We start from the raw sequence: 55,042 nt of genomic DNA, 5'->3' as shown, positions 1-55,042 counted from the left end.
GCGATCTGGACGCGCGCGGCCCGATCACCGTCGGCGGGCCCGCCGGTGCCGTCGGGCGCGTGGATGCCGACGGTCCGATTACCGAGCGCCGTTGAATGCGTGTCTGGCGGGACGGCCAGTTGCCGAAAACGAAGAAGGGGGCATCGCACACTCACGCGTGACACCCCTTCGCGTTTCCCGGCCTCGGCGACCGGCCCCATCCGTCAGTTATAAATATCAAACGAAAAATACTTCTTCGCGATCCGCTGGTAAGTCCCATCCTGAATCAGGCTCGCAAGCGCCTGGTTGATCTGCGTACGCAGCGCATCATCATCCTTGCGCACGCCGATCGCCGAGCCGATACCAAGCGTCTTCGGATCATGCAGCGCCGGCCCCGCGAACTCGAAGTTCGCGCCCTTCGCAGTCTTCAGAAAACCGAGATCCGCCTGCACCGACGACTGCAGCGACGCATCGAGCCGGCCGGACAGCAGGTCCTGGTAGACGAGATCCTGCGTCTGGTACGTGCGGACGATCACGCCCTTCGGTTCCCAGTACGTGCGCGCATAGGTCTCCTGCGTCGAACCCTGCTCGACGCCGACGCTCTTGCCCTGCAGCGACTCGGGTGTCGGCTGCAGGTTGGCGCCGCGCCGCGCGACGAGACGCGGCGCCACGTTGTTGATCTTGTCCGTGAATGCGATTTGCGCGAGGCGCTTTTCGGTCACGCTCATCGACGACAGCACGCCGTCGAACTTGCGCGCCTTCAGCGCGGGGATCATCCCGTCGAACGCGTTCTCGACCCACACGCAGCGCACCTTCATCCGTTCGCAGATCGCGTTGCCGAGATCGATGTCGAAGCCGACGAGCTTGCCGTCCGGGGCGAGCGATTCGAACGGCGCGTAGCTGGGATCCACGCCGAGACGCAACACTGCCGGGTCTTTCGCGGCGGCGGCGCCTGCCGTCAGCGCGAGCGCGACGGCCAGAACGAGCTTTTTCATTTCTGTCTCCAATACCGATTGATGTTGTTTGTGTTGAAGCGAACAAGCGGCCGATGGGCGTGACTGCCCGCGCCCGGCCATGCGCGGGCGGCTGGACAATCGCCGGAAGAGGCCGGCGACTGCCCGGATTCAACGGGAGCTAACGAGCGGCGCCGGTGATGCGCGCCATGCTGCGCCGGTAGCCGGCGGGCGAGAACACGACGTTCAGCGCGGCCATCGCCGCGATCACGCCGAGATGCATCCACCACGCGATCGCGAAGCCGCCGCCCGCGTCGCGCAGCCAGCCGATCAACCACGGGCTCGCCGCGACGGTCAGGAAGCCGATGCCCTGCACGAACGCGGCGAGCGCGCCCGCGAGCCGCGCGTCGGGCAGGTGGTCGAGCGTGACGATCAGGCTCATCGAGAAGAAGCCGCCGAGTCCGAGGCCGACGCTCGCGACCCACAGCCACGGCGCGAACGCGGGCAATGTCGCGAACCCGACGAAGCCGGCCGCCTGCAGCGCGAGCGTGAGCCACAGCACGTTGCGACGGTCGGGCGAACGCTTCGCGAGCATGGGCATCGCGAGCGCGCCGGTCGCCTGGAACAGCGCCATCCACGCGAGCAGGTTGCCGCTCGCCTGCGGGCTCATGCCGACGCTGCGGTAGAACGCGGGCAGCCATGCGACGAGGCTCGCATAGCCGCTGTTGCTGAGGCCGAAGAACAGCGCGAGCTGCCATGCGCGCGGAAGGCGTGCGAACGCGGTGATCGGGGCCGATGCGGCCGTCGCGTGCACGGTGTCGCGCGGCGCTTTCGCGCGCCACAGCACGAGCGTGACGAGCGCGGGCACCGCCCACACCGCGAGCGCGAGATGCCAGCCGCCGTGCGCGGCGAGCCACGGGCTCGCGACCGCGCCGAAGGCGCCGCCGCCGACCAGCGCGGCCGAATAGAGCCCCATCGCGAGCGGCAGCCGGTCGACGAACCAGCGTTTCGCGAGGCCCGGCACGAGCGCCTGGATCACGGCGACGCCGGCGCCTGCGACGATCGCGGTCGCGATCAGGCCCGTGCTGCCGCCGGTCCACAGGCGCGCCGTGCAGCCGGCCGCGATCAGCGCCAGCGCGGCGGTCAGTGCGCGCTGCTCGCCGAACCGTCGCGCGAGCCCGACGCCGACACCGGCGACGACGCCCATCAGCACGAACGGCAGCGTGGTCAGCAATGCGGCCGCGCGAAAGCCGAGGCCCGTATCGGCGCGCACGACGTCGAGCACGGGGCCGAACGCAGTCAGGAACGGACGCAGGTTGAGGCCGGCCAGCACCAGCAGCGCGAGCGCGCCATAGGACACGGAAGCCGCGTGCGGGCGGTGTACGGCTTGCGCGGTGCCGGGGTCGGTCATCGGGATGCTCCAGGGAGGGGCCGGTGGCCCTGTGATGCGATGCCGAAAGGGTAAGCGCGTGCTACGCCAGGAGAAAATTAAATATTCGACTGGCAATCAGTGCGGATTGCGATGGGGGCGCGCGGGGCGATGGGGACGGATGGGCGTGGCTGATGGGGCGGGCGGCGCAGCGGATTCCGCGCGTCGCTACGCGGCCGGCGCCTGTAGCGCGCCGGCCTGTTCGCGTGCCGCGACAAGGGCCCGAATGCGCGCACGGTCGGCAGTCGTCGCGGGCGTGAAGATCACGAGGCTCAGGTCGGGGCGGCCGGTGACCGAGAACGCCGAATATTCGAGCGCGATCCGGCCGGCCTGCGGATGGCGGATCTCCTTCGTGGTTTCATCGTGCGCATGGATACCGTGGTCGCGCCACATCGCGTCGAATTCGGCGTTCGTCGTGCGCATCTCGTCGACGAACGCCTGCACGGCCTGCGTCGCGCCGCCGCGTGCGACGTCCGCGCGAAACGCGCCTACCGCGAACCGCGCGACGCGTTCCCAGTTCGGCTGCGCGTCGCGCACGCCGGCGTCGACGAAGATCAGCCGCAGGATGTTGCGCGCGGGCGGCGGCAGCGTCGCGTAGTCGGTCAGCGTCGCGGCCGCCGCGTGGTTCCATGCGACGACGTCCCACGTCGCCGTGCGGATGATCGCGGGGCTCGCGTCGAGCGAATCGAGCACGTGCTGCAGGCGCGGCGTGACGCTGGCGGGTACGTGATAGCGCACCTCGGGCGGATGGCCGACGCCGATCAGGAACAGATGCTCGCGCTCGGCGTCGTTCAGCATCAGCGCGCGGGCGAGCCGGTCGAGTACGTCGGCCGACGGCGCGCCGCCGCGCCCTTGTTCGAGCCACGTGTACCACGTGGCGCTCACGTGCGCGCGCTGCGCGACTTCCTCGCGTCGCAGGCCCGGCGTGCGGCGGCGCGTGGCCGGCAGCCCGAGCGCGGCCGGGTCGAGTTTCTCGCGGCGGTCCCGCAGGTACGCGCCGAGCAGGTTGTCGGGGGCGTCAGCCATAGCCTGTTAGTTCGTTTACCGGTAAACCGTCACGACTTCACCGCGAGCGGCGGTCGACAGATAGTAAGCCTCCATTCCATCCGGAGGTGCTGAACATGCGTGTCTTTGTCACTGGAGCATCGGGCTTCGTCGGCTCCGCCGTCGTTGCCGAACTCGTCGCCGCCGGGCATTCGGTGCTCGGTCTCGCGCGGTCCGACGCGGCCGCCGCGTCGGTTTCGGCGGCCGGCGCCGACGTCCATCGCGGATCGCTGGAGGATCACGACAGCCTGACGCGCGGCGCCGAAGCCGCCGATGCGGTGATCCACACGGGATTCAATCACGACTTCTCGCGCTTCGCGCAGAACTGCGAACTCGATCGCTGCGCGATCGAGACGATCGGCGCAGTGCTCGCGGGCTCGACGCGGCCGCTGGTCGTCACGTCGGGCCTTGCGCTCGTCGCGCCCGGCCGCGCGGCGACGGAGGACGATCCGCACGTGCCGGTGTCGTCGATCTATCCGCGTGCGTCCGAAGCCACCGCGGTCGCGCTGGAAGCGCGCGGCGTGCACACGTCGGTCGTGCGCTTGCCGCCGTCCGTGCATGGCGACGGCGATCACGGTTTCGTGCCGCGCCTGATTGCGTTTGCGAGGGAGAAGGGCGCATCGGCCTATGTCGGCGAAGGCGGCAACCGCTGGCCGGCCGTGCACCGGCTCGATGCGGCGCGCGTGTACCGGCTCGCGGTCGAACGCGGCGCGGCCGGCGCGCGCTATCACGCGGTCGACGATACCGGTGTGCCGTTCCGCGAGATCGCGGCGGTGATCGGCCGCCGGCTGAACGTGCCGGTCGTCGCGAAACCGGCCGCCGAGGCGGGCGAACATTTCGGCTGGTTCGCGATGTTCGCGGGGATGGACACGCCGGCGACGAGCGAGCGCACGCGTGCATCGCTCGACTGGGCGCCGGCGCATCCGGGGCTGCTGGCCGATATCGACCGGCCGCGGTATTTCGAAAGCTGACGATCAGGCGCGGCGTGCCGTCGTTTTCAACCGGCACGCCCGCCGCGCGTCATTCGACCGGATGCAGATCCTGCAGCAGCGTCGGCACGAGCTCCGACACGGTCGGGTGGATGTGCATCGCGCGGCTGATCGTCGTGTAGGGCGCACCCGCAGCCATCACGTCGAGCATTTCGTGCACGACTTCGTCGCCCGTCACGCCGAGGATCGACGCGCCGAGGATCGCGTGGCTGTCCGCGTCGACGATCACCTTCATGAAACCCTGGCTCTCGCCTTTTTCGACCGCGCGGCCGACGCGCGTCATCGGGCGCGTGCCGACGAGCAGCCGGCGGCCTGTCTGTTTCGCTTCCGCGAGCGTCATGCCGACGCGGCCGAGCGGCGGATCGATATACATCGCGTAGGCCGTGATGCGGTCGGACACCTTGCGCGGATCGCCGTCGAGCAGGTTGGCCGCGACGATCTCGTAGTCGTTGTACGCGGTGTGCGTGAACGCGCCGCGCCCGTTGCAGTCGCCGAGCGCCCAGATGCCGGGCACGTTGGTGCGCAACTGCTCGTCGACGTCGATATAGCCGCGCGCATCGGTCTCGACGCCCGCGCGGTCGAGCCCGAGATCGTCGGTGTTCGGCACGCGCCCGACCGCGAGCAACAGGTGCGAGCCCGCGACCTCGCGGCGGCCGCCCGCGCAGTCGAGGCCGACCACCACGCCGTTGCCGTCGCGCCGCGCATTCAGGCAGTTCGCATCGAGCTGCACGTCGATGCCTTCTTTTTCGAGAATCTCGCGCACGGCCTGCGACACGTCGTCGTCCTCGCGGCGGATCAGGCGCGAACCCTTCTCGACGATCGTGACCTGCGACCCGAAGCGGCGGTACATCTGGCCGAATTCGAGCCCGACATAGCTGCCGCCGACGATCACGAGATGGTCGGGCAGGAAGTCGACGTCCATCATCGTCGAGTTGGTCAGGTACGGCACCGCGTCGAGGCCCGGCATCGGCGGCACCTGCGCGCGTCCGCCGACGTTGATGAAAATGCGCTCCGCTTCGAGCAGTGCGTCGCCCACGCGCACTGCGTTAGCGCGCTCGAATCGGGCATGACCCTGAAACACGGTCGTGTTGGCGAGGTCGCGCACCCATTGCTCGACGCCGTGGTTCGAGCGGCCGGAGATCTGGTCCTTGCGCGCCTTCACGGCTTTCATGTCGACGGTGACGGGGCCGCCGACCGACACGCCGTATTCGCCGGCGCGCCGCGCGAGCTGCGCGGCGTACGCGCTCGCGATCAGCGTCTTGGTCGGAATGCAGCCGGTGTTCACGCAGGTGCCGCCGAAGCGGCCGCGTTCGATGATCGCGACTTTCATTCCCGCGCCGGACAGCCGCGCGGCGAGTGGCGGCCCGGCCTGCCCGGTGCCGATGACGATCGCGTCGAAGTGTTGCGTCATGACGTCCTCCTGCGCGGGTGCAACGTGAGAAGGCGTGCGGGCGAGCCGCGTGCGATGCCGGCGCACGATCGCGCGACGGCGAGCGCCCATGGTAGTCCTGTTGGCGTGCGCTCGCGAGCACCGGAAGGGCCGGCGAGGCGGGAAGCGCGAGAGACGGGCCGCGCGTCGGTGCGTGCGGGAGGCCGCCGGCGCGCGCCGCAATCGGCCGCAGCGCGCGTCGCCGGTCGCGTCAGTCCCTGCGTTTCCATTGACCGAACGCGACCGGCTGGTGCGCGTCGGCGCGCGTGACGGTGACGTGGTCGGGCTTGTCGTCGAGCGGAAACGATTCGGTGACGATCTGGTTCGAAAAGACCCAGCTGTGGGTGCGCGGGTCGTAGCGGAACGTCACGTAGTCGGTCCAGTGCTGCCCGCACGCGACGAGGTTCTGTACGGTGAAATAGCGGCCTTTCACCGAGAGGCCGTTGTCGGCGGCGTCTTCGGGATCGAACGGATCGCACTGGCCGCCTTCGTTCGCGCGCAGGACGACCTGGTCGTTGCGCGCGGCGAGCCGGAACAGGTGATCGGGCTGTTCCTCGTAGATCAGCAGCGGGCGCGGCGACGGCTGCTCGCGCGTATCGACCGCGCGATGCACGACGACGAGAAAACTGTGCCGTCCGTTGCCGAGGTCCGGCCCGGCTTGCGCGAGCAGCGGCTGGTAGTCGGGCGGCAGTTGCGCGGCGATCGACTTCGGCAGGTCGCCGGCGCGGGCGCCGGCGGGCAGCGCCGCGAGCAGCGGGAACAGCAGGATGAACAGGCGGAGAACGCGCATGGCAGGGTGTCCGGTCGAAAGGAAGAAGGGCGTGCCGGCCGCGCGCGGTTACAGATCGCGTCCGAGAAACTCGGTGCCGGGCAGCGCAGCGATCTCCGGCGCGTAGTCCTGGAATTCGACGCTGACGGTGGGGCTCGCGACGTACTCGCGGAAGATCGCTTCGACGACGCGGGCGTCGTCGGGATAGCAGGCGGCGCGGATCTCGATCATGGGTTGCGGCGCGGATTGACGGGAGAGACGGCCAGCATAGCAGCGCTCGGCCGCTTTCGGCCGCGCGCGAAGCGTGCCAGAATCGGCGGCTCGACCGTCGGAAACGACCCGCCGGCGCCGGCGATTCGGCGTCGCTGACCAAGGAGACTTCGATGACTGCATCGGCTGCCGTACTCGCCATCCTGGCCGCGCTGTGGCTCGGCGCGATGATTCCGGGCCCGAGCTTCGTGCTGGTTGCCCGCAATTCGATCGGGCTGTCGCGCCGCGACGGGCTCGCCACCGCGCTCGGCATGGGCATGGGCGGCATCGTGTTCGGCGGCGTCGCGCTGGCCGGGCTCTACACGCTGCTGCAGGCCGTCGAATGGCTGTATGTGGGCCTCAAGGTGGCGGGCGGCGCGTACCTGATCTACATGGCGTCGAAGATCTGGCGCGGCGCCGACCGGCCGATCGCGATGGACGATCCGCAGGCGATGGCCGCCGGCAGCGCCCGCAAGTCGTTCTGGACGGGCCTCACGACCCAGCTCAGCAACCCGAAGACGGCGATCTGGTACGGCAGCATCTTCGCGGCGCTGCTCCCGCAGCATCCGCCGCTGTGGTGCTACCTCGCGCTGCCGCCGCTGGTGTTCGGCGTCGAGTTCGGCTGGTACACGATCGTCGCGCTGTGCTTTTCCACGCGCCGGCCGCGCGAGCTTTACCTGCGCGCGAAGAAGTGGGTCGACCGCATCGCGGCTGGCGCGATCACGCTGCTCGGGCTGCGGCTGATCCTGAACGCGCCGAAAGCGGGGATCTGACCGCTTCCATTCCCGATCGGCATCGCAGGGCGGCTCGCCATTCCCGTGGCTGGCCGCCGGAGCGAACCGCCCACACCGCCGCGCGAGCGCTCATCACGCCACGCTTCCGGAATCCGCAAGTCGTCCGGAAACGCGCTCTCTTCCTCATGCACACCGGGCGATGCGTCTGGCGACCCGATCCCGGCAGCTTGCCGGGTCGCCGCCGACGATCTTTCCTGACGATCCATCGCCGCCCGCCGAGCCTTGCGCGGCGGGCGTTCGCGTGGGTCGCACGGTGCGCCGGACGGCGCCGCTTCCCCGATTCTGGCGGCCGACCTCCCCGCGACGTGTAAACTGCTGCCTTTTTGACGGGTTGCAGCATGGTGCAAGCTTCCCCGCGCCCGGCATTGAGCGGCCCGACGCTCGTCCGGCTGCTCGCGCGCCTGGCCGATGCCGACGTCGCGGAATCCCGGCAGACGCTGTCGGACCGACTGAGCCAGTGGCTCGGCTGGACCGACGCGATCACGCTGTCGTCTGCGCTGAGCGCGAGCCCGCCCGGCGTCGCGGCCGGCGTGCGCGGCCACGACGCGGAGCGCGACTGCGCGCGCGTGCGCCACGACCTCGCGCAGGCGATCACGGCCACCAACCGGCCGCGGACGCGGCGCCGGCCCGGCGACATGCCGCCGCCGGCCGCCGACACGGCCGATTTCGCGGACTTTCGTCAGCGTTATCTGTCCCTGCAGCAGGAGATGGAAACGGCGATCGGCCAGTTGCGCGGCCGCCTGCGGGTCGCGCTCGCCGCGCGCTCGTCGGCAATGGCGCGGCTCGCGACGCTCGACGCGATCATGGAGCGCGTGCTCGGCGCGCGCGAGCGCAGCCTGCTGTCGGCCGTGCCCGCGCTGCTCGGCACGCGCTTCGGGCGGCTGCGCGACGCGGAACGGCAGGCGCTGGCCGATGCCGAATCCGCCGCCGCAGCCGATCCGGCTGATGACGGCGCGGCCGTCGCAGCGATCGTGCCAGGCACATGGCTCGACACGTTTCGCGACGAAATGCAAAGCATCCTGCTCGCCGAACTCGAAGTCCGGTTTCAAACGGTAGACGGGCTGCTCGCGGCTCTTCGCACCTGCTAATCAACACGCTATGTCCAGAATTCGCATTGATCTCGTTGTCTTCGTCGCCGGTCTGCTCGCAGTGTGCTGGATCGGTGTCGGCTATATCGCGTCGAACCCGCTGGCGTCGGCCGTCACGCTGCTGATCGGCGCGTGCTACGTCGCCGGCGCATGGGAACTGCTGCGCTACCGGCAGGCGACCGCCACGCTGTCGCGCGCGGTCGCCGGCCTGAGCGAGCCGCCCGCGAAGCTCGACACGTGGCTCGACACGCTGCACCCGGGCCTGCGTGGCGCCGTGCGCGCGCGTGTCGAAGGCGCGCGCGTCGCGCTGCCGGGCCCGTCGCTCACGCCTTACCTCGTCGGCCTGCTGGTGCTGCTCGGCATGCTCGGCACGCTGCTCGGGATGGTCGTGACGCTGAAGGGCACGGGCGCCGCGCTCGAAAGCGCGACCGATCTCGACGCGATCCGCGCATCGCTGATCGCGCCGGTGAAGGGCCTCGGGTTCGCGTTCGGCACGTCGATTGCCGGTGTCGCGACGTCCGCGATGCTCGGGCTGCTGTCCGCGCTCGTGCGCCGCGAGCGGATCGATGCGGCCCAGCAGCTCGACGCGAAGATCGCGACGACGTTGCGCGTGCATTCGTCCGCGCACCAGCGCGACGAATCGTTCCGGTTGCTGCAGCGCCAGGCCGACGTGATGCCGGCGCTGGTCGACCGGCTGCAGACGATGATGACGACGCTCGAGGCGCGCAGCGTCGCGCTGCACGATCGCCAGCTCGAAAGCCAGCAGGCGTTTTTCGACCGGACCGAGCGCGCGTACGCGGGCCTTGCGTCGAACGTCGGCGACGCGCTGAAGGAAAGCGCCGTCGAGAGCGCGCGCGTGGCCGGTGCCGCGCTGCAGCCGGTCGTCGCGGCGACGATGACGGGGCTCACGCAGGAGATGGCCGCGCTGCGCGACACCGTGACGGGCGCCGTGCAGCGTCAGCTCGACGGGCTGACGGACGGCTTCGAGAAGACCACCGGCAACGTGACGGCAGCCTGGAACCGCGCGATCGACGAACAGCGCCGCGCGGGCGACGCCGTCGCGCAGCAACTGCAGACGACGCTCGGCCAGTTCACCGACACGTTCGCGCAGCGTTCGACGGACCTGCTCGACGGCGTCGCGACGCGCCTCGAATCGACCGAAGGCCGCCTGTCGGACGCCTGGCGCGATGCGCTGTCGCGCCAGGAGCAGGTCGGCGAGACGCTGGCCGGCCAGCATGCGCGCGCGCTGGGCGAAGCCGCCGCGACGTTCGAACGGCATTCGGGCGCGACGCTCGCCGCGATGCGCGAGTCGCACGCGGGGCTGCAGACCGAACTGGCCGCGCGCGACGAACAGCGCATCACGGCCTGGAACGACTCGCTGGCCGCGATGGCCGCGAAGCTCGGCGACGAGTGGCAGCGTGCAGGCGTACACAGCGCGGGCCGTCAGCAGGAAATCTGCGATGCGCTTGCACAAACGACGCGCGATCTCACGGCACAGGCTTCGACTTTCGAACAACGTTCGAACGATCTGCTGTCGACGATCCGCGATTCGCATACGGGCTTGCAGACGCAGCTTGCCGCCCGCGACGAAGCACGCCTGTCGGCCTGGAACGATTCGTTGGCCGCCATGGCCGTGAAGCTCGGCGACGAATGGCAACGCGCAGGCGTACACAGCGCGGGCCGTCAGCAGGAAATCTGCGACGCGCTTGCACAAACGACGCGCGACCTCATCACGCAGGCTTCGACTTTCGAACAGCGCTCGAACGATTTGCTGTCGACGATCCGCGATTCGCATACGGGCTTGCAGACGCAGCTTGCCGCCCGCGACGAAGAACGCCTGTCGACTTGGAACGATTCGTTGGCCGCGATGGCCGTGAAGCTCGGCGACGAATGGCAACGCGCAGGCGTGCACAGCGCGGGCCGTCAGCAGGAAATCTGCGACGCGCTTGCACAAACGACGCGCGACCTCGCCACGCAGGCTTCGACCTTCGAACAACGCTCGAACGATCTGCTGTCGACGATCCGCGATTCGCATACGGGCTTGCAAACGCAACTGGCCGCACGCGACGAAGAACGTCTGTCGACCTGGAACGATTCACTGACTGCGATGACCGTGAAGCTCGGCGACGAATGGCAACGCGCGGGCGTGCATAGCGCGGGCCGTCAGCAGGAAATCTGCGACGCACTCGCACAAACGACGCGCGATCTCACCACGCAGGCTTCGACCTTCGAACAACGCTCGAACGATCTGCTGTCGACAATTCGAGATTCGCACACGGGCCTGCAAGCACAACTCGCCGCACGCGACGAAGAACGCCTGTCCGCATGGAACGATTCGCTCGCCGCGATGGCGGCCGCGCTGCGCGACGAATGGGCGCAGACGAGCGCGCACGCCGCGACGCGCCAGCAGGACATCTGCGACACGCTGGCCCGCACCGCGAACGACATCACCGCACAGGCGCAGGTTCACGCGAGCGACACGATCAACGAGATCGCGCGGCTCGTGCAGGCCGCGTCGGAGGCGCCGAAGGCCGCGGCCGACGTCGTCGCCGAGCTGCGCCAGCGCCTGTCCGACAGCATGGTGCGCGATACCGCGACGCTCGAGGAACGCAGCCGCCTGCTCGCCACGCTTGAAACGCTGCTCGGCGCGGTCAATCACGCGTCGACCGAACAGCGCACCGCGATCGACGCGCTCGTCAGCACGTCGGCCGATCTGCTCGACCGCGTCGGCGCGCGCTTCAACGACACCGTCGATGCCGAAACGCGCAAGCTCGACTCGGTGGCCGCACAGGTCACGGCGGGCGCCGTCGAGGTCGCGAGCCTCGGCGATGCGTTCGGGACGGCCGTGCAGGTGTTCGGCGAATCGAACGACAAGCTGCTGACCCATCTGCAGCGCATCGAGGCCGCGCTCGAGAAATCGCTCGCGCGCAGCGACGAGCAGCTCGAGTACTACGTCGCGCAGGCGCGCGAGGTGATCGACCTGAGCATGATGTCGCAGAAGCAGATCGTCGAGGATCTGCAGCAGCTCGCCGTCCGGCGGGCGCCCGTCGGAGCGTAACGCATGCACGACGAAATCGACGGCGGCACGCAATCGGCGCCGGTGTGGCCCGCGTTCGCCGACCTGATGTCGGTGCTGCTCGGCGCGTTCGTGCTGATCCTCGTCGGCGTGATCGGCATGCAGCTTCAACTCACGTCGAAGCTCGAGGAAGCCGTGCGCGCGCGCCAGCAGGAAGCGCAGCAGCGCAAGTCGCTCGAACAGGCGCTCGCCGGGCCGCTCGCGGCCGGCCGCGTGACGCTCGTGAACGGGCGCATCGGCATCAGCGGCAACGTGCTGTTCGCGCTGAACTCCGACCAGTTGCAGCCCGCGGGCCGCGACCTGCTGAAGACGCTGGCCACCCCGCTGGCCGCCTACCTGAAGACGCGCGACGAGATCCTGATGATCAGCGGCTTCGCCGACGACCAGCAGGTGCATGCCGGCAACCGCCAGTTCGCGGACAACTGGGAACTGTCGGCCAAGCGCGCGTTGACGGTCACGCGTGCGCTGATCGACGCCGGCGTGCCGGCGGGGTCGGTGTTCGCGGCCGCGTTCGGCTCCGAACAGCCGGTCAGCTCGAATGCGGACGATGAAGGCCGCGCGAAGAACCGTCGCGTGGAGATCGCGCCGGTGCCGCGCAAGACCGCGTCGAACGGAGGGAAGGCGCGGTGACGGACGACGCGACGCACGCTCGCGCGACGCTCGACGCATGGCGCGAGCAGGGCGCCGATCGGCTCGACCCCGTGCGTTTTCACCGGATCGACGCGCTCGAACGGCGCGCGGCCGCGCTCGATGGCGACGCACGCGCGTTGCTCGACGCGCGGCTGGCGACGCTGATGGAAAGCTTTGCGGAGGTTGTCGCGGGGGCCGATGAAGCGGCGGCCACGCGTGAGACGGCTGAAGCCGCGGCAGGTGCGCCCGGGCGCGGTGCGCTTGCGGGGCTCGTTGATCGGCTCGCGCGCGATGCGCAGGCCGACCGGCGCGGGCTCGATCCCGAACTGGTCGACTACTTCCGCACGATGTGGTCGAAAGTCCGCACGGAACAACAGTACCGCCAGTCGCTCGACCAGGTGCCGCGCAACGCGGGGCCGCTCAATTCGAACAGCCTCGTGCACCGGTCGTTGTCGACCATGCGCGAGTTGTCGCCGGAATATCTGCAGCAGTTCCTGTCGTACGTCGATGCGCTGGCGTGGCTCGAGGATCTCGCCGGCGGCGGCGCGCAGCCCGAGAAGGAAGCGCCGCGCGCGAAGGCGGCCAAACCGGCGAAAAAGGTGACGCGCGCCAAGGCGCGGTAACGTTGCACGCGTTCTGGCGTGCCGGTTGCATGGCGGTTATCGGCCCGGTACTTCGTCGTCGATCGCCGTGCGCAGCGCGCGCAACGCATCGGCCAGCGCCGACGCGAACGGCGGATGTGCGGCGATGCCCGCCGCGTCGAGCTGGCTTCCCAGGATCGGCAGCGCGATCGACGCGCGCTCGACGATGCGTGCCGACATCACCGACAGCGTTTCCCGCAGCGCCGCGTCCGCATGCGTCGCGCGCGGCGACGCATTCAGCACCGCGACCGGCTTGTACACGACGGCCTCGCACCCCACGACCCAGTCCAGAGCGTTCTTCATTACGCCGGTCACGCCGTGCGCGTATTCGGGGCTTGCGATCAGCACGCCGTCGGCTGCGTTCAGGCGGTCGATCAGGTCGCGCACGGCGGCGGGCGACGGGTATTCCACATCCGGATTAAACAGCGGGAATTCGCCGAGGCGATCGAAGCGCACGATGCGCATGTCGTGCGGCGCGACGCGCGCGGCCGCATCGAGCAGCGCGGCGTTGTACGACTGCGACCGGAGGCTGCCGCACAGGGCGACGATGTCGACGCGGCGGTCGGAGTCGGTTCGGGGTTCGGTGATCATCGAATCGGGTCTCGGGTGCGCGCGGTGCAGCCGCATCGCGCGGGTCGGACGGATTATCGCATCGGTGTGAGGGCGGCGCCGGGCGCGATCGAGGCGTGTCCCGTGCCGGCCCGACGAACATCGTTCACGACATCACGCCGGCAGGTTGCCGCATCCGCCATCCCTGCCGCCCGCGCAAATTCCGCCAGCTTCCATCCATTGCCCAGCAACAGCCGCCGCGTGTGCAGTGCGCCAAGTACGTCGTCCGGAACGGCGTCGCCGAGATAGCGCAGCGCACGGCCTTCGACATCGACGAAGCCGTGCCGGTAATCGTGCGCGAGCGCTGTCCACAGTCGCGCCGCGCCGACCGACTGGCGCGCGCCGCTGATCAGGCACAGGCCCGCGTCGAGTCCCCAGCGATACAGCGTCGTCGCGAGGCGCTTGCGTTGCGCCGACGCGCGCAGCCGCGTATGCGGCGCGCGCAGGTAGCGGTCCGCGCGGCGCGGGAGTTCGGGGAGGCGGTTGAAGATCGTGTAGCCGGCGAGCTGGCGCGCGGCCGGATCCTCGACATACAGGAAGTATTCGCCGTCCGCTTCGCGGTGGCGGACGATCAGGCCCGAGCGGCCGAGCGCGACGGCCGGCAGGCCGTGCAGGCGATGGCCCGGCTGATGGAGGCGCGTGTAGAGCGTGTCGAGTTCATCGTCGATGTCGTGCTGGGAATGTTGTACGTCGATGCGCATGGCAAAGGTCGCCCGTCCCGGGCGATTCGAGAAAGAGGTTCATTGCGATAGGGAAAAGGAATGGATGCGGCCCCCGGGCTCGGCGAAGCGAGCCGGGGCCACGAATCAGCTGGGGATGTGCTGGAAACCGGCGGCGATCGCGGCGAGGCCCGCGATGCAGAGTGCGAACAGGATCAGGACTTTGTGGATCACGCCTCTTTCCTCTTGAATGCGCGGCGCCGGCGGGCGGCTTCGCGGAGACAGTGAGCGGCGGGCATGGCCCGCGCGGCCGTCGTGCGTGACGACGGTCGGGTGTCCGGGTGAAGGAACGCACGCGGACGGCCCGCACCATACGCGAGGCGGTCTGGGCGGGCAATCGGACTGGCGGAGAAAAGCGACGAAAAGCGGGGAGTTGCGTCGTTTCGCGACAATTGGCCGCAACTCGCTCTGTCAAACTGGCTGTCGCGCCCCGAACGCCTGCCGGATCCGCGCGAACAACCCATGCTGCGCGATCCACTCGGCATACGCCCGATAGTCCGGATCGCGCATCAGATGCCGCTCTTCCGTCTTCGCACGCGTGTAGTAGATCAGGTTGACCGCGACGAGCCCGGCGCAGTGCATGAGCCCGATCTGCCAGCCGAGCGGCTCGACGAACGGCACCGACACCATCCAGTACGACAGGTTCTTCGTGATGTACGCCGGATGCTTCGTGAAGCGGTACGGGCCCGACGTGATGATCCCGCGGTTGGTGAGGTTCGAGAAACGCAGCCCGAACGAGATCGTCGACAGCGCGTAGGTCAGCAGCAGCAGGATGATCACCGCGCCCCAGATCACGCGCAGCGTCGGGGCCGACAGCAGCCAGTTGTCCCAGAGCAGCGAGCCTCCGTAGCGGATGTAGTTGTTCGAGATCAGCGACCAGAACGGCTGGTAACAGATCAGCGCTGCGACCCAGCCGAGGGTGGTTGGCTCGACGGTGCGCACGTGGCTGTCGAGGATGCGGAACGTGCACAGATAACCGACGGTGCCGAACATCAGGTCCATCGTGAACGACAGGTCGTACAGGAAACTGAAGGTCGCGAGCGTCATCGGCGCATGGATGGCATTCGCGAGCGACGCGCTCAGGTGATCGGCATCCTTCGACAGGTAGACGGTCATCAGCGGCAGGAAGAACGCCTTCACGCCCCAGCCGGCGAGCATCTCGCGCACCGGTTTCCAGCTCGCCGGCTGCTCGCGGCGGAACACGAAGCGGCCCCACAGCAGGTACGCATCGTCGGTCTCGCGCTGGTGGCGGTCCATCCACGCGAAGTAGAACGGCGCGGCGACGATCACGTACGGCGCGAGCGAGCGCAGCAGCGACCAGAACGGCAGGTAGAACGCGCCGTGGTATTCGGGCAGCAGCCAGTAGATCATCGCGATGCCCGCATAGATCGACGCGAGCGCGCCGAGCCGCGTCGCGACGCGCGCGATGCCGAGCGGCCGGACGGCCTGCTGCGACAGCCCCGCGCTCGGGCGCAGGTAGACGCGCGAAACGAAGATTTCGTGCAGCGCGATCGTGCCGATGATCGCGAGGCTGGCGATGACCGCGCGCGTGGCCGCGTCGAGGGTCGGCTGGTCGCGCGTGATCCACAGCGCGAAAAGCCCTGCCGTGATGCCGAGCAGGCCGGCGTGAAACGGCGTGGCGGAACGGGGCGGGCGGTCCTGGACCGCGGCGATGCCGTCGAGCGTGGAATTCATGATCGGATCCTCGTCGGGATGAAGGCCGGCGCCCCCGCTTGGCGGGTGACGCCGGCCGTCGGCCGGGCTTTGTATTGATGCGCGCCCGGCCATTGGCCTGTGGTTCTGATAGGTAAAACGTTACTTCTTGGTGCCGCCGCCCAGCAGACCGCCGAGCAGGTTGGTTACCGGCGACAGCAGGTTGGTCGCACCGCCCGCGGCGGCGCCGTTCGAGCTGCCGGTCAGGCCGGCCGCCACGGTGCCGCTGCCGGCGGGCGTCGTCGCCGTGCCGGCTGCACCGCTCGGGCTGGCCGTTCCGGTGGCGCCCGCGGCGCCGGCCGGCGTCGTCAGCGCACCCGTCAGCGTGCCGACCGGGCCGCTCGACAGCAGGCCGCCAAGGCTGCCCGTCACGTTGCCTCCCGGCGTCGTGACCGTGCCGGTGAGGCTTGCGCCGAGCGGCGTCAGCGAGTTGACGAGGTTGGTGACCGGCGCCAGCAGGCCGCCGACGCCCGAGCCACCGGTGCCGCTGGTGCCGCTCGTCCCGCCGGTGCCGCTCGTGCCGCTCGAACCGAGGCCGCCGAGCGCGCCCGTCACCGAGCCGAGCAGGCCCGTGACCGGGGCAAGCGGGCCGCCGCTGCTCGTGCCGCTGGTGCCGCCCGAACCGCTGGTTCCGCTGGTGCCGCTCGAGCCGACGCCGCCGAGCGCACCCGTCAGCGAACCGAGCAGGCCGGTGATCGGTGCGAGCGGGTTGGTGCCGCTGCTGGAACTGCCCGTATTGCCGCTGGAGAGGAGGCCACCGGTCGACGTCACCGTGTTGCCGAGCTGGTTCACGCTGCCGCCGAGACCGTTGCCGACCGGGTTGCCGGTCGCGCCGCCTACCTGCGAACCGGCGAGGCCGAGGCCGCCGCCGAGCGTGCTCAGCAGTCCGCTGAGCGGGGCGCCGAGCATGGTGGCGCCGCCGAGCGTCTGCGTGGCGCCCGGCGTCGTGACGCCGCCGGTCAGCGTGTTCGTGATCGGGTTGATCACGCTGCCGACCTGGGTTCCGAGTTGCTGGACCGGCGAGCTGTTCAGCGCCGTATTGAGGCCCGACGCGGTCGAGTTGACGGCGCCGCCGACGGTGTTGACGAGGCCGCCGACGAGCGTCGTCACCGGTGACAGCGGCGACAGCGGGCCCGAGCCGAGGCTCGTCACCGCGTTGCCGAGATTGTTGACCGCGCCGCCGGCGCCGGTCAGCAGGCCGGTGGTCGACGTCAGCGTCGGTCCGAGCGGGTTCGCCGACACGCCGATCGAGCCGAGGCCGGCCGCGACGCCGTTGCCGAGCGACTGCACGCCGTTGCCGAGGCTCGTGACCGCGTTGCCGACGCTGGTGGCCGTCGTCGGGTTCGTGCCGGGGATCACCACGCCGCCGATCTGCGCGCCGCCGTTCGCGACCGTCGTGCCGAGTGCCGTCACGAGGTTGCCGGATTTCTGGAGGACATTGCCGAGCGGGGTAGTGCCGGAGCTGGAGGTGCCGGAGCTGGAGGTACCCGAACTGGAACTGGAGGTGCCGGAGCTGGAGCTGGAGGTACCCGAACTGGAGCTGGAGGTGCCGGAGCTGGAGCTGGAGGTACCCGAGCTGGAGCTGGAGGTACCCGAGCTGGAGCTGGAGGTGCCGGAGCTGGAGCTGGAGGTACCCGAGCTGGAGCTGGAGGTACCCGAGCTGGAGCTGGAGGTGCCCGAGCTGGAGCCGGAAGTACCCGAGCTGGAGCTGGAGGTGCCCGAGCTGGAGCCGGAAGTACCGGAGCTGGAGCTGGAAGTACCGGAGCTGGAGCTGGAAGTGCCAGAGCTGGAGCTGGAAGTGCCGGAACTGGAGGTACCGGAGCTGGAGGTGCCGGAGCTGGAGGTGCCGGAGCTGGAAGTACCCGAACTGCCGGAACTGCCGGAGCTACCCGAGCTACCCGAGCTACCCGAGCTACCCGAGCTACCCGAGCTACCCGAGCTACCCGACGTGCCGGAGCTGCCGCCGGACGTACCCGACGTCCCCGAAGTGGCGCCCGTCCCGGACGTGCTCGGCTTGATCGACGGCGGGGTCGTCGGTCCGTCGACCGAGCCGCAGCCATACAGCGCGAGCAGCGACGAGACAGCGAGCGTTACCGTCGTCTTCTTGAAGTAATTTTGCATGTTGGCCTCGACATTGGAAGTGTGTCCCAGCCTCCACTGCAAATTCCGCGCCATGTCAGATTGCGCGAAACGGTGTCGCGTTTTGTTGCGGGAATCGGGAATATCAACGCGATTTAAACGGAGTACCGGCGGTTTCGCGCGACGGGCACGCACGGTGCGGCGGCGCGGCGGTTGCGATGTTCCCGTGAGCAGCCGTAACGCGCGGCGCGATGTTACGTAGCGTTCGACATCGCGTTACGCGGGCGGCCTCGAACCGAGCGCCGCGTCTTTGACGAAACGCGCCGGCCCCGTAAACATGGCGCGAAATCTCCCGGCTGCCGGCAACGCCGAAGCGGCCACGACTCCATACAGGACACTGACATGAGCGAACAGGACAGGGAATACGGCAAGGCGCGGCGGATCGACGTGATGGGCGAGGCGTTCGTCGAGCGCGCGATGCGCGACCTCGACGGATTCTCGCGTCCGTTGCAGAACTGGCTGAACGAACACGCGTGGGGCAGCACGTGGCAGCGGGGCGGGATCGACCTGAAGACGCGCAGCCTGTGCACGTGCGCGATGCTGGCGGCGCTCGGCCGCGGCACGGAACTGAAGGGGCACATTCGCGGCGCGCTCAACAACGGCGCGAGCCTCGTCGAGATCCGCGAGGTGTTGCTGCACAGTGCGTTGTACGCGGGCGCGCCGGCCGCGGTCGAGGCCTTCCGCAGCGCCCGCGAGGTGATCGAGGATCTCGGGCTGTCGGTGCCCGACGACGAAGCCTGATTCCGCCGCCGCGCCGGCTGCACGGCACGGGATCAGGCGCCGCTTCGCGGCGGCTCAGTGCTCGACGCGCGCCGTCTGCGTGGCGGCATCGGCCGGCGCGGCAGCGACTTCGAGCAGCCAGTCGGCCGCCGCATCCGGAATCGTGACCGGCAGCATGTGCCCGCCCTCGACGACCTTCAGCCGCACGCGCGCCGATTTCTTCGCGAGCGCGTCGCCGTGCTCGCGCCAGTTCAGGATCGGATCGGCGCGGCCGTACAGCACGTCGACCGGCAGCGCGAGGTCCGCGTAGCGGCGCTCCATCGCGGGCAGGTCGACGGGTGCGGACAGCAGGTCGGTTGCCGTCGCGTAGAACACATGCGGCCGCATCCCGAGCAGCCCGCCGCCCTTGGTGGGGAAGTCGCGCGGCACGTCTTCCGGCGCGAACACCTGGCGCACGGCCTTGCGGCCTGTCAGGATCGTCAGCGGAATCGCGAAGGTCCACGACACGAAGCGGCGCACGAGCGGCGACGGCAGCATCAGCGGCTTGAACGGCGCCGGCGGCTCGGACTGCTGGTGCGACAGCGGCGCGATCAGCGCGAGCCGGCTCACGCGGTCCGGATGGTTGAGGCCGACCGCGAGCGCGATCGCGCCGCCGAGCGAGTGGCCGACCAGCACGGGCTTGTCGAGCCGCAGCGCATCGATGAACGCGGCGACCGTGCGGGCCTGTGCGAACACGTTCGCCTGCGAGCCCGCGCCGCGGATCGAGCGGCCGGCGCCGGGCCGGTCGACGAGGATCACGCGATGCTGCTGCGCAAGCCGCGCAAGCGGCAGGTACGCGAAGTTGCGCAGTTGCCCCGCGAGCCCGTGGACGAACACGATCGGCGGGCCGTTGCCGTATTCCACGTAGTGGATGCGGTCGCCGCCGATGTCGACGAAGCGGCCTTCGGGCGGAAACGCGCGCGTCACGCGGCTGGCCACGTAACCGGAAAACAGCGCGAGCGCGGCGAGCGCCGCGACGACGCCGAGCAGCACGTTCTGGATCAGATGGAGCGTATGGGTCATGTCGGCCTCAGCGGGTTTCGAGTGCGGGTTCGGCAACCGGCGTCGTGGCGGCCGGGCCGGCTTTCGCGCGGCGTTCGAAATGCATCGCCGAATCGGCGAGCGCGCCGAACTTCAGCGATGCGAGATCGAGCACGTAGTTCTGGTGGAATTTCCACGGCTTGCGGTGGCCCTGCTTGGGCAGGATGCCGGCCGCGCGCTGGATGTAGCCCGAGCTCAGGTTGACGGCCGGCACGTCGCCGAGATCGCCGGCCCCGAGCCGCGGCACGCACGTGTCATAGCCGTTCGCGCGCATGTGGTTGAGCAGCCGGCACACGTAGCGCGCGATCAGCTCGGCCTTCAGCGTCCACGACGCGTTCGTGTAGCCGAACGACGATGCAAGGTTCGGCACGTCGCTGTACATCATCCCCTTGTACGACACGGTGTCCGGCAGCTCGACCGCGCGGCCGTCGACCGTGACGCGTGCGCCGCCGAGCATCTTCACCTTGAGCCCGGTCGCGGTGACGATCACGTCCGCGTCGAGCTGCTGGCCGCTCTTCAGCCTGAGGCCGGTCGGCGTGAAGCGCTCGATCTCGTCGGTGACGATCGACGCGCGGCCCGCGCGGATCGACTTGAACAGGTCGCCGTTCGGCACGAGGCACACGCGCTGGTCCCACGGCATGTAGCGCGGCGTCAGGTGCTTCGCGACGTCGAAGTCGGGGCCGAGCTGCTTGCCGGCCGCGCGGATGATGAACTGCTTGGTTCGGTCGGGCTTGCGGCGCGACACGTTGTACAGGTACATCGTCAGCAGCACGTTCTTCACGCGCACGAGCCGGTGCGCGAGCCGCGACGGCAGCACGCCGCGCAACGCGTTTGCGATCTTGTCGCGCGCGGGCAGCGACACGATGTAGGTCGGCGAGCGCTGCAGCATCGTCACGTGCTGCGCGTCGGCCGCCATCGACGGCACGAGCGTGACGGCCGTCGCGCCGCTGCCGATCACGACGACGCGCCGGTTCGCGTACGACAGATCCTTCGGCCAGTGCTGCGGATGCACGAGGTTGCCCTCGAACGTGTCCATGCCGGGCCAGTCGGGCCGGTAGCCGGCGTCGTAGTCGTAGTAGCCGCTGCACATGAAGAGGAAGCGGCAGGTGTATACGAGCGTGTCGGTCGCGCCGTCCTGCGTGCGCGCGATGCGGACCGTCCAGCGTGCGCCGTTCGAGTCCCAGTCGGCCGCGACGACCTTCTGGCCGTAGCGGATCGTCTTGTCGATCCCATAGGTGCGCGCGGTGTCGCGGATGTAGTCGAGGATCGTCTGGCCGTCCGAGATCGCCTTGTCGCTGTGCCACGGGCGGAAGCTGTAGCCGAGCGTGAACATGTCGGAATCCGAACGGACGCCCGGATAGCGGAACAGGTCCCAGGTGCCGCCGATCGCGTCGCGCGCCTCGACGATCGCGACGCTCGCATGCGGGCAGCGCCGCTTCAGGTGATACGCGGCGCCGATGCCGGACAGGCCCGCGCCGACGATCAGCACGTCGAGGTCGCTGCCGTCACCACGGTCGCGGCGGGCGCCGGGGGCGGGCGGCGCGTCGCGCCGGTCGGTCGTCGTCGAGGTCATGCGGGGTCCTTGGTCGGCGTGGTCGGGAGCGCGCCCGGGGCGTGGGTGCGTTCTCCCACGGAGGCTTCCTTCGGGCGGAGGTTGCGCGCGCGGGCGCGGCGCACGTGGCGCAGCATCAGCCACTGGTAACCGGCGCCGAGCAGGCGCGCGATCCGGTCGAGCCGGCGCGCGTCGGCGCCGACGAGCACGCGGCGCGCATTGCGCTCGACGCCCGCGAGGATCTGCCGCGCGGCCTCGTCGGCCGTCGTCGCGTTGATCAGTCGGTTCGCCTGCCGGCGATGGGTCGCTTCGTCCTGGCCGGTGAGCGCGTGGATGCTGGTATCGACGCGGCCCGCGTCGACGATGTTCGTCGCGACGCCGCCCGGATGCACGCAGGTCGCGCTCACCGGCGCGCCGTCGAGTTCGAGTTCCATCCGCAGCGCCTCGGTGAAGCCGCGCACCGCGAACTTGGTTGCGTTATAGGCGCTTTGCGTCGGCATCGCGACCAGGCCGAACAGGCTCGACGTGTTGACGACGTGCCCGTCGCCCGACGCGCGCAGATGCGGCAGGAACGCCTGCGTGCCATGCACGACGCCCCAGAAGTTGATGCCGACGATCCATTCGAGATCGGCGATGCGCGCGGTCTCGGCGCTGGCGGCCAGCGACACGCCCGCGTTGTTGAAGACCAGGTTGACCTTGCCGTGTTCGGCGCGGACGAAGTCAGCCCACGCGAACACCGCGTCGCGGTCGGCGACGTCGAGCCGCCGCGTGCTCACGCGCACGCCGTGCTGCGCGCAGGCGGCCGCCGTGCCGGCGAGGCCGGCATCGTTGACGTCGGCGAGCGCGACCTCGCAGCCGCGCCGCGCGAGCTCGACCGCGAGGCTGCGGCCCATGCCCGAACCGGCGCCCGTGATCGCAGCGACCTTGCCGGAAAACCCCTTCATCTGTTGCTCCTCCCGTTCCGCTTGTGCTGCACCGGCGGCGTGTCTATTGTGGTGTTGGTCGTCACCACTTTAGTTTTCGGGTGTCCTGATGTCAAATAGCGGAATGGAGAAAGCACTCGAAACGGAAAAACGGGGCCGGTCGTATGGCGGCGTGGCGCCCGAGGTGCGTGCCGCCGAGCGGCGCGATGCGCTGATCCGCGCGGCGACGCGCGTGTTCGGCACGGTCGGGTTCCGCAAGGCGACCGTACGGTCGATTTGCCAGGAAGCGAAGCTGAACGATCGCTATTTCTATGCGGCGTTCGACAGCACCGAGGATTTGCTGCGCTGCACCTACCTGCATCACGCGCAGCAGTTGCATGACGCGGTTGCGCAGGCGGTCGCCGCGCGCGGCGGCGATCTGCACGAGCGCGTCGACGCGGGGCTCGCCGCGTTCTTCGCGTTCCTGCGCGACCCGTGCGCGGCGCGCGTGCTGCTGCTCGAGGTGATGGGCGTGAGCGCGGATACCGACATGACGTACCAGCGCATGCTGATCGACTTCGGCAAGCTGATCATGGCGATCGGTGCGTCGCACGAAGCGGCGACGCCCGCGGAGCGCACCGAGCAGCGGTTGATCGGGCTCGCGCTCGTCGGCGCGATGACGAACGTCGGCGCGGCGTGGCTGCTCACCGACTATCGCGATCCGGAAGCGCAGATGGTCGCGAGTTGCAGGAAGGTGTTGCTGGGGACGTTGCGGGAGGCGGGGTAAGCGCGACGCGGGGCCGGCATCCTGGCGATCCGCGGTTTCAGGGGCGGTCTCGCCATCCATACGACCGCTGCTTTCGCCGACGCCAGCTGTGCGATCGGCCGTTGTCGCGCCTCAGCCCGGCGCGATGCGCGTCGCGTGCTCGCGTTCGTCCGCGATCCAGTCGCCGAACAGCCGGATCTTCTGCTGCTGTTCGCCCCCGCTCGGATACACGAAGTAATAGCCCATCCCCGTCGGCAGCGACACGTCGAACGGCGTCACGAGCCGGTGCGCCGCCATGCTTTCGTCGACGAGCGTCCGGTCGCCGATCGCGATGCCGTAGCCGTCGATCGCCGCATGCGTCGCGAGGTCGAGCGTCTCGAAGCTCAGCCCGCGCGTGGAGTCGATGTGCGGCGCACCGGCATGTGCGAGCCAGCGTTTCCAGTCCTGATGATCGCGGGTCGGATGCAGCAGCGTGTGGTCGGCCAGATCGTCGAGGTTCGCGAGCGGCTGCCGGTCCAGCAAACCCGGCGCACACACGGGCGTGAGCCGCTCTTCGAACAGCGGGATCGCATGCATGTCGGGACCGGCGCCGGGAGCGTAGATCACCGCGGCGTCGAACGGCTCCATCCGGAAATCGACATGATGGCCCCAGGTCGTCGTGATCTGCACCTGGAGTTCGGGGTGCTCGGTCTGGAATCGCATGATCCGGGGCAGCATCCACTGCATCAGGCAGGTGGGCACTTTCAGCGCGAGTTCGGTGCGCCGGCGCGACAGGCGCATCGATACTTCTTCGATGCGCGCGAAGCTTTCGCGCACCGTCGGCAACAGCAGTTCGCCTTCCGCCGTCAGCGTCAGGCCTTTCGGCGTGCGCTTGAACAGCGGAAACTGGTAGAAGCTCTCGAGCGCGAGGATTTGCCGGCTCACGGCGCCCTGGGTCAGGCACAGGTGCTCGGCGGCGCGCGTGAAGCTGCCATGGTGGGCGACGATGTCGAAGATCTGCAGTGCGTTGAAGGAAGGAAGTCGTTTCATCGGGAAGGCCGGCGTGGAACGGGCGATCGGGAATGCCGGGTGCGGCACGTCGGGCAGGGCGCGTGCATGACCGCCGCTCAGTGCAGGATCTTCGCGAGGAAGTCCTTCGCGCGATCCGACTTCGGATTCGAGAAGAAATCGTCCTTGCGGTCGTCCTCGACGATCGCGCCCTGATCCATGAAGATCACGCGATGAGCGACCTTCTTCGCGAAGCCCATCTCGTGCGTGACGACCATCATCGTCATCCCTTCCTGCGCGAGCTGGACCATCACGTCGAGCACTTCGTTGATCATCTCGGGATCGAGCGCGGAGGTCGGTTCGTCGAACAGCATCGCGATCGGGTCCATCGACAGCGCGCGCGCGATCGCGACACGCTGCTGCTGGCCGCCCGACAACTGGCCCGGGAACTTGTGCGCATGCGCCTTCAGGCCGACGCGATCGAGCAGCTTCATGCCCTTCTCGTTCGCCTCGTCCTTGCCGCGGCCGAGCACCTTGATTTGCGCGAGCGTCAGGTTCTCGGTGATCGACAGGTGCGGGAACAGCTCGAAATGCTGGAACACCATCCCGACCTTCGAGCGCAGCTTCGACAGGTTCGTCTTCTTGTCGCCGACCGACTGGCCGTTCACGAGGATCTCGCCCTGCTGGAACGGCTCGAGGCCGTTCACGGTCTTGATCAGCGTCGACTTGCCCGAGCCCGACGGGCCGCACACGACGACCACTTCGCCTTTCTTGACCTCGGTCGTGCAATCGGCAAGGACCTTGAACTGGCCGTACCACTTCGAAACGTTACTGATGGAAATCATGTCGGTACCTGAATCGTAATGAGGTGCACGCGGCGCCGGTTCAGCGCGCCTTCGCGACGCGATAGCGTCGCTCGAGCGCGCGTGCGTACCACGTCAACGGGAAACACATCGCGAAGTAGAGCAGTGCGACCATCGCGTAGATCGGAAACGGCTTGAACACCGCGTTGGTGATGATGTTGCCGGTCTTGGTGAGTTCGGTCAGCCCGATGATCGACGTGAGCGCGGTGCTCTTTACCGCCTGCACGAGAAAGCCGACGGTCGGCGGCAGTGCGATTTTCCATGCTTGCGGCCAGACCACATAGCGCAGCTGCTGCGTCCACGTCATGCCGAGACTCGCTGCGGCATGCCACTGGCCGCGCGGCACCGCGTCGACGCAGCCGCGCCAGATGTCGGCCAGATAGGCGCTGGCGTTCAACGTCAGCATGACCGACGCGGCGATCCATGGCGTCACGTCGATGCCGATGAGCGGCAGTCCGAAGAAACCGAGGAATAGCTGCATCAGCAGCGGCGTGCCCTGAAACAGCTCGACATACAGGCTCACGAAGCGGCGCAGCGCCGGCGCCGGTGATACGCGCATCGCGAGCAACGCGAACCCGGCCAGACTGCCACCGACGAACGTGATCAGCGAGAGCAGAACGGTCCAGCGCGCGGCGAGCAGCAGGTTCCACGCAATGTCCCAGGGAGTGAATTCGATCATCGTGCACGCTCCGTCGGGAGGCGGATTTCGGGGGAGCGGACGCGTCGCGCGAAGCGGGCAACGCGCGCGCGTCGCGGTGCCGTGGCCGCGCCGTGCGGCGCGCGGCCCGTGAAGAGCCGGCGGCCCGCGCGATTGAGCAGCATGCGCAGCGCGATCGACAACAGCAGGTAGATCGCGGTCACGACGATGTAGATCTCGAACGCGCGGAAATTGCGCGACTGGATGAAGTTCGCCGCGTATGTCAGGTCGGGTACCGAGATCTGCGACACGACGGCCGAGCCGAGCATCACGATCAGCACCTGCCCGAGCAGCGCGGGATACACGTTCGCGAGCGCCTGCGGCAGGATGACGTGGCCGAATACCTGCCGGCCGTGCAGCCCGAGCGCCCGCGCGGCCTGCGTTTGCCCGTGCGGCACCGATTCGATGCCGGCGCGCAGGATCTCGACGGCATAGGCGCCGAGGTTGACCGTCATCGCCAGCACGGCCGCCTGCGCTTCGTCGATATGCACGCCGATACCGGGCAGGCCGAAGAAGACGAAGAACAACTGGACCAGAAACGGCGTGTTGCGGATCAGTTCGACATAGGTCGCGACGAGCGCACGCGCCCAGCGGGGGCCGGCGAGCGCGATCCAAGCGCCAGCCGTGCCGATCAGGCCGCCGAGCACGGTGGAGGCTGCGGTGAGGCCGAGCGTCACGCCGATCCCGCGCGCGAGCATGCCTGCGTACAGGCCGAAATCGCTGAAATCGAACACGTAGGTCATCGCGGCGCCTTTCGTCGTGAATGCTGGGTGGGCACGGGGCACATTACAGATCGGCCGGCAGTGCCGCGTGCAGCCACTTCTGCGACAGCGTGTTCAGCGTGCCGTTCTTCTTTGCACTGGCGATCGCGTCGTTGACCTTCTGCATCAGGCGCGGCTCGTTCTTGTTCAGGCCGACGTGATCGGGCGAGCTGAACAGCGAGAACTTCTGTTCGGGGTCGATCGAAGGATGGCGCGCGATGATCGTCGCGCCGACGTCGTTGCCGACCACGAGCAGTTGTGCCTGTCCCGACAGGAAGGCGGCGATCGCGCCGTTCGGATCGTCGAAGCGCTTGATCGTCGCGCTCGGCGGAGCGACCTTGCTCACGCTCAGGTCCTCGAGCGTGCCGCGCGCGACCGCGACCGATTTGCCGGCGAGATCGGCGGTGCCTTTCACGGCGAGCGATTTCGGCCCGAATACTGCGAGATAGTACGGCGCATACGCGTTCGAGAAGTCGATCACCTTTGCGCGTTCGGGCGTCTGGCCGACCGACAGCAGCATGTCGGTCTTGCGGTCGGCGAGGTACGCCATCCGGTTGTCGCCGGTGACCTGCACGAGCTCGACCTTCGCGTTGAGCGCCTTGCCGAGCAGGTTCGCCATGTCGATGTCATAGCCTAGCGGCTTCATGTCGGGGCCGATCGAGCCGAACGGCGGATAGTCCTCGAACACGCCGACCCGTACGACGCCGGACTTCGCGATCGTGTCGAGTGCATCGGCATGCGCGAGCGGCGCGAAGGCGGCGAGTCCTGCCGTGCCGGCGCAGGCGCAGAGGAGGGCAGTGCGGGCGAGCAGGCGTCGCACGAGGCGGGTGGCTTGGGTCGATGCGTTCATGGCGGGATCCTTGTTGCGGCAGTGGTGAAAGGGAGCGGCGTCAGGCGTCGCGTGCTGCGATCAGCTTGCATGCGCGCGCCGGCAGTTCGGCGAATACCGGCATGCCGACGTGCAGGTCGGGCGTTTCGCGCGGCGTCGTCGCGGCCGTCAGCGTGAAGCCGTGGCAATCGATCGTCGCTTCGATCGACGCACCGACGTCGCGCACGAACGTGATCGTGCCGGCAAGCGTGTTGGGCGTGGACGGCAGTGCCGCGCTCGGGCGCACGCAGATATCCTCGGGGCGGATCAGCAGGCGCGCGGCGTCGGCCGTGTGTGGCGTGCCCGGCGCGCGGCGGATCGCGAGACGTTGTCCGCCCGGCAGGACAATCGCATCATCGCCGTCGCGGGCGACCGGCAGGATATTGCCGAGGCCGATGAAATCGGCGACGAATTCGTTGACCGGATCGCGGTAGATGTCGAGCGGCCGGCCCACCTGCTGAATCCGGCCTTTGTCCATCACGACGATCTCGTCGGCCATCGTCATCGCTTCGCGCTGGTCGTGCGTGACCATGATCGTCGTGATGCCGAGCCGCTGCTGGAGCAGGCGGATCTCCACCTGCATCGCCTCGCGCAGCTTCGCGTCGAGCGCCGAGAGCGGTTCGTCGAGCAGCAGCAGGCGCGGCGACGAAGCGATCGCGCGTGCAATCGCGACGCGCTGGCGCTGCCCGCCCGACAGTTGCGTGACGAGGCGACTGGCCATATGCGGCAGCTGGATCAGGTCGAGCAGCTCGGCGACGCGCTGTGCCTGCGCTGCCCTGGCGGTCTTGCGCAGTCGCAGCGGATACGCGATGTTCTGTGCGACCGTCATGTGCGGGAACAGCGCGAGGGACTGGAACACCATGCCGAAATCGCGCCGGTTGGCGGGAACGTGCGTGAGTTCGCAGCCGGCGAACGCGATCGTGCCCGAAGTCGGCGTTTCGAGGCCGGCGATGATCCGCATCAGCGTCGTCTTGCCGCATCCCGACGGGCCGAGAAAGCAGACGAGCTTGCCGTCCGGCACGGACAGGTCGACATGATCGACGGCATACGCCTGGTGGAAGCGCTTCGTGACGTGCTGGAGGATGAGCTGGGACATGGAATTTCCTTGAACCGGTGAGGGCGGCGCGTCGGTCAGAGCGCAACGCCCTTGTCGCCGACGAGTTTTTCGAGCATCCAGATCAGCGCGAAATCGATCGCGACGGTGAACACCGCGAAACAGAACACGGTCGGGTCGAGCGACGACACCGTGCGGCTGTAGAGCCAGACCGGCAGCGTCATCGTGTCGACGCTGTACAGAAAGAACGTCACGGTGAATTCGTTGAACGACACGATGAACGCGAACAGCATGCCGGCGAGGATGCCCGGCCGCATCAGCGGCAGCACGACATCGACGAGCGCGCGGCGCGGGCTCGCACCCATCAGCCATGCGGCTTCCTCGAATTCCGGGCCGATCGACGCGACCGATGCCGCGCAGTTCTTCACGGTGAACGGCAGTGTCAGGATCACGTGCGCAACCACCAGCCGCACAAGTCCGAGGTCCGCCGGCAACGCGTTGAACACGAGCAGCAGCGCGAGACCGAGCATCACCAGCGGGTAGACGATCGGCAGTGCGACGAGCTGTTCGACGAGCGCCTTGCCGCGAAAGCGATAGCGCGACAGCGCGTAGGCCGCGGGCACCGACACGGCCGTCGCGATCAGCATCGTCGCAATCGCGACGACGAGACTCGTCGTCAGCGCGGCCCCCATCGATTGCGCACTGCTCGCATCGGCCGACACGAAGGTCTGCCATGCGGCGCGGTACCAGTGCAGGCTGAAGTCGCGCGGCGGGAATTCGAGCGTGCCCGACGAACCGAACGACATCGCGATCATCGTCAGGATCGGCAACGCGGCGAGGCACAGCACGAGCGTCGCGAGCACGCCGGTCGCGCGTCCGAGACGGCCGGGCAGCGGCGTGCGCAGCAGGAGGGCATTCATCGCGTGACCTCGTCGTTACGTTGCAGGACGTGCGCGAGGCGCTGGGACACCGCCATCACGACGAGCGTTGCGCCCATCAGCACGACGCCGGAGGCGGACGCGGCAGGCCAGTTGAGCAGCGGTGCGACCTGGTCGTGCACGAGTACCGCGAGCATCGGCACGCGCCGGCCGCCGAGCAGCAGCGGTACCGCGAACGCGCTCGCGTTGTATGCGAACACGAGCAGCGCGCCGGATACGAGGCCCGGCATCGCGAGCGGCAACGTCACGTGTCGCAGCGTCTGCCAGCGCGTCGCGCCGAGGGTCGCGGCCGCTTCGTCGTAGGCGCGGGACACCGCGCGCAGCGCGCTCGACAGCGGCAGCACGGCAAGCGGGAACGCAGTCTGGATCAGTCCGAGCAGCACGCCGTGTTCGCGGTACAGCAGCTGCAGCGGCCGTTCGATGACGCCGGCCGCCAGCAGCGAGCGGTTGAGCAGGCCCGCCGGGCCGAGCATCACGAGCCAGCCGTAGCCCTGCAGCAGCAGGTTGACGAGCAGCGGCAGCAGCACGCCGGCGAGCATGAGTCGTCGTGCAAGCCGCGATTCGGCGCGCGCCATCGCCAGCGCGACCGGAATCGCGAGCAGCACCGCGCACACCATGCTCTGGAACGCGAGGCGCAGCGTGAGCCACAGCGAGTGCATGAAGTACGGGTCGGCGAGATCGGCGTAGTTCTGCAGCGTGAACGTGCGCCATTCGTTGCCCGACGTACCGACGCTCATTCGCAGCACGGTGAGCGTCGCGGCCGCGAGCACCGCGAGGAACGCGAGGATCGGCGCCAGCAGCAGCCACGGCGGCACGCCGGGCAGCGAACTTGCGGCGGCGGAACCGGCCTGGCCGACGGCGGCCGGTTCCGCGTCACGGGATGTGGACAGCGAAGCCATGTCGTTATGCCGCGAAGAGGCTCGTATAGCGCTTGATCCACGCCGGCTGGACGACTGCGAGCGCCTTGTCGTCGTGCAGGATGGCCTTTTCCGCGATTTGCTGCGGCGACGGCACGAACGCGCGGCTTTCCGCCGGGATCACGGCCTTCGAATTGACCGGCCCGTTCAACACGTCGGCCGCCATCCGGCCCTGCACACCCGCATCGAGCGCGTGGTTGATGAACGCGTGGATCAGGTCGAGATCGCCCGGGTGCGCTTTCGGGATCACCGTGAACATCAGTTGCGTCGCGAAGCCTTCCTTCATCCCGTAGGTGACGCCCATCTTGTAGTCGGGTTTGCGGATCTGGTCCGGAAAGAAAGCGGGCGAGTAGATGCCGCCGATGTCGAGCGAGCCGGTGCGGAACAGGTCGGCGACCTGGTTCGGGTTCTCGCCGAGCGTCATCACGCGGTCCTTGAGCTCCGCGAGCTTGCGGAAGCCCGGATCGATGTTCTGCTGCGAACCGCCGGCCAGCTTCGCGGCGACGATCGCGAGATCGACTGCCTCGGCCCATTCGGGCGGGGGCAGGAACAGGCGCCCCGCGTATTTCGGATCCCACAGTGCTTCGTAGCTCGACGGCGCGGTTTTCACGGTCGACGTGTTATAGATCAGCCCGTCCGACCACAGCAGGTAGCCGATGCCGAAGCCGTTCGCGCCCGTGCGGTACTGCGGTGCGACATCCTTCAGGTTCGGCAGCCGGTTCAGGTCCGGCTTCGCGAGCAGGCCGGCTTCGGCGAGGCCGGCTGCGCCGACGCCGGCCAGCGTGATCACGTCGTAGGTCGGCCGCTCGCCCGCGGCCTTGACCTTGGCGACCATGCCCGAGGTGCCGTCCGCGCGGTCGGCGATCACACGGGCGCCGGTCTTCCGGGAAAACGTTTCTGCGATGTTGCGCAACGCAGCCGCGCCGGTATCGTCAGACCACGTGAGCAGGCGCAGCGTCTTGCCCGCGAAAGCGCGCTCCTGTGCTTTTGCAGTACTGATGAATGGCATCGGAAGGGCGGAGGCGGCGAGCGCCGTGCCGAGCGTCTTGATCACCTGCCTTCTTCCCGCCTTGAAGTGTTGCATGGCTGTCTCCTGTCGAACGACGTCGTGTGAATCGTTGTCGGCCGCTGGTCGGCGGCGCTGGGGTGAATGCACTGTAGGGAGGTCAAATTTCCGCAACAAACGAAATATCCGCATGCGCGGCATGACATAAACGCATGGCCCGGCCGGTCTCAACGGGCCGGCATCATCACCTGCTTGATTTCCTGGAACGCGGCCAGCCCGAACGGGCCGAGCTCGCGACCGACGCTGCTGCGCTTGTAGCCGCCCCATGAGGTTTGCGGATAGATCAGTTGCGGCGTATTGATCCACACGACGCCCGCCTCGAGCGCGCCGGCGACCCGCTTGCCGCGTGCGGCGTCGCGCGTGACGATGGTCGCGACGAGCCCGTATTCGGTATCGTTGGCGGCTGCGATCGCGTCGTCCTCGGTATCGAACGCGCGTATGCACAGCACCGGGCCGAAGATTTCCTCGCGCCATAGCGCGCTGTCGGCAGGCACGTTGGCGAACAGCGCCGGCCGGATGAAGTAGCCGGGGCCCGCGAGCACGTCGCCGCCCGTCACGTGCCGCGCGCCGTCGGTCTTGCCTTGCGCGATGTGACGCTTCACGCGTTCATATTGCGCGTGGTTCGTTAACGGTCCCATCTGTACGCCGGGCGCGAACGGCGGGCCGACGACGATCGCGTCGATCCGTCGCGCGAGGCGCGCGATCAGGTCGTCGGCGAGCGGGGCGGCGACGAGCACGCGCGACGTGGCCGAGCACATCTGTCCTGCGTTGAACAGGCCGCCGCCCGCGATCAGCTCGACCGCGAAATCGGGGTCGGCGTCGTCGAACACGACGATCGACGACTTGCCGCCCAGTTCGAGGCCGACGCCCTTGATCGTGTCCGCCGCTGTCTTCATGACCCGGGCGCCGACGGCCGTGCTGCCGGTGAACGATACCTTCGCGACGAGCGGGTGCGCGCATAGCGGCGCCCCGACGTTGTCGCCGGTGCCTGTCACGACGTTCAGCACGCCGGGCGGCAGGCCCGCTTCGGCGACGATCGCCGCCAGCTCGAGCTCGGGCAGCGGCGTGATCTCGGACGGCTTCAGCACGACGGTGCAGCCGGCTGCGAGCGCGGGGGCAAGCTTCCAGGCGGTCGTCACCATCGGGAAATTCCACGGCACGATCAGCGCGGCGACGCCGGCTGGTTCGCGGCGGATCCACGCGCGATGGTCGGCGCTCGGCAACGCCACGGCCGTTTCGCCATCCGTGTCGAGACGTTCCGCAAGCTCCGCGTAGTAGTCGAACGTGGCGATCACATCCGCGACGTCGATCTCGGCTTCGGCGAACGGCTTGCCGTTGTTGAGCGACTGCAGTGTCGCGAGCCGCACGCGGCGCGCGTTGACGCCGTGCGCGATCGCCCGGAGCACGGCTGCGCGCGCCGCGCCCGTCGTCCGTTTCCAGTCGGAAAACGCGCGTGCCGCGGCCTGTACGGCGTGCTCGACGTCCGCCTCGCCGCCAGCATCCACGTGGGCGAGGACCGCTTCCGTCGACGGATCGACGACGGGCAGCGTGGCGCCGCCGATGCCGCGGCGCCACGTCCCGTCGATGAAGAGCCGGGTGTGCAGCGGCGGTTCGAATCGAAGGTCGGCAGCCGGGTTCATCGCGGCTCCTGGCCGAACCATTTCGCTTCGTCGATTTCGATCACGGTCGGGATCGCGCGTGCCGCCGCGTCGCGCAGTGCATGGGCGAGCGCGTCGGGCGTCGCGGCCGCGTGCGCCGCACAGCCGAAGCCGCGCGCGAGCGCCAGGAAATCCGGTGTATACGGATCGACGCCGACCGGCGTGATGTCGCGCGCGATCATGTATTTGCGGATTTCGCCGTAGCCGCGGTTGTTCCAGACGATCACGATCACCGGCAGGCCGGCCTCGACCGCGCTCGCGAGTTCCGGCAGCGTGAACTGCAGGCCGCCGTCGCCGATCAGGCAGATGACCGGGCGTGCGGGCGCGGCGAGCTTCGCGCCGATCGCGGCCGGCAGCCCGTAGCCGAGCGTGCCGTAGCCGGTCGACGAATTGAACCAGCTGCGCGGCGCCGGCGCGTCGTGGGTGAAGTTGCCGACGTAGACGGGGCTCGTCGAATCGCCTGCGACGATTACACCGGGGAGTGCCTCGACGATCGTGTCGATCAGCCGTGCCTGCGCACGCGCGGGCGTGTCGTGACCGGACGCGATTGCGGCGCGCACGGCTGCCACGCGCTTTGCGCCCCAGTCGGCCGCGGGCGTGGGCGCCGGCTTCTCGTGCAGCCGTATCGACAGGGCGCCGAGCGCGAGCCGTGCATCGCCGGCAATGGCGATTTCCGCACGGGCGTTGCGCATCAGCTGTTGCGCATCGATGTCGATGCGGATCAACCGGCCGTCGATCGCGAAACCGCCATCGAACATCACGTCGTAGTCCGTTTCGCCGAGTTCGGTGCCGACGGCGAGCACCACATCGGCGTCGCGGATCGTCGCGCGGGTAGCCGGCAGCGACTGCGTGGAGCCGATCAGCAGCGGATGGCCGGCCGGCAGCAGGCCCTTGGCATTGATCGTCAGCGCGACCGGTGCGTGCAGGCGCTCGGCGAGTTCGCGCAGTTCGGCCGCCGCGTGCACGGCGCCGCCGCCCGCGAGGATCAGCGGCCGGCGCGCGGCGGCGAGCAGGTCCGCCGCCGTTGCAAGCGCATTCGCGTCCGGCGCGGGTTTCGCGGGCAGCGCAACCGGGGCGTCGGGCATCGCATTCGCCGGCATGACGATCACGTCGAGCGGAATCTCGATGTGGACCGGCCGCGGTCGCGCGCTTTCGAAGACCGCGAATGCGCGCGCGAGCACTTGCGGCAGATCGGCCGCATCGAGCAGTGTGTGCGAGAACGCCGTGAGCCCCGCGAATACGTCGCGTTGCGAAGGCAGCTCGTGAAGGCGTCCATCGCCGCCGCCGAGCTCGCGCCGCGCGTTGACGCTCGAGATCACCAGCATCGGGATCGAATCCGCGTACGCTTGTGCCATCGCGGTCGCGATATTGGTCATGCCCGGCCCGGTGATGATGAAGCAGACGCCCGGCCGCCCCGTGACGCGCGCATAGCCGTCGGCCATGAAGCCGGCACCCTGCTCGTGGCGCGGCGTCACATGGCGGATCGACGACGCGGCGAGGCCGCGATAGAGCTCGACGGTATGCACGCCGGGAATGCCGAACACGCATTCGACACCGTAGCGTTCGAGCAGGTCGACGAGCGCTTCGCCGCAGGTGCGTGGGCGGGCATGGAACGGCGTGGCCGCGGCCGCGCGGGCCTCGGTGATGCAGGAAAGGGAGGCTGGATGGTTCATGGATCGTGACGTGCCGGTTGGGAGGGTGGGCGGCCCGCGCCGTAAACGAGGGGATGAAGCGGATTGTCGACGTCGATCCGGGGCGCCAACAATCGATTAGTTCTCATGCCGCGCATGAGCGCCTTGCATGGCGATGCCTGCTCGCGGGCGTCGCGATTCGTCGGTGGAATACAGGGGCTGGCAAGGGCGATTCGGTCGCCGTCAGGACACGACGCGCACCCTGGGGAAACGGCAACCGGCGCGGTGCGGCAGCCGCAACGGACTGCAGCTTGGGCTAACGTTCGCGCTTCGTCTTTCGGACCGGCCGCGTCTCGCCGATCCTCCCCTTCATCGCATCGATGAACGCCCGCACCTTCGGCGACGACAGCCGCGTCGACGGATACACCGCGTGAATCCCGGCCGGCGCCGAGCGCCACGCGGGCAGCAGCCGCACGAGCCGGCCGGCCGCGACGTCGTCGGCGGTCGAGAAATCCGTCAGTAGCCCGAAGCCACCGCCGGCGAGCACGATCGCGCGGCACGCCGTCGCGGTGTTCGACACGACCGGCGCGACGCAGCGCACCGACGCGGTGCCGCCGCGCGCGTGGTCGAGTTCGAGCGTGTGCGGGCGCGGCAGCGTCGACAGCATCACGAACGGCAATGCGGCGAGCGCATCCGTATCGCGCGGCAGCCCGTATCGCGCGATGAACGCGGGGCTCGCGACCAGCCATTTCTCGTACGTACCGAGCTGCACCGCGCGATAGTTCGAATCGGCAAGGCGGCCGATGCGGATCGCCACGTCGAGGTTGTCCGCGACGAGATCAACGACGCGGTCGTTCGCGACCAGTTCGACGTCGAGCCCCGGATGCGCGTCGCGTAGCGCGACGACGGCCGGCGCGACGACCAGCGCGCCATAGTCGATCGGCACGCTCACGCGCAGCGTGCCGCGCAGCGGCCCCGCGTCAGACGACACCGCATCGAGCGCGGATTCGGTGGCGCGCATGATGTCGCGGCACGCGTCGTAGAACGCGCGCCCCGCATCGGTCACGCTCAGCCGCCGCGTCGTGCGCACCAGCAGGTTCGCGCCGACCTCGGATTCGAGGCGCTGCATGTGCGTGCTGACGACCGTCTTCGCGAGGCCGAGCCGTTCGGCCGCGGCCGTCAGCGAGCCGGCATCGACCACCGCGACGAAGATCGCCAGCCGGTTCAGGTTCACGTCGCGCAGATCGGCCATCGTCGATTGTCCTATGAAAGCGGATAATGTTTCGGCGATTATCCGTCTTCTGGCTGTGAACGGCGAGCGCTACGCTGGGGCCGTTCGTCGTCGATTCCCGGCGACGCGAGATTTCGGAGTGTTTCCATGTCCGCCGCCAGCCAGCCCGTCGCCGGTAAGCCCGTCGTCGGTAAGCCCGTCGCACCGATCCGCGTCTATTCGTTCCTGCTGTCGGGGCACGCGCATCGCGTCCGGTTGTTCCTGTCGCTGCTCGGCCTGCCGTCCGAGACCGTCGACGTCGATCTCGCGGCCGGCGCGCAGCGCGAACCGGCGTTCCTCGCGGTCAATCCGCTCGGGCAGGTGCCCGTGATCGACGACGGCGGCACCGTGATCGCCGATTCGAACGCGATCCTCGTGTATCTCGCGAAGCGCTACGGCGACGCGCACTGGCTGCCCGACGACCCGGCCGGCGCGGCGGTCGTGCAGCGCTGGCTGTCGTACGCGGCCGGCCCGATCGCATCGGGGCCGGCCGCAGCGCGGCTCGTGACCGTGTTCGGCGCGCCGCTCGACCAGGAAGCGGCCAAGCGCACGGCCGCGAAGCTGCTCGACGTGATCGACCGCGAACTGGCCGGCAAGCCGTTTGCAGCCGGCGCGCAGCCGACGATCGCGGACATCGCCGCGTACACGTATATCGCGCACGCGCCGGAAGGCGGCGTGTCGCTCGAACCGTATCCGCACGTGCGCGCCTGGCTCGCGCGCGTCGAGGCGCTGCCGGGCTTCGTCGGCATGCCGACGACGCGCGCGGGCCTGCTCGCCGCGTAACGCCAGTTCAGGAGAACACGATGAACACCCCGACCGCCGTCGTACCAGGCTGGGAACTCGACGCCGCGCCGTTTCACGCGGGCGAACTCGCGGTGCAGCAGCGCGCGGGCGTGACGGAGGCCGCGGGCGCGGCCGGCCGGCGCGGGATCCGGCGCTTCATGCCGGACCAGCACCGGACGTTTTTTGCACAACTGCCGTTCTTCGTGCTCGGCGGCGTCGATGCGGATGGCCAGCCGTGGGCGACGCTGCGGGCCGGCGCGCCGGGGTTCGTGACGTCGCCGGACGCACGCACGCTGCGCATCGCGGCGCGCGCGTTGCCGGGCGATCCGCTGGCCGGCGCGTGGCAGCCGGGCGCGCCGCTCGGCGGGCTCGGGATCGAATTCGATACGCGGCGGCGCAATCGCGTCAACGGCGTCGTGCGCGCGGTCGACGGCGATGCGCTGACGATCGCGGTCGAGCAGAGCTTCGGCAACTGCGCGAAGTACATCCAGGGCCGCACGCCGACGTTCGTCGCGCGCGATGACGCGGCGCGCATCGAGCCCGACGTGTCGGACCGGTTGAGCGACGCGGATCGCGCGCTGCTCGCGCAGGCCGATACGTTCTTCGTCTCGAGCGCGAACACGTCGGCGGACGCGGGCGCCGCGCGCGGCGCGGACGTGTCGCATCGCGGCGGGATGCCGGGCTTCGTGCGCGTCGACGATGCGCGCACGCTGACGACGCCGGATTTCAGCGGCAACCGCTTCTTCAACACGCTCGGCAACCTGCAACAGGATCCGCGCGCGGGGCTGCTGTTCGTCGATTTCGACAGCGGCGACCTGCTGTACGTCGCTGCGCGTGCCGAGATCGTGTGGGACGGGCCGCTCGTCGCGTCGTTCGACGGCGCGCAGCGCGTCGTGCGGTTCCATGTGCGGGAAGTGCGGCGTGTGCGCGCGGTGCTGCCGTTCCGGTGGTCGGCGGTCGAACGCGCGCCGCAGTTCGCGGCGATGGCGGTGGCCGTTGGTGGAGCGGTGACAGCGGCGGTCGTGCCGGTACCGTCCGCATCGGCACCCAAATCGGCACCCGCATGGAGATCGTTGCGCATCGCGAAGATCGTCGACGAAGCGCGCGCGATCCGCTCATTCCATTTCGAACCGGTGGACGGCGGTGCGTTGCCCGCCTACGAAGCCGGACAGCATCTGACGCTGCGCATCGCGCTGCCGGGCGGTGACTTGCAATCGGTGCGCAGCTACACGCTTTCCGATGCGCCGGGCGGCGCGCATTACCGGATCACCGTGAAGCGCGAAGGGCGCGTATCGACCTGGCTGCACGATCACGCGCAGGCGGGCTTGGTGCTCGACGCGCAGATGCCGCGCGGCCGCTTCACGTTCGATCTCGCGAGCCCGCGCCCGGCCGTGCTCGTGTCGGCCGGCATCGGCATCACGCCGATGGTCGCGATACTGCGCCGTGCGCTGATCGACGCCGCGCCGTTGCGCCGCGTGGTGTTCGTGCATGGTGCGCGCGATGCCGCCGAGCGGCCGTTCGCGGCGGAGCTCGCGCATATCGCGGCCGCCGATGCGCGGCTGTCGCTCCACTGGTTCGACAGCCGTCCGCACGAAGACGCTGCAGCGCGGGCCGGCCGGATCGACATCGCGCAACTGAAGCGGATCCTGCCGTTCGACGACTACGATTTCTACCTGTGCGGGCCGTCGGCGTTCATGCGCGACCTGTACGACGGGCTGCGCGCGCTGAACGTGCCGGACGAACGCATCCGTTTCGAGGCGTTCGGGCCGTCGAGCGTCGTGCGCAGCGCGACCCGCGCGGCGGGCACGCCGGCGGCGGCGAGCGTGCCCGTCGTGTTCCGGCGCACGGGGCGCGAAGCCGCATGGACGCCGGCCGACGGCACGCTGCTCGAATTCGCGGAAGGGCAGCGCGTCGCCGTGCCGTCCGAATGCCGCTCGGGTTCGTGCGGCACGTGCGCGACGCGCGTGTTGTCCGGCGCGGTCGGCTACGACCAAACGCCCGATGCGCCGGTCGAACCCGATTGCGCGCTGCTGTGCGTCGCGCGGCCCGCGGAAGGGGCGACGGCGCCGCTCGTGCTCGACCGCTGACGCACCTGCGACATGCCGCCGCAGAAGGCGTGCTGCGCGAAAATCGCACGCAACTGCTTCTTTTTTCGGATGCCGGTCGGATCGACGATAGCGTCAACCGATAGAGGAAAGGAGCAACATCATGAAACTGCTCGGCATGATCCGCCTGGTCCTGTGGAGTTTCTTCGGCGTGCGCAACAGCAAGGCGCACGCGACTGATCTCGCGAACGTCAACTTCACGCTGCTGCCCTTCGTCGCGATCATCCTCGCGGTGCTCGTCGGCGCGGTCATTTACGGCGTCGTGCACCTTGTCGTCGATCCGACGGTGACGATGCAGGGGTTCTGAGCGGCCCGAGAATCGCGAGCGGGCGGTCGTTCCCGCTCCGGTTTCCGGCCGCGCGACCGGCGCATGACTGCGCCGGTCTTCGATGCTGCCGCGCGCGACGAGCGTCGCGGTCAGAGCGGGCGGCGCGATGCGATGCCGTCCCGGCTCGTGTCGCGGCCGGCCGGCACGTCGCCCGGTGCGCCGGCGTCATCGCCACCGTTGTGGTGTTGCACGAATCGCGTTTCCCCATTCCCGCTTTCCCCGCCCCCCGTTCCGCCCGATTCCACGGCCTTCGGCCCCGCCCGGGGTAAAATGCGCGCCACGCCGCGATGTCGCGCGCGACGGGCATGCCGCCGTTCCGACGAACGGCCGGCGCAACGCAAGTGCCCGCCGCCCGCACCGTGGCGTTCGAAGCGTCCCCGCATGACAAGACCGCACGATGCAGCCGGCCGCCCGACAGGCACCCCGACGAACCCGTCGACGGCTGCGTCGGTTCCCGGTGCGTCACCTGAATCCGATGTCCCATCCTGCGTCTTCCCGACCGATCGGCCCGCGCGCGTGCCGTATCGTCAGAATCGTTTGATGAATATCGTGCCGACGCACGCGTTCGGCGGAGGGTGCGGATTGGTTCGCGGGCGCGCGCTTCGCAGCTTCGTAATGTGTTTCGACAGGGTCGAGTGGCGAGTTTTCCATCCAGAACAATGACGGTGAATAGAACAACAGCGCTGCCCGCACGGCGGCGGCGCGCGAAGGTCGGGCTTGGCGTCGGTCTCGGCATCACGCTTTTCGCGGCGCAGGCCGCTGCGGCACCGGGCGACACGCCCGCGCCGGACGCCGACGCGGCCGGCAATGCGACGCTCCCGGCCATCACGGTCAGCGGCGCGCGCGGCAACGCGTATCGCGCACGCGACGCGTCGGTTGCCGGGTTCGACGACACGCCGCTGCGCGACACGCCGGCGTCGGTGAGCGTCGTCACGCGCGCGCAGCTCGACGACCAGCAGGCGAAGCGGCTGAGCGACGTCGTGCGCAACGACGCGTCGGTCGTCAACGACTATGCGCCGGTCGGCTATTACGAAGGCTTCGCGATCCGCGGCTTTCCGGTCGATCTCGCGAGCGCGATCCGGATCGACGGGCTGACGGTGTCCGGCGAGCAGAACGTGCCGCTCGAGAACAAGGAGCGCGTCGAGATCCTGAAGGGGCTCGCCGGCATCGACAGCGGTGTCGTCGCGCCCGGCGGCGTGATCAACTTCGTGACGAAGCGCTCGGCGAACGTCGCGAGCGTGACGGCCGGCGTCGACAGCCGCGGCTCGACGTCGGCGGCCGTCGATCTCGGCCGCCGCTTCGGCCCCGACCATCAGTTCGGCTTCCGGATCAACGCCGCGAAGGAGAACATGCACTCCTATATCGACGGCACGAACGGGCGACGCACGTTCGGCTCGATCGCCGCCGACTGGGACATCGGCCCGCGCGCGAGCCTGCAGCTCAACGCCGAATTCCAGCAGTGGATCCAGCGTTCCGCGCCCGGCTACCAGTTGCTCGGCGGCACCGTCGTGCCGTCCGTCAAGACGACGTCGAAGGCGCTCGGCACGCAGCCGTGGGCGAAGCCCGTGACGACCGACGCACTGAACCTGAATGCGCGCTTCGACTATCAGTTCAACGACGACTGGAAGGCGTACATCGCCGCGGGCCGCAGCCGCACGATGATCGACGACGACAGCGCGTTCGCGTATGGCTGTTCGTACGCGGCGAGCTGCACGGCCGGCGCGACGTCGCCGTTCTTCTTCGGCGCGAACGGCGACTACGACGTGTACGACTTCCGCAGCCCCGGCGAGTACCGGCGCAACGACGACCTGCGCGCGGTCACGACGGCCAAGTTCGCGACGGGGCCGCTGCGCCACGAGCTGACGCTGGGCGTGAGCGTGCAGCGCCGCGTCGTGCACATGGCCGACGCGGTGTACGACTACGTGGGCAGCGAGAACATCTACGGACCCGATGTGACCTTCTCGCCGTCGCCGAATTCGCCCGGGCCGTCGTATCCGCGCCTCGACGCGTGGCAGTACGGCGTGTTCGGGCTCGACCGCATCAGCATCGGCGAACACTGGCAGGTGCTCGCGGGCGGCAAGGAAGTGCTGCTGCGCCAGCGCAGCTGGGACAGCCTCGACGGCCCGACGACGCATACCGACCGCTCGGTGTTCCTGCCGCAGGTCGCGCTCGTCTACAAGCCGGTGAACGTGCTGTCGCTGTACGCGTCGTACAGCAAGGCGCTGTCGCTCGGCGACCAGGCGCCCGTGCGCGCGACCAACGCGTATGCGTTCCTGCCGCCGGTCGAATCGCATCAGGTCGAAGTGGGCGCGAAATACGACTGGCTCGACCGGCTGAGCCTGACGGCCGCCGTGTTCTCGATCAGCAAGCCGTTCCAGTTCGCGGACCCGGACGCATCGGGCACGACCTACACGTTCGTGCAGCGCGGCACGCAGCGGCACCAGGGGATCGAGCTCGGCGCGGCCGGGCGCGTGACCGAGCGGCTGGCGCTGACGGCCAGCGTCGCGGCGATTCGCGCCCGCGCGGTCGATTCGGGCTCGCCGGCGTACGAAGGGCACCAGATCATCAACGTGCCCGCGTTGCGCGCGTCGCTGTATGCGGACTATGCGGTGCCGCACGTCGCGGGCCTGAACCTGCTCGGCGGCGTCGAGTACAGCGCGGGCCGCAACGCGAACGAGGAGGGCACCGCGCGCGTGCCGTCGTGGTTCGTGTTCAATCTCGGCGCGCGTTATACGACGAAGATCGGCGGCCATCGCACGGTGCTGCGCGTGTCGGTGGACAACCTGTTCAACAAGTTCTACTGGCGCGACGCGGGCGAGCAGCAGGGCGACGCGTACCTGTTTCCGGGCGCGCCGCGCACCGCGCGCGTATCGTTGACCTATGATTTCTGATCGTCCGGAACCGGCCGCGTGATGCGCGGCCCCAACGGCTATCCTGGAGAGCACAGACGATGTCCCCACTCGAAATCGCCGGCGTGATCGTCAGCGCGCTCGCGATCTGGCTGACCGCGAAGCGGCGCATGCTGTGCTGGCCGGTCGGGCTCGCGTCGGTCGCGCTGTACGGCTGGATCTTCTTCGACGCGAAGCTGTATTCGGACATGCTGCTGCAGGGCGCGTTCGCGGTGCTGCAGGTGTACGGCTGGCAGCGCTGGCTCGCGCAGCGCGAGAGCGAGGCCGGCGGCAGTGCGGCGTCGGCAGGCGACGTGGCGCCCGTCACCGGCGTGCGGCCGCGGCAGATGCTGCCCGACCTGATCGCGGCCGTGGTCGGCAGCGCGCTGCTCGGCGGCATGATGGCGCGCTGGACCGATGCGGCGCTGCCGTTCGTCGATGCGTCGCTGACCGCGTTCAGCCTGGTCGCGCAATACTGGACCGCGCGGCGCTACATTGCGTCGTGGGGGCTGTGGATTGTCGTCAACGTCGTGTACGTCGGGATGTTCGTGTTCAAGGAACTGTATCTGACGGCCGGGCTCTATGCGCTGTTCATCGGGCTCGCCGTGGTCGGCTGGCGCGACTGGAGCCGGACGGCCGCGACGCTGCGCGCGGCGGCCGGCGGCGCACTCGCGTCGGGCGGCGGCGCGCGCTGATTCACGCGCCGATTCAACTACGGAGCAAGGTCGTTCATGTCATTCCCACTCGAGCCGGACGGGTCCGTATCGCGCGACGTCGCGCCGCCGCAATTCGGCGTCGACGGCGAGCAGGCCGAACGCGACTGGCCGCTGATGACGCACGACGAGGTGGCGGCGGTGCTCGCGCGGATCGACGGCGCCGGCGAGCCGGCCCGGCTGACTTGGCACAGCCCGCGGCAGTTCGCGGCGGCCGTGCTCGTGCGGATGGCGGACGGGCGCGGGCTGTTCGTCAAGCGTCATCACGTAAGCCTGCGCGATGTCGCGGGGCTCGAGGAAGAGCATCGTTTCATCGCACATCTGCGCGAACGCGGCATGCCGGTGGTGGACGTGCTGGCCGGTCGCGACGGCGCGACCGCGTTCGCATCCGGCGACTGGACGTACGAGGTGCATGTGCTCGCGCCCGGCGTCGACCCGTATCGTGGCGTGATGTCGTGGCAGCCGTTCACGCATCCTTCGCATGCGTACGCGGCTGGCCGCGCGCTGGCCGAGCTGCATCGCGCGTCGGCCGGCTACGATGCGCCGGCGCGGCCCGTGCGCACGCTGCTGTCGAGCTTTCGCGTGCTGTCGTCCGCCGATCTGGCGGGCGCGCTCGAACGCTGGGTCGATGCGCAGCCGCTGCTCGTGCGTGCGCTTGGTGCGCGCGACTGGCGCGGCGACGTTGCCGACGCGATCGGTCCGTATCACGCGCGCCTCGTGCCGCTGCTGCCTGCGTTGCCGCCGCTCTGGACGCACGGCGACTGGCATGCGTCGAACCTGCTGTGGACCGATGCCGGGCCCGGCGCACAGGTGCGGACCGTGCTCGATTTCGGGCTGTCGGATCGCACCTGTGCGGTGATGGACCTCGCACTCGCGATCGAGCGCAATACGGTCGACTGGATGGCGCGGGCCGACGCGCGGCGTATCGAATACGCGCAGATCGATGCGCTGCTCGACGGGTACGAATCGCTCGAACCGCTGAGCGACGACGCCTATGCGGCGCTGGTCGCGCTGCTGCCGATCGTGCATACGGAGTTCGCGCTGTCGGAAGTCGCGTATTTCGGTTGCATCATCGATGCGCCGGCGATCGTCGACATCGCTTATGACGGCTACCTGATCGGGCACGCGCGCTGGTTCGGCGAACCCGACGGGCGGCAATTGCTCGACTGGCTCGTGCAACGCCGGCGCGCGAAGCAAGGGACCACCTGATTTGCTTGCCGGGGATTGCCGCGCACGCGTGCCGATTCCCCGAACCTCTGCAGTCTTCCGTGCGGCCGTCGAGCCGCACGTTCGCGCGCCTCGCGCTCAATGCGATGTCGCGCGGCTACGAACTCGGGGAGTTCAGGTTCCTCGACGTGCCCGACGCGCAGCGCACGCTGTTCCAGGGGGCAATCGCAATACGTGCGCGTGCTTGCCGGCGCACCCGTTCCGGTCAAAGCTGTGCGAGCGCCTGGTCGAGATCGGCGATGAGGTCGTCGATATGCTCGATGCCGATCGACAGCCGCACCGTTTCCTCCTTCACGCCGGCCTTCGCGAGTTCGGCCGGCGACAGTTGACGGTGCGTCGTCGATGCCGGGTGCGTCGCGAGCGACTTCGTATCGCCGATGTTGACGAGCCGCGTGAACAGCTTCAGCGCGTCCTGGAACTTCGCGCCGCCGTCGCGGCCGCCCTTCACGCCGAACGTCAGGATGCCCGGTGCGCGGCCCGACAGGTAGCGCGCGACGAGCGAGTGGTCGGGGTGATCGGGCAGCCCCGCATAGTTCACCCACTCGACGTGCTCGTGGCGCGCGAGATGCTGTGCGATCTTCAGCGCGTTGTCGCTGATCCGTTCGACGCGCAGCGCGAGCGTCTCGATCCCCTGCAGGATCTGGAATGCATTGAACGGCGAGATCGCCGCGCCCATGTTGCGCAGCGGCACCACGCGCGCGCGGCCGATATAGGCGGCCGGCCCGAACGCTTCCGTATAGACGACGCCGTGATAGCTGACGTCGGGCTCGTTCAGCCGCTTGAAGCGATCCGCGTGCTCGGCCCACGGGAACTTGCCCGAATCGACGATCGCGCCGCCCAGGCTCGTGCCGTGCCCGCCGAGATACTTCGTCAGCGAGTGCACGACGATGTCCGCGCCGTGCTCGAACGGGCGCAGCAGGTACGGCGACGGCACCGTGTTGTCGACGATCAGCGGGATCCCGTGGCGATGTGCGACTTCCGCGAGCGCGGCAATGTCGGTGACGTTGCCGAGCGGATTGCCGACGGATTCCGCGAAGATCGCCTTCGTGTGCGCGTCGATCAGCGGCTCGAACGATGCCGGATCGCGCGGATCGGCGAAGCGCGTCGTGATCCCGTATTGCGGCAGCGTATGCGCGAACAGGTTGTAGGTGCCGCCGTACAGCGAGCTGGCGGACACGATGTTGTCGCCGGCTTCGGCGATCGTCTGGATCGCGTACGTGACGGCGGATTGCCCCGACGCGAGCGCGAGTGCGCCGATGCCGCCCTCGAGCGCGGCGATCCGCTGCTCGAGCACGTCCGTCGTCGGGTTCATGATGCGCGTGTAGATGTTGCCCTGGACCTTCAGGTCGAACAGGTCGGCGCCGTGCTGCGTGTCATCGAATGCGTACGCAACGGTCTGGTAGATCGGTACGGCGACCGCGCGTGTCGTCGGGTCGGGACGATAACCGCCGTGTATGGCGATGGTTTCGAGGCGCCAGTTCGAAGAGGCCTGATCGGTCATGGGTGCTCCGTCTGTTGTTGTGAAGGTCCGGGGGCCGGCCGTTCGGCGATTATAGGAGCACGCGCGCTGCTGCCCTTAGAACGAATGGTGCGTTGCTTATGGGGACGCGGCGCATAGAATGCCTTTTTCCGCAGACAAAGGGTGTGCGATGGATCAGGATCAGTGGAACCAGATGGATGCGTATTTCTCTGCGACGCTCGTGCCGTCCGACGACGCGCTCGACGCTGCGCTGGCGGCGAGCGATGCAGCCGGGCTGCCCGCGATCAACGTCGCGCCGAACCAGGGCAAGCTGCTGCAGCTGCTCGCGACGATCCGCGGCGCGCGCCGCATCCTCGAGGTCGGCACGCTCGGCGGCTACAGCACGATCTGGCTCGCGCGCGCGTTGCCGCCGGGCGGCACGCTCGTGACGCTCGAACTGAGCCCCGAGCACGCGAAGGTCGCGACGCAGAACATCGCGCGCGCGGGGTTCGCGGAGGTCGTGTCGGTGGTCGTCGGCAGCGCGAAGGACAGCCTCGCACGGCTCGTCGACGCGGGCGAGCCGCCGTTCGATTTCATCTTCATTGATGCCGACAAGGACAACAACCCGGTCTATCTCGACGCGGCGCTGAAGCTGTCGCGGCCCGGCACGGTGATCGTCGTCGACAATGTCGTGCGTGGCGGGCGCGTGGCTGATCCCGACAATCACGCGCCCGATGTGGTTGGCGTGCGCAACGGGTTCGCGCGTCTCGCGGCCGAGCCGAACCTCACGACGACGGCCGTGCAGACGGTCGGGCAGAAGGGCTGGGACGGGTTTTCGATTTCGATCGTCGGCGAGTGATGGGATGGCGGCACGCTAGTTCGTGTCGGGATTCTTGTCGCTGCACTGGTCGGGATCGTCGCGTAGCACGATGCGGCGAATGTGGCCGTTGTCGTAGAACGGCATGTCGGGGCAGAACTTCATGCCGGCACGGGTTTGCGTGCGTTTCCACGCGACTGTTTCGGTCCGCACGAGCGTCGGCGCGTGGCCGGGCGTGCCCGGCTTCCAGATGTCGATATACACACGCGTCGTGGACGGCGAATCGCTCGCGTCGCAGCCTTTCGGGTCGCCCAGCGTTGAACGTAGCCCGGTGTCGGTCTGCTCGATGCGCTCCGGAAACTCGATATACCCGTCGCCGTAACCAGGCACGACGTAGCAATAGCGGCGCGTGTTCCCGTCGAGCACGGGCAGCATGTAGCTGCTGGCCGAGTCGACCTCCTTCACGTCGTTGCCCTGCCAGCGGTAGGTCGTCACGCCGTGCTCGCAGCAACTCGCGCGCCAGCTTGTCCAGACGATCCGGTGCACGGGATCGAAGTCCGGCGAGGTGATTTCCTGTAGTCCTTTCGGCGCATCGACGAAGCGGCGCGTCTTCGGGGTGAAGATCCATGTCTGGTACGGAATGTTCGGACTGGCGCCCATTGCTTGCGCGAGCATCAGGTCGGGCCAGCCGTCGAAGTTCACGTCGGCGAATTCGGGTGTGAACACGCTGCAGGTGCCTTGCGAATCGGTTTGCAGCGTTTGCACGAGGTGGCCGTGATCGTACAGGCGGATCGCGCTGACGTGCGGCACGTCGTTACACGAACCACTGTCGTCCGGCAGCTTGTCCGCGACGAGGTGGATGTCGTAAGGAAACGGCCGGTCGTCGCGTTTCGGCGCGAGCGAGACGGGCAGTGTGCGCTTGCCGTCCGGCGAGGTCCACGTGCCGGCAACAGTGCCGTCGAAGGACCCGATACGCCACGTGCCTGTCACGCGATCGGAGTCCGTCTTCGCGCCGCTGTCGCGTTCCGACAGCGTCGTGCCGTGCGTATCGAACGACCCCTTCAGCGCCAGCCGATAGCGTTTGTCGGACGCGCACGGCGCATAGCAGTACCAGCCGGACACCGTATCGGCGACGCGCGACAGCGAGATTTCGACATGCCGGTTGCCGATCGTGCCGGTCCAGTTGCGCGACCAGAACGGGAACTCGACCGAATCGTTGGCGCTTGCCGCGCGGGCCGGCGGAAGCGCGAATGCGGTGACGGCGATCAGCGCGAACGAAAGCGCGAAACGCCAGCCGCGCGTGCGCCGCGTCGCGGTTGCGCCGCGCGCCGCGTCGATGGACGGGAGATGCATGGGTCGGCCCCTCGGTTTGTTATGGGTTTTTCTCGCGTGTATCGGCGCACCGCACGCGTCAGCGGTTTCCAGTCGCGTCGGCCCGGCGATACAGGCGTGGCCATTGATCCTGGAACAGGCCGTTGCACGTGCCGTGCGTCGCGATGTCGTTCAACACGAAGCGCCGGCCGTCGAAGATCCACGACGCGGTCGAGCCGCAATCGCCGGCACTGCGCAGCCTGACCTTGCTCGACAGCGTCGCGCTGTCGGAATCGTAGCCGGCCTCGGTCAGTTCGTTCGCGAACGACGCCGGATCGAGGCCCGCGTTCGCGTTCTCGCCGAAGTTCATTGCGGTCGGCGCAAACGGCGCCGTCCGCCGCACGCGATACCACAGGTCGGTATGGTTATACATGCTGCTGGTCTGGCACGGTATCGCGACGAGTGCCTCGTCGGCCGAGATCGCCACGGCTGTCGACGCCTTCTTGCGATCGCTTGCCGACATTTCGTCTTCGACATCGGCGGCGCATTGCTTCACGTCGTCGCCGAATTTCGCGAGCACCGCGTCGACGAGCGGGCGCTGTTCGGCGGCCGGCAGGTTGGCGACGGGTGGCGCCGGAACGACAGCGGGCGGCAGTGCCGGCGCGGCCGGCACCGACGACGCAGGCCGGTTGCCGGGGTGCAGCAGCGCCGTGACCGTGCCGCCGCGGCCCTGCGTATCGTCGATCAGCAGCAGCGCGGCGTTCAATCCCGACAACGGCGTGCGCGGTGTTTGCGCCGAGGCCGGATCGCCGAAGCTCAGCAGTTGCGCATTGCGTGATGCGGCGAGCCATGCGGCAACCGTGGCCGGATCGCTCGTGCGGATCCGGAAAGGGTGCGCGTCGTCAGCGTTCGGCTTGTCGCCGAACGCATGCCATTGGGCCGGAACCGCATCGAACGGGCGGCCGTCCATGCGCGCGGTGCGCAGGTCCAGTGGCGCCGACGCGAAGATGTCGAGCGACGCTTGCGCATCCGGGCCGGCATCGCGCGTCACGCGCAGGATGAGGTTGGTGCGCGCAGCGTCGATATCGTCGGCGTGGCTTTCGGCCATGCAGCGGTTGCCGTTGTCGCAGACGACCGACCAGTTCTTGATGTCGCGCTCGACCGGCGGCCGCGCGGGCTGGCGGGCCTGTGCAACGATCGGGGAAGCGGCGAGGATGACGGCGAGGGCGAGCGAAAGGCGGTGCGACATGACGGTTCGTATCGACTGTGAATGGGCGGGCGGAGGACGTCGGACTGCAAGCGCATCGTCAGCAAGCGGTGCAGGTCGAGTGCAGCGGCGCCTGCGGCGGCGTGCTTTGCCGAACGGCATCAAGTATACCGCTGCGACGCGTTGCGATTGGTGCGGCGACGCGTAGTGGGCGGGCACGTATGTTGCTAACCGGCAGCGGCCGGGGCAGGTGGGGACGCAACCGCCGCCGCGTTATCCTTTCACGCACACCACCTGGCGCAGCGTATGCACCACTTCGACGAGGCTGCGCTGGGCCGCCATCACCGCGTCGATGTCCTTGTAGGCCATCGGGATTTCGTCGACGACGCCCGCGTCCTTCCGGCATTCGACGCCCTGCGTTGCCTTCACCTGGTCGTCGGCCGTGAAGCGGCGCTTCGCTTCGGTGCGGCTCATCGTCCGGCCTGCGCCGTGGCTGCACGAGCAGAAGCTTTCCGGGTTGCCGAGCCCGCTCACGATGAAGCTTTTCGCACCCATCGAGCCCGGAATGATCCCGAGCTGCCCCTTCTGCGCGGACACCGCGCCCTTGCGCGTCACGAGCACGTCCTCGCCGAAGTGGCGTTCGCGCTGCACGTAGTTGTGGTGGCAGTTCACCGCATGCTCGTCGACCGCGAACGGCTTGGCGATCACGCCGCGTGCCGCACCGATCACCGCGTCCATCATGGCCTGCCGGTTGCGCCGCGCGTAGTCCTGCGCCCAGCCGACCGCTTCGACGTAATCGTCGAAGTGCCGGCTGCCCTCGGTGAAATACGCGAGATTGCGGTCCGGCAGGTTCGCGATGTGCTGCCGCATGTCGGCCTGCGCGAGTTCGATGAACAGGCTGCCGATCGCGTTGCCGACGCCGCGCGAGCCGCTGTGCAGCATGAACCACACGTGGCCCGCTTCGTCGACGCACACTTCGATGAAGTGGTTGCCGGTGCCGAGCGTGCCGAGATGCGCGTAGTGGTTCGTCTTTTCCAGCTTCGGATACTTGTCGACGATCCGCTGGAAACCCGGCTGCAGCGACTTCCACGATTCGGTCACGGCGGCCGGCGTGCGATCGCCCCACGCACCCGGATCGCGGCGGCCCGGCGCGCGGCCGTGCGGCACCGCGCGTTCGATCGCGCTGCGTAGCCCCGCGAGCGAATCCGGCAGGTCGGATGCCGTCAGCGTCGTGCGCGCGGCCATCATCCCGCAGCCGATGTCGACGCCGACCGCGGCCGGAATGATCGCGCCCTTCGTCGGAATCACGCTGCCGATCGTCGAGCCCTTGCCGAGGTGGACGTCCGGCATCACCGCGACGTGGCTGAAGATGAACGGCATCTGCGCGGTGTTGCGCAGTTGCGCGCGCGCTTCGTCCTCGACGGCGACGCCTCGCGTCCACATCTTCACCGGCTTGCCGTTTGCCAGTTCCATCACCTGGTAATCCATGTCAGTCATTTGCTTCACCTGATTCGTTCATTCGTCCGGCGCGGCACGCGTGCGCCGCGCCGTTTCATGCCGCCGTTTCCTCGCGACGGCGAATCACGTTCGTCTGCGCGGCCTTTCGGCTTCGACCACCTGCGCGAGGATCGTCTCCGGTTCCGGCACCTTCACGAAATCGCTCTCGCTCATCAGCAGCGCGCGTTCGTTCTTTTTCGCTACCTGACGCTTGCCCATATTCTTGTCCTTTTCTTCAATGGCCGCCGGGTGACGCGCATCGTGCGGATCGCGGTGCGACGCAATCGGGCGGGCGCGGGCGCTGCACGGCGACGCATCCTGCATTGCGTCATCGTGCGCATTCGCGCGGGCCGTCCGGCCGTCCGGCCGATCGCGCGGAACCGCAATCGATCCGGCGCGCGGCGGGCCTTTCAGCCTCGGTCACGCGGATGGCGACGCTGGCCGATGCGGGACGGATTACCGAGGACCTGACCGAACAGGAAGTCGAGCGGCTGACGCGCACGTGGTCGTCGCCGGCCGGCGCGGGCGCGTCCGACACGTGGGTCGATGTGGTGTTCGGCGTGCGTGCGGCGGAACTCGACCTGTTCGACCGCGCGCAGCTCGAACGCGTGCTCGACGTGTGCCGTGCGTCGGCGAGCCTGTCGGAACCCGGGCGCACGCTGTTCGCGGTGTCGCGGCAGAGCAAGAAGCAGCCGAACGATGCGGACCGGCTGCGCAAGTATCTCGCGCGGTTCGGGCTCGACTGGGAAGGGGTTCGGCAGGCGCTCGACGTGGCGCGGTGACGCGAGGGGCGCGTGATGCCGCCCCGCGCCCGGCCGTGCCTTAGCCGGCCGCTGCTGCCTCCGCCGCTGCCAGCCGGAATGGCGCCAGGAATGCCCAATCCGGCTGTGCTGTCGCGACATCCGCCAGCCCGCGCACGAACGCGTGCGCCGGCAGCCACGGATACCCGAACGCCGCGTGCAGCGCATCGAGTTTCGCCGCCTGCGGATCGTCGACCGTATCCATCCGCGCGATATGAATGTGCAGCGCGGCAATCCGCGCAACGCCTTCGATGTCGCACGCGAACTGCCAGCGGTACGTGCCATGCCCGAGCCGCAATGCGCCGTTGTCCTTCTGCCGCATCGCGACGAGCCATGGCATCCCGCTGACGCCGTGTTCGTCGACTGCCGGTTCGGTGCAGAGGTAATAGGTCCGGCATCGCTCGAACCGCTCGCCGAAATCTTCGACCAGCGTGCGCGCGATGGCCGCCGCTCCCGTCACGCGCGGCGGAAAATCGATATCGTCGTTCGCGAGCGAAAAGCTCAGCTCGGCATTGGCCGCGAAGCAGTCGGCGATCAGCGCGGGCCGGTTCAGGTCCTTCGCGCGCAGATAGCATTCGAGCAGCGCGCGAACCGGCGCGGGATGAAGCGGGAAGGGCATGGTCGAGCCTCCGGTATCGGGAAATCGGGCCGCACGCGGCCCGCCGGACCTGGCCGGGAGCGTAGGTGCCTTTGCCGTATAATTTCGTTTCAAAGCTAAATTCGCATGACCGCACGGAGCGTCGACGTCATGGCCAAGCAGCAAGAGGAGTCCGTCCTGACCATTACCAACCCGGCCTGCCTGATCGACGGCACGGACACGGCATTCCGTCACCTGATCAACGGGCTGTTGCCGTTCGCGGCCCGCCTGTTGTCGGTGCGCGACGGCTTCGGCTCGCTGGTCGGCCTCACCGGCATCCAGTATTCGCTGCTTGTATCGGTCGCGCATCTGTCGCACGACGACGTCGTGACCGTCAACCGCCTCGCCGATCACCTGCACCTGAGCGGCGCCTTCGTCACGATCGAGACCGGCAAGCTGAAGAAGCTCGGCCTGATCGACAAACGTTCGGACCCCGACGACAAGCGCAAGATGCGGCTCACCGTCACGCCGGCCGGCTCGAAGCTGCTGAAAGCGCTCGCCGACTCGCAGCAGCGTATCAACAACGTGCTGTTCGAGGGCGTGACGAAAACTGAATTCAAGGCGCTCTGCTCGGTGATCGACCGCCTCGTCACCAACGGCGATCGCGCGACGCTCGATCTCGCGCACATGATCGCGCGCCAGGAAAAAGGCTGACGCGCGCCGGCCACAGGCCGGCCTGACGCATCGGCCACACTCAGTGCGCGGCCCACTCGATCGTACTCAGGTCGACCCCTTCGAGATGCATGTCCCACAGCGGGCTCAGCGCGCGCAGCTTGTCGACCGTGTCGCGCACCTGCGCGATCACGCTGTCCACTTCGGCCTCGGTCGTGAAGCGGCCGAGCGTGAAGCGGATCGAGCTGTGCGCGAGCTCGTCGCTGCGGCCGAGCGCGCGCAGCACGTACGACGGCTCCAGCGATGCCGACGTGCACGCGGAGCCTGACGACACCGCGACGCCCTTGATCCCCATGATCAGCGATTCGCCTTCGACGAAATTGAAGCTGACGTTCAGGTTGTGCGGAATCCGGCGCGCGAGATCGCCGTTCACGTAAACCTCGTCGAGCGTCGACAGGCCGGCCAGCAGCCGGTCGCGCAACGCGCCGACGCGGCGGCTTTCTTCCTCCATCTCTTCCTTCGCGAGCCGGAACGCCTCGCCCATCCCGACGATCTGGTGCGTCGGCAGCGTGCCCGAGCGCATCCCGCGCTCATGGCCGCCGCCGTGCATCTGCGCTTCGATGCGCACGCGCGGCTTGCGGCGCACGTACAGCGCGCCGATCCCCTTCGGGCCGTAGACCTTGTGCGCGGTCACCGTCAGCAGGTCGACGTTCAGCACATTCACGTCGACCGGAATCTTGCCGGCCGCCTGTACGGCGTCGCAGTGGAACACGATGCCGCGCGCGCGGCACAGCGCGCCGATCTCGGCCACCGGCTGGATCACGCCCGTCTCGTTGTTCGCGAGCATCACCGAGACCAGGATCGTGTCGGCGCGCAGCGCCTGCTGCAGCGCGTCGAGATCGAGCAGGCCGTCTTCCCGCACGTCGAGGTACGTGACGTCGAAGCCCTGGCGTTCGAGTTCGCGGCACGTATCGAGCACGGCCTTGTGCTCGGTCTTCACCGTGACGAGGTGCTTGCCCTTGCCCTGGTAGAAGTGCGCGGCGCCCTTGATCGCGAGGTTGTTGCCCTCGGTCGCACCGGACGTCCACACGATTTCGCGCGGATCGGCGCCGAGCAGCGCGGCGACGTGTGCACGCGCTGCCTCGACCGCCTGCTCGGCGTCCCAGCCGTAGCTGTGGCTGCGCGAAGCAGGGTTGCCGAATTGCTCGTGCAGGAACGGCACCATTTTGTCGACCACGCGCGGATCGACGGGCGTCGTCGCACTGTAGTCCATGTAGATCGGACGGGATTGCATCGAAAGGGCTCCGGAAAGCGGTGTCTCCCGCGGGGCGCGAAAGCCCGGGGAATACGGTAGCCGCAGTGTACGTGGACATTCGCGAGCGCCGCGCAACATCCATCCCGCCAGTAGGGTTGTCTTTCAAACAAAGCTTTCAAGATCAGGGTTTACGACAGCTTGAACCCGCCTTTGTGTTTGCATTTAATAAAAGCTAAATAACAAAGCTAAATAACGGTGCTTTGTTGGGCCGGACTCCACTGCGGAATCCGGCGATGCAACCCAAGGAGGGCGAGATGAGCGAGAACCATGCCGGAACCGGCGCGGGCGCCGACGAGCAGCGGCGCTTTCGCACCGCGCTGTCGATGTTCGCGACGGGCGTCGCGGTGATTACCGCACCGCGGAAAGAGGGGGTGCCGATCGGCATCACGGTCGCGTCGTTCAATTCGGTGTCGCTGGACCCGCCGCTGATCCTGTTCTCGGTCGACCGCCGCAGCCTGAGCCTCGGCGACCTGACCGACGCGGGCGGCTACGCGGTCAACGTGCTCGACGAGACGCAGCAACACCTGTCGAACTGCTTCGCGAAAACGAACGGCGACAAGTGGGGCTGGCGTGCCGACGCGGCGAAAGACGACGGCGCGGTGCTGCTGCCGGACGCGCTTGCAACGTTCGAATGCGAACCCTATGCGCAGTACGACGGCGGCGATCACGTGATCTTCGTCGGCCGCGTGACGCGGCACCGCGTGCGCTCGGAAGGGCGCCCGCTGATCTTCTTCGGCGGCCGTTACCGCACGCTCGACGGCGTGCACGCGCTGTCTGCTTGAACGCAACCCACGATTCATTCCACCCAGGAGGCATCATGATCAAGAACGGGACTCAGCACATCGCGTCGCTGCGCGACGGGCGGCAGGTCTACCTGAACGGCCAGCCGGTCGGCGACGTGACCGCGCACGCGGCATTCCGCAATTCGATCCGCAGCTACGCGAGCCTGTACGACTACCAGGCGCGCGACGAGAACGTCGAGAAGATGACGTTCGTGTCGCCCGACTCGGGCAACCGCGTCAGCCGAATCTGGCAGCTGCCGACGTGCTACGACGAACTCGTCGAACGCCGCGCCGCGATGGAAGCGTGGTCGGAGCTGCATTACGGCTTCATGGGCCGCTCGCCCGATCACGTTGCGTCGTGCCTGTCGGGCATGTATATGGGCGCCGACGTGTTCGAGCAATACGATCCGGCGCGCGCGGGCGCACTGCGCGACTACTACCGCTACGCACGCGACAACGACCTGTTCCTGACCTACGTGATCGTGAATCCGCAGGCGAACCAGTCGAAGGCCGCGCACGAGCAGGAGGACAAGTACCTCGCGGTCGGCATCGTCGACCAGGACGCCGAGGGCATCACGGTG

Annotated in this window: 51 protein-coding genes and 2 pseudogenes (2 of these 53 running past the window's edge); 21 read left to right on the top strand and 32 right to left on the bottom strand. The window is 68.6% G+C overall.

Annotated elements, in window-relative coordinates:
- Window positions 1-95 carry the 3' end of a hypothetical protein gene (locus CUJ89_RS28995; RefSeq protein WP_236654988.1) on the top strand. It extends 340 nt beyond the left edge of the window, so only the last 95 of its 435 coding nucleotides appear in the window; the start codon falls outside the window, past its left edge; its stop codon occupies window positions 93-95.
- 108 nt (window positions 96-203) lie between these two features.
- On the opposite strand, the gene CUJ89_RS28990 is transcribed toward CUJ89_RS28995, so the two are convergent.
- The 3 genes from CUJ89_RS28990 to CUJ89_RS28980 form a co-directional block, all read right to left on the bottom strand.
- Window positions 204-974, bottom strand: coding sequence for an ABC transporter substrate-binding protein (locus CUJ89_RS28990; protein ID WP_114180720.1), 771 nt, complete (start codon window positions 972-974; stop codon window positions 204-206).
- 139 nt (window positions 975-1,113) lie between these two features.
- Entirely contained in the window at window positions 1,114-2,343 is a 1,230-nt protein-coding gene (locus CUJ89_RS28985) for a cyanate transporter (RefSeq protein ID WP_114180719.1), read from the bottom strand.
- Window positions 2,344-2,529: 186 nt separating this feature from the next.
- Complete coding sequence (locus CUJ89_RS28980; protein WP_114180718.1) at window positions 2,530-3,387, bottom strand: helix-turn-helix transcriptional regulator; 858 nt, start codon at window positions 3,385-3,387, stop codon at window positions 2,530-2,532.
- Between the two features lie 95 nt (window positions 3,388-3,482).
- Here CUJ89_RS28980 and CUJ89_RS28975 point away from each other — a divergent pair, with 95 nt between their 5' ends.
- Window positions 3,483-4,376, top strand: a complete 894-nt coding sequence (locus CUJ89_RS28975) for an SDR family oxidoreductase (protein WP_114181613.1) — start codon at window positions 3,483-3,485, stop codon at window positions 4,374-4,376.
- A 49-nt stretch (window positions 4,377-4,425) separates the two neighbouring features.
- Here CUJ89_RS28975 and CUJ89_RS28970 read toward each other — a convergent pair whose 3' ends face one another.
- From CUJ89_RS28970 to CUJ89_RS28960, 3 genes and pseudogenes are all read right to left on the bottom strand, one after another.
- Window positions 4,426-5,805, bottom strand: a complete 1,380-nt coding sequence (locus tag CUJ89_RS28970; protein WP_114181612.1) for an FAD-containing oxidoreductase — start codon at window positions 5,803-5,805, stop codon at window positions 4,426-4,428.
- A gap of 229 nt (window positions 5,806-6,034) precedes the next feature.
- A complete protein-coding gene (locus CUJ89_RS28965; protein WP_114180717.1) occupies window positions 6,035-6,613 on the bottom strand; it encodes a hypothetical protein in 579 nt (192 codons plus the stop codon).
- A 75-nt stretch (window positions 6,614-6,688) separates the two neighbouring features.
- Window positions 6,689-6,823, bottom strand: a pseudogene (locus tag CUJ89_RS28960) (GNAT family N-acetyltransferase); the annotation flags it as partial.
- Between the two features lie 152 nt (window positions 6,824-6,975).
- Between CUJ89_RS28960 and CUJ89_RS28955 the strand changes: the two are divergent.
- The 5 genes from CUJ89_RS28955 to CUJ89_RS28935 all read left to right on the top strand — a co-directional run bounded on the left by CUJ89_RS28955 (window position 6,976) and on the right by CUJ89_RS28935 (window position 13,052).
- Window positions 6,976-7,614: a LysE family translocator gene (locus CUJ89_RS28955; protein ID WP_114180716.1), complete on the top strand. Its 639-nt coding sequence runs from the start codon at window positions 6,976-6,978 to the stop codon at window positions 7,612-7,614.
- Between the two features lie 359 nt (window positions 7,615-7,973).
- On the top strand, window positions 7,974-8,723 hold the full coding sequence (locus tag CUJ89_RS28950; protein ID WP_114180715.1) for a DUF3348 domain-containing protein: 750 nt from the start codon (window positions 7,974-7,976) through the stop codon (window positions 8,721-8,723).
- Between the two features lie 10 nt (window positions 8,724-8,733).
- A complete protein-coding gene (locus tag CUJ89_RS28945) occupies window positions 8,734-11,781 on the top strand; it encodes a DUF802 domain-containing protein (RefSeq protein WP_114180714.1) in 3,048 nt (1,015 codons plus the stop codon).
- A 3-nt stretch (window positions 11,782-11,784) separates the two neighbouring features.
- Window positions 11,785-12,429 carry an OmpA family protein gene (locus tag CUJ89_RS28940; RefSeq protein ID WP_114180713.1) on the top strand — a complete coding sequence of 215 codons (645 nt, stop codon included), beginning with the start codon at window positions 11,785-11,787 and terminating at the stop codon, window positions 12,427-12,429.
- Window positions 12,426-13,052, top strand: coding sequence for a DUF2894 domain-containing protein (locus CUJ89_RS28935; RefSeq protein WP_114180712.1), 627 nt, complete (start codon window positions 12,426-12,428; stop codon window positions 13,050-13,052). The genes CUJ89_RS28940 and CUJ89_RS28935 overlap by 4 nt, the downstream gene beginning before the upstream one ends.
- A 36-nt stretch (window positions 13,053-13,088) precedes the next feature.
- Here CUJ89_RS28935 and CUJ89_RS28930 read toward each other — a convergent pair whose 3' ends face one another.
- The 4 genes from CUJ89_RS28930 to CUJ89_RS28915 all read right to left on the bottom strand — a co-directional run bounded on the left by CUJ89_RS28930 (window position 13,089) and on the right by CUJ89_RS28915 (window position 17,524).
- Window positions 13,089-13,661 carry an NADPH-dependent FMN reductase gene (locus CUJ89_RS28930; RefSeq protein ID WP_114181611.1) on the bottom strand — a complete coding sequence of 191 codons (573 nt, stop codon included), beginning with the start codon at window positions 13,659-13,661 and terminating at the stop codon, window positions 13,089-13,091.
- Between the two features lie 53 nt (window positions 13,662-13,714).
- The gene (locus CUJ89_RS28925) at window positions 13,715-14,380 is read right to left on the bottom strand and encodes a histone acetyltransferase (RefSeq protein ID WP_114180711.1); all 666 of its coding nucleotides are present in this window, start codon (window positions 14,378-14,380) and stop codon (window positions 13,715-13,717) included.
- Between the two features lie 429 nt (window positions 14,381-14,809).
- On the bottom strand, window positions 14,810-16,093 hold the full coding sequence (locus tag CUJ89_RS28920) for an isoprenylcysteine carboxylmethyltransferase family protein (protein WP_114180710.1): 1,284 nt from the start codon (window positions 16,091-16,093) through the stop codon (window positions 14,810-14,812).
- Between the two features lie 120 nt (window positions 16,094-16,213).
- Window positions 16,214-17,524, bottom strand: coding sequence for a collagen-like triple helix repeat-containing protein (locus tag CUJ89_RS28915; RefSeq protein ID WP_114180709.1), 1,311 nt, complete (start codon window positions 17,522-17,524; stop codon window positions 16,214-16,216).
- Between the two features lie 40 nt (window positions 17,525-17,564).
- Between CUJ89_RS28915 and CUJ89_RS38370 the strand changes: the two genes are divergently transcribed.
- Window positions 17,565-18,224 carry a hypothetical protein gene (locus CUJ89_RS38370; protein ID WP_236654987.1) on the top strand — a complete coding sequence of 220 codons (660 nt, stop codon included), beginning with the start codon at window positions 17,565-17,567 and terminating at the stop codon, window positions 18,222-18,224.
- Window positions 18,225-18,592: 368 nt separating this feature from the next.
- Complete coding sequence (locus CUJ89_RS28905; RefSeq protein WP_114180707.1) at window positions 18,593-18,991, top strand: carboxymuconolactone decarboxylase family protein; 399 nt, start codon at window positions 18,593-18,595, stop codon at window positions 18,989-18,991.
- Between the two features lie 54 nt (window positions 18,992-19,045).
- On the opposite strand, the gene CUJ89_RS28900 is transcribed toward CUJ89_RS28905, so the two are convergent.
- From CUJ89_RS28900 to CUJ89_RS28890, 3 genes are read right to left on the bottom strand one after another with little or no spacing between them, the layout of a single operon-like run.
- Complete coding sequence (locus CUJ89_RS28900; RefSeq protein WP_114180706.1) at window positions 19,046-20,032, bottom strand: alpha/beta fold hydrolase; 987 nt, start codon at window positions 20,030-20,032, stop codon at window positions 19,046-19,048.
- Window positions 20,033-20,039: 7 nt separating this feature from the next.
- Window positions 20,040-21,623 (bottom strand): flavin-containing monooxygenase, encoded by a 1,584-nt coding sequence (locus tag CUJ89_RS28895; protein ID WP_114180705.1) that lies wholly within the window; start codon window positions 21,621-21,623, stop codon window positions 20,040-20,042.
- Complete coding sequence (locus tag CUJ89_RS28890) at window positions 21,620-22,546, bottom strand: SDR family NAD(P)-dependent oxidoreductase (protein WP_114180704.1); 927 nt, start codon at window positions 22,544-22,546, stop codon at window positions 21,620-21,622. Before CUJ89_RS28890 ends, CUJ89_RS28895 begins: the two co-directional genes overlap by 4 nt.
- Before the next feature lie 103 nt (window positions 22,547-22,649).
- Here CUJ89_RS28890 and CUJ89_RS28885 point away from each other — a divergent pair, with 103 nt between their 5' ends.
- Window positions 22,650-23,291, top strand: coding sequence for a TetR/AcrR family transcriptional regulator (locus tag CUJ89_RS28885; RefSeq protein WP_236654986.1), 642 nt, complete (start codon window positions 22,650-22,652; stop codon window positions 23,289-23,291).
- Between the two features lie 111 nt (window positions 23,292-23,402).
- Here CUJ89_RS28885 and CUJ89_RS28880 read toward each other — a convergent pair whose 3' ends face one another.
- The 12 genes from CUJ89_RS28880 to CUJ89_RS28825 all read right to left on the bottom strand — a co-directional run bounded on the left by CUJ89_RS28880 (window position 23,403) and on the right by CUJ89_RS28825 (window position 35,962).
- The gene (locus CUJ89_RS28880; RefSeq protein WP_114180702.1) at window positions 23,403-24,299 is read right to left on the bottom strand and encodes a LysR substrate-binding domain-containing protein; all 897 of its coding nucleotides are present in this window, start codon (window positions 24,297-24,299) and stop codon (window positions 23,403-23,405) included.
- 77 nt (window positions 24,300-24,376) lie between these two features.
- Window positions 24,377-25,102 (bottom strand): amino acid ABC transporter ATP-binding protein, encoded by a 726-nt coding sequence (locus CUJ89_RS28875; protein ID WP_114180701.1) that lies wholly within the window; start codon window positions 25,100-25,102, stop codon window positions 24,377-24,379.
- A 40-nt stretch (window positions 25,103-25,142) separates the two neighbouring features.
- The gene (locus CUJ89_RS28870) at window positions 25,143-25,799 is read right to left on the bottom strand and encodes an amino acid ABC transporter permease (RefSeq protein ID WP_114180700.1); all 657 of its coding nucleotides are present in this window, start codon (window positions 25,797-25,799) and stop codon (window positions 25,143-25,145) included.
- Window positions 25,796-26,560 (bottom strand): amino acid ABC transporter permease, encoded by a 765-nt coding sequence (locus CUJ89_RS28865; protein WP_114180699.1) that lies wholly within the window; start codon window positions 26,558-26,560, stop codon window positions 25,796-25,798. Before CUJ89_RS28865 ends, CUJ89_RS28870 begins: the two co-directional genes overlap by 4 nt.
- A gap of 43 nt (window positions 26,561-26,603) precedes the next feature.
- On the bottom strand, window positions 26,604-27,428 hold the full coding sequence (locus CUJ89_RS28860) for a transporter substrate-binding domain-containing protein (protein WP_114180698.1): 825 nt from the start codon (window positions 27,426-27,428) through the stop codon (window positions 26,604-26,606).
- Window positions 27,429-27,468: 40 nt separating this feature from the next.
- Window positions 27,469-28,542, bottom strand: coding sequence for an ABC transporter ATP-binding protein (locus tag CUJ89_RS28855; RefSeq protein ID WP_114180697.1), 1,074 nt, complete (start codon window positions 28,540-28,542; stop codon window positions 27,469-27,471).
- Between the two features lie 35 nt (window positions 28,543-28,577).
- Window positions 28,578-29,420 carry an ABC transporter permease gene (locus CUJ89_RS28850; RefSeq protein ID WP_114180696.1) on the bottom strand — a complete coding sequence of 281 codons (843 nt, stop codon included), beginning with the start codon at window positions 29,418-29,420 and terminating at the stop codon, window positions 28,578-28,580.
- Window positions 29,417-30,337: an ABC transporter permease gene (locus tag CUJ89_RS28845; RefSeq protein WP_114180695.1), complete on the bottom strand. Its 921-nt coding sequence runs from the start codon at window positions 30,335-30,337 to the stop codon at window positions 29,417-29,419. The genes CUJ89_RS28850 and CUJ89_RS28845 overlap by 4 nt, the downstream gene beginning before the upstream one ends.
- Before the next feature lie 4 nt (window positions 30,338-30,341).
- The gene (locus CUJ89_RS28840; protein WP_114180694.1) at window positions 30,342-31,439 is read right to left on the bottom strand and encodes an ABC transporter substrate-binding protein; all 1,098 of its coding nucleotides are present in this window, start codon (window positions 31,437-31,439) and stop codon (window positions 30,342-30,344) included.
- Window positions 31,440-31,588: 149 nt separating this feature from the next.
- A complete protein-coding gene (locus tag CUJ89_RS28835; protein ID WP_114180693.1) occupies window positions 31,589-33,061 on the bottom strand; it encodes an aldehyde dehydrogenase family protein in 1,473 nt (490 codons plus the stop codon).
- Window positions 33,058-34,752: a 5-guanidino-2-oxopentanoate decarboxylase gene (locus CUJ89_RS28830; protein ID WP_114180692.1), complete on the bottom strand. Its 1,695-nt coding sequence runs from the start codon at window positions 34,750-34,752 to the stop codon at window positions 33,058-33,060. Before CUJ89_RS28830 ends, CUJ89_RS28835 begins: the two co-directional genes overlap by 4 nt.
- A gap of 274 nt (window positions 34,753-35,026) precedes the next feature.
- Window positions 35,027-35,962, bottom strand: coding sequence for a LysR family transcriptional regulator (locus CUJ89_RS28825; RefSeq protein ID WP_114180691.1), 936 nt, complete (start codon window positions 35,960-35,962; stop codon window positions 35,027-35,029).
- A gap of 126 nt (window positions 35,963-36,088) precedes the next feature.
- Here CUJ89_RS28825 and CUJ89_RS28820 point away from each other — a divergent pair, with 126 nt between their 5' ends.
- The 6 genes from CUJ89_RS28820 to CUJ89_RS28795 all read left to right on the top strand — a co-directional run bounded on the left by CUJ89_RS28820 (window position 36,089) and on the right by CUJ89_RS28795 (window position 44,006).
- Complete coding sequence (locus tag CUJ89_RS28820; protein ID WP_114180690.1) at window positions 36,089-36,763, top strand: glutathione S-transferase family protein; 675 nt, start codon at window positions 36,089-36,091, stop codon at window positions 36,761-36,763.
- Window positions 36,764-36,783: 20 nt separating this feature from the next.
- The gene (locus CUJ89_RS28815) at window positions 36,784-38,850 is read left to right on the top strand and encodes a pyridoxamine 5'-phosphate oxidase family protein (protein ID WP_114180689.1); all 2,067 of its coding nucleotides are present in this window, start codon (window positions 36,784-36,786) and stop codon (window positions 38,848-38,850) included.
- A gap of 121 nt (window positions 38,851-38,971) precedes the next feature.
- Window positions 38,972-39,175 (top strand): DUF2970 domain-containing protein, encoded by a 204-nt coding sequence (locus CUJ89_RS28810; protein ID WP_114180688.1) that lies wholly within the window; start codon window positions 38,972-38,974, stop codon window positions 39,173-39,175.
- A 680-nt stretch (window positions 39,176-39,855) separates the two neighbouring features.
- Window positions 39,856-42,087 (top strand): TonB-dependent siderophore receptor, encoded by a 2,232-nt coding sequence (locus CUJ89_RS28805; protein WP_114180687.1) that lies wholly within the window; start codon window positions 39,856-39,858, stop codon window positions 42,085-42,087.
- Window positions 42,088-42,146: 59 nt separating this feature from the next.
- Window positions 42,147-42,779: a nicotinamide riboside transporter PnuC gene (gene pnuC / locus CUJ89_RS28800; protein ID WP_114180686.1), complete on the top strand. Its 633-nt coding sequence runs from the start codon at window positions 42,147-42,149 to the stop codon at window positions 42,777-42,779.
- Window positions 42,780-42,815: 36 nt separating this feature from the next.
- Window positions 42,816-44,006 carry a phosphotransferase enzyme family protein gene (locus tag CUJ89_RS28795; protein WP_114180685.1) on the top strand — a complete coding sequence of 397 codons (1,191 nt, stop codon included), beginning with the start codon at window positions 42,816-42,818 and terminating at the stop codon, window positions 44,004-44,006.
- 223 nt (window positions 44,007-44,229) lie between these two features.
- On the opposite strand, the gene CUJ89_RS28790 is transcribed toward CUJ89_RS28795, so the two are convergent.
- A complete protein-coding gene (locus tag CUJ89_RS28790) occupies window positions 44,230-45,525 on the bottom strand; it encodes an O-acetylhomoserine aminocarboxypropyltransferase/cysteine synthase family protein (protein ID WP_114180684.1) in 1,296 nt (431 codons plus the stop codon).
- Between the two features lie 148 nt (window positions 45,526-45,673).
- On the opposite strand from CUJ89_RS28790, the gene CUJ89_RS28785 reads away from it, so the two are divergent.
- Window positions 45,674-46,342 (top strand): O-methyltransferase, encoded by a 669-nt coding sequence (locus CUJ89_RS28785; protein ID WP_114180683.1) that lies wholly within the window; start codon window positions 45,674-45,676, stop codon window positions 46,340-46,342.
- Between the two features lie 15 nt (window positions 46,343-46,357).
- Here CUJ89_RS28785 and CUJ89_RS28780 read toward each other — a convergent pair whose 3' ends face one another.
- The 4 genes from CUJ89_RS28780 to CUJ89_RS28765 all read right to left on the bottom strand — a co-directional run bounded on the left by CUJ89_RS28780 (window position 46,358) and on the right by CUJ89_RS28765 (window position 50,639).
- Window positions 46,358-47,653, bottom strand: a complete 1,296-nt coding sequence (locus CUJ89_RS28780) for an XAC2610-related protein (protein WP_114180682.1) — start codon at window positions 47,651-47,653, stop codon at window positions 46,358-46,360.
- 58 nt (window positions 47,654-47,711) lie between these two features.
- Window positions 47,712-48,860 (bottom strand): DUF1176 domain-containing protein, encoded by a 1,149-nt coding sequence (locus CUJ89_RS28775; protein ID WP_236654985.1) that lies wholly within the window; start codon window positions 48,858-48,860, stop codon window positions 47,712-47,714.
- Between the two features lie 231 nt (window positions 48,861-49,091).
- A complete protein-coding gene (locus CUJ89_RS28770; protein WP_114180680.1) occupies window positions 49,092-50,315 on the bottom strand; it encodes an RtcB family protein in 1,224 nt (407 codons plus the stop codon).
- An 84-nt stretch (window positions 50,316-50,399) separates the two neighbouring features.
- Window positions 50,400-50,639, bottom strand: a complete 240-nt coding sequence (locus CUJ89_RS28765; protein WP_114180679.1) for a hypothetical protein — start codon at window positions 50,637-50,639, stop codon at window positions 50,400-50,402.
- Window positions 50,640-50,722: 83 nt separating this feature from the next.
- Here CUJ89_RS28765 and CUJ89_RS28760 point away from each other — a divergent pair.
- Window positions 50,723-51,097 (top strand): annotated as a pseudogene (locus CUJ89_RS28760) (sigma 54-dependent transcriptional regulator); the annotation flags it as partial.
- Window positions 51,098-51,137: 40 nt separating this feature from the next.
- Here the strand turns inward: CUJ89_RS28760 and CUJ89_RS28755 are convergent.
- Window positions 51,138-51,734 carry a nuclear transport factor 2 family protein gene (locus CUJ89_RS28755; RefSeq protein WP_114180678.1) on the bottom strand — a complete coding sequence of 199 codons (597 nt, stop codon included), beginning with the start codon at window positions 51,732-51,734 and terminating at the stop codon, window positions 51,138-51,140.
- Between the two features lie 129 nt (window positions 51,735-51,863).
- Here CUJ89_RS28755 and CUJ89_RS28750 point away from each other — a divergent pair, with 129 nt between their 5' ends.
- Window positions 51,864-52,406, top strand: a complete 543-nt coding sequence (locus CUJ89_RS28750) for a MarR family winged helix-turn-helix transcriptional regulator (protein ID WP_114181610.1) — start codon at window positions 51,864-51,866, stop codon at window positions 52,404-52,406.
- Between the two features lie 40 nt (window positions 52,407-52,446).
- Here CUJ89_RS28750 and CUJ89_RS28745 read toward each other — a convergent pair whose 3' ends face one another.
- The gene (locus tag CUJ89_RS28745; protein WP_114180677.1) at window positions 52,447-53,658 is read right to left on the bottom strand and encodes an IscS subfamily cysteine desulfurase; all 1,212 of its coding nucleotides are present in this window, start codon (window positions 53,656-53,658) and stop codon (window positions 52,447-52,449) included.
- Window positions 53,659-53,912: 254 nt separating this feature from the next.
- Between CUJ89_RS28745 and CUJ89_RS28740 the strand changes: the two genes are divergently transcribed.
- Together CUJ89_RS28740 and CUJ89_RS28735 are read left to right on the top strand one after the other, a co-directional pair.
- Window positions 53,913-54,461: a flavin reductase family protein gene (locus CUJ89_RS28740; RefSeq protein ID WP_114180676.1), complete on the top strand. Its 549-nt coding sequence runs from the start codon at window positions 53,913-53,915 to the stop codon at window positions 54,459-54,461.
- Between the two features lie 35 nt (window positions 54,462-54,496).
- On the top strand, window positions 54,497-55,042 hold the start of the coding sequence (locus CUJ89_RS28735) for a 4-hydroxyphenylacetate 3-hydroxylase family protein (protein WP_114180675.1). 933 nt of this gene lie beyond the right edge of the window; the window shows 546 of its 1,479 coding nt (coding positions 1-546); its start codon is at window positions 54,497-54,499; its stop codon lies beyond the right edge, outside the window.

The sequence above is a fragment of the Burkholderia pyrrocinia genome, assembly GCF_003330765.1.
In the GTDB taxonomy this organism is placed as follows: Bacteria; Pseudomonadota; Gammaproteobacteria; order Burkholderiales; family Burkholderiaceae; genus Burkholderia; species Burkholderia pyrrocinia_B.
The sequence above is the reverse complement of the archived record's forward strand: the minus strand, read 5'-3'. Positions and strand labels throughout refer to the sequence as shown.

What these genes read in the sequence shown, in the direction of transcription:
- CUJ89_RS28990 (WP_114180720.1), bottom strand. Translation starts at nt 974, where the DNA reads ATGAAAAAGCTCGTTCTGGCCGTCGCGCTCGCGCTGACGGCAGGCGCC.
- CUJ89_RS28985 (WP_114180719.1), bottom strand. Translation starts at nt 2,343, where the DNA reads ATGACCGACCCCGGCACCGCGCAAGCCGTACACCGCCCGCACGCGGCT.
- CUJ89_RS28980 (WP_114180718.1), bottom strand. Translation starts at nt 3,387, where the DNA reads ATGGCTGACGCCCCCGACAACCTGCTCGGCGCGTACCTGCGGGACCGC.
- CUJ89_RS28975 (WP_114181613.1), top strand. Translation starts at nt 3,483, where the DNA reads ATGCGTGTCTTTGTCACTGGAGCATCGGGCTTCGTCGGCTCCGCCGTC.
- CUJ89_RS28970 (WP_114181612.1), bottom strand. Translation starts at nt 5,805, where the DNA reads ATGACGCAACACTTCGACGCGATCGTCATCGGCACCGGGCAGGCCGGG.
- CUJ89_RS28965 (WP_114180717.1), bottom strand. Translation starts at nt 6,613, where the DNA reads ATGCGCGTTCTCCGCCTGTTCATCCTGCTGTTCCCGCTGCTCGCGGCG.
- CUJ89_RS28955 (WP_114180716.1), top strand. Translation starts at nt 6,976, where the DNA reads ATGACTGCATCGGCTGCCGTACTCGCCATCCTGGCCGCGCTGTGGCTC.
- CUJ89_RS28950 (WP_114180715.1), top strand. Translation starts at nt 7,974, where the DNA reads ATGGTGCAAGCTTCCCCGCGCCCGGCATTGAGCGGCCCGACGCTCGTC.
- CUJ89_RS28945 (WP_114180714.1), top strand. Translation starts at nt 8,734, where the DNA reads ATGTCCAGAATTCGCATTGATCTCGTTGTCTTCGTCGCCGGTCTGCTC.
- CUJ89_RS28940 (WP_114180713.1), top strand. Translation starts at nt 11,785, where the DNA reads ATGCACGACGAAATCGACGGCGGCACGCAATCGGCGCCGGTGTGGCCC.
- CUJ89_RS28930 (WP_114181611.1), bottom strand. Translation starts at nt 13,661, where the DNA reads ATGATCACCGAACCCCGAACCGACTCCGACCGCCGCGTCGACATCGTC.
- CUJ89_RS28925 (WP_114180711.1), bottom strand. Translation starts at nt 14,380, where the DNA reads ATGCGCATCGACGTACAACATTCCCAGCACGACATCGACGATGAACTC.
- CUJ89_RS28920 (WP_114180710.1), bottom strand. Translation starts at nt 16,093, where the DNA reads ATGAATTCCACGCTCGACGGCATCGCCGCGGTCCAGGACCGCCCGCCC.
- CUJ89_RS28905 (WP_114180707.1), top strand. Translation starts at nt 18,593, where the DNA reads ATGAGCGAACAGGACAGGGAATACGGCAAGGCGCGGCGGATCGACGTG.
- CUJ89_RS28900 (WP_114180706.1), bottom strand. Translation starts at nt 20,032, where the DNA reads ATGACCCATACGCTCCATCTGATCCAGAACGTGCTGCTCGGCGTCGTC.
- CUJ89_RS28895 (WP_114180705.1), bottom strand. Translation starts at nt 21,623, where the DNA reads ATGACCTCGACGACGACCGACCGGCGCGACGCGCCGCCCGCCCCCGGC.
- CUJ89_RS28890 (WP_114180704.1), bottom strand. Translation starts at nt 22,546, where the DNA reads ATGAAGGGGTTTTCCGGCAAGGTCGCTGCGATCACGGGCGCCGGTTCG.
- CUJ89_RS28885 (WP_236654986.1), top strand. Translation starts at nt 22,650, where the DNA reads ATGGAGAAAGCACTCGAAACGGAAAAACGGGGCCGGTCGTATGGCGGC.
- CUJ89_RS28880 (WP_114180702.1), bottom strand. Translation starts at nt 24,299, where the DNA reads ATGAAACGACTTCCTTCCTTCAACGCACTGCAGATCTTCGACATCGTC.
- CUJ89_RS28875 (WP_114180701.1), bottom strand. Translation starts at nt 25,102, where the DNA reads ATGATTTCCATCAGTAACGTTTCGAAGTGGTACGGCCAGTTCAAGGTC.
- CUJ89_RS28870 (WP_114180700.1), bottom strand. Translation starts at nt 25,799, where the DNA reads ATGATCGAATTCACTCCCTGGGACATTGCGTGGAACCTGCTGCTCGCC.
- CUJ89_RS28865 (WP_114180699.1), bottom strand. Translation starts at nt 26,560, where the DNA reads ATGACCTACGTGTTCGATTTCAGCGATTTCGGCCTGTACGCAGGCATG.
- CUJ89_RS28860 (WP_114180698.1), bottom strand. Translation starts at nt 27,428, where the DNA reads ATGAACGCATCGACCCAAGCCACCCGCCTCGTGCGACGCCTGCTCGCC.
- CUJ89_RS28855 (WP_114180697.1), bottom strand. Translation starts at nt 28,542, where the DNA reads ATGTCCCAGCTCATCCTCCAGCACGTCACGAAGCGCTTCCACCAGGCG.
- CUJ89_RS28850 (WP_114180696.1), bottom strand. Translation starts at nt 29,420, where the DNA reads ATGAATGCCCTCCTGCTGCGCACGCCGCTGCCCGGCCGTCTCGGACGC.
- CUJ89_RS28845 (WP_114180695.1), bottom strand. Translation starts at nt 30,337, where the DNA reads ATGGCTTCGCTGTCCACATCCCGTGACGCGGAACCGGCCGCCGTCGGC.
- CUJ89_RS28840 (WP_114180694.1), bottom strand. Translation starts at nt 31,439, where the DNA reads ATGCAACACTTCAAGGCGGGAAGAAGGCAGGTGATCAAGACGCTCGGC.
- CUJ89_RS28835 (WP_114180693.1), bottom strand. Translation starts at nt 33,061, where the DNA reads ATGAACCCGGCTGCCGACCTTCGATTCGAACCGCCGCTGCACACCCGG.
- CUJ89_RS28830 (WP_114180692.1), bottom strand. Translation starts at nt 34,752, where the DNA reads ATGAACCATCCAGCCTCCCTTTCCTGCATCACCGAGGCCCGCGCGGCC.
- CUJ89_RS28825 (WP_114180691.1), bottom strand. Translation starts at nt 35,962, where the DNA reads ATGGCCGATCTGCGCGACGTGAACCTGAACCGGCTGGCGATCTTCGTC.
- CUJ89_RS28820 (WP_114180690.1), top strand. Translation starts at nt 36,089, where the DNA reads ATGTCCGCCGCCAGCCAGCCCGTCGCCGGTAAGCCCGTCGTCGGTAAG.
- CUJ89_RS28815 (WP_114180689.1), top strand. Translation starts at nt 36,784, where the DNA reads ATGAACACCCCGACCGCCGTCGTACCAGGCTGGGAACTCGACGCCGCG.
- CUJ89_RS28810 (WP_114180688.1), top strand. Translation starts at nt 38,972, where the DNA reads ATGAAACTGCTCGGCATGATCCGCCTGGTCCTGTGGAGTTTCTTCGGC.
- CUJ89_RS28805 (WP_114180687.1), top strand. Translation starts at nt 39,856, where the DNA reads ATGACGGTGAATAGAACAACAGCGCTGCCCGCACGGCGGCGGCGCGCG.
- pnuC (WP_114180686.1), top strand. Translation starts at nt 42,147, where the DNA reads ATGTCCCCACTCGAAATCGCCGGCGTGATCGTCAGCGCGCTCGCGATC.
- CUJ89_RS28795 (WP_114180685.1), top strand. Translation starts at nt 42,816, where the DNA reads ATGTCATTCCCACTCGAGCCGGACGGGTCCGTATCGCGCGACGTCGCG.
- CUJ89_RS28790 (WP_114180684.1), bottom strand. Translation starts at nt 45,525, where the DNA reads ATGACCGATCAGGCCTCTTCGAACTGGCGCCTCGAAACCATCGCCATA.
- CUJ89_RS28785 (WP_114180683.1), top strand. Translation starts at nt 45,674, where the DNA reads ATGGATCAGGATCAGTGGAACCAGATGGATGCGTATTTCTCTGCGACG.
- CUJ89_RS28780 (WP_114180682.1), bottom strand. Translation starts at nt 47,653, where the DNA reads ATGCATCTCCCGTCCATCGACGCGGCGCGCGGCGCAACCGCGACGCGG.
- CUJ89_RS28775 (WP_236654985.1), bottom strand. Translation starts at nt 48,860, where the DNA reads ATGTCGCACCGCCTTTCGCTCGCCCTCGCCGTCATCCTCGCCGCTTCC.
- CUJ89_RS28770 (WP_114180680.1), bottom strand. Translation starts at nt 50,315, where the DNA reads ATGACTGACATGGATTACCAGGTGATGGAACTGGCAAACGGCAAGCCG.
- CUJ89_RS28765 (WP_114180679.1), bottom strand. Translation starts at nt 50,639, where the DNA reads ATGCAGGATGCGTCGCCGTGCAGCGCCCGCGCCCGCCCGATTGCGTCG.
- CUJ89_RS28755 (WP_114180678.1), bottom strand. Translation starts at nt 51,734, where the DNA reads ATGCCCTTCCCGCTTCATCCCGCGCCGGTTCGCGCGCTGCTCGAATGC.
- CUJ89_RS28750 (WP_114181610.1), top strand. Translation starts at nt 51,864, where the DNA reads ATGGCCAAGCAGCAAGAGGAGTCCGTCCTGACCATTACCAACCCGGCC.
- CUJ89_RS28745 (WP_114180677.1), bottom strand. Translation starts at nt 53,658, where the DNA reads ATGCAATCCCGTCCGATCTACATGGACTACAGTGCGACGACGCCCGTC.
- CUJ89_RS28740 (WP_114180676.1), top strand. Translation starts at nt 53,913, where the DNA reads ATGCAACCCAAGGAGGGCGAGATGAGCGAGAACCATGCCGGAACCGGC.